52 protein-coding genes, 1 tRNA gene and 3 pseudogenes (2 of these 56 running past the window's edge) are annotated in these 56,161 nt (G+C 69.5%); 23 read left to right on the top strand and 33 right to left on the bottom strand.

Annotation, left to right across the window (positions count from 1 at the left end):
* The 10 genes from ACIP8W_RS16415 to ACIP8W_RS16460 form a co-directional block, all read right to left on the bottom strand.
* A protein-coding gene (locus tag ACIP8W_RS16415) for an aminotransferase class I/II-fold pyridoxal phosphate-dependent enzyme (RefSeq protein WP_401951017.1) crosses the window boundary here: on the bottom strand, positions 1–65 show its 5' portion. The gene continues 1,180 nt to the left of window position 1, outside the view; the window shows 65 of its 1,245 coding nt (coding positions 1–65); the start codon lies at positions 63–65; its stop codon lies beyond the left edge, outside the window.
* 142 nt (positions 66–207) lie between these two features.
* Positions 208–435, bottom strand: a complete 228-nt coding sequence (locus ACIP8W_RS16420) for a phosphopantetheine-binding protein (protein WP_401951014.1) — start codon at positions 433–435, stop codon at positions 208–210.
* Positions 436–484: 49 nt separating this feature from the next.
* Positions 485–1,438 (bottom strand): chlorinating enzyme, encoded by a 954-nt coding sequence (locus ACIP8W_RS16425; RefSeq protein ID WP_401951011.1) that lies wholly within the window; start codon positions 1,436–1,438, stop codon positions 485–487.
* 90 nt (positions 1,439–1,528) lie between these two features.
* Positions 1,529–3,088, bottom strand: coding sequence for an amino acid adenylation domain-containing protein (locus ACIP8W_RS16430; RefSeq protein WP_401951008.1), 1,560 nt, complete (start codon positions 3,086–3,088; stop codon positions 1,529–1,531).
* Between the two features lie 56 nt (positions 3,089–3,144).
* The gene (locus ACIP8W_RS16435; protein ID WP_401951006.1) at positions 3,145–3,810 is read right to left on the bottom strand and encodes a hypothetical protein; all 666 of its coding nucleotides are present in this window, start codon (positions 3,808–3,810) and stop codon (positions 3,145–3,147) included.
* Positions 3,811–3,835: 25 nt separating this feature from the next.
* Positions 3,836–5,626, bottom strand: coding sequence for a 2-isopropylmalate synthase (locus ACIP8W_RS16440; RefSeq protein ID WP_401951310.1), 1,791 nt, complete (start codon positions 5,624–5,626; stop codon positions 3,836–3,838).
* Between the two features lie 129 nt (positions 5,627–5,755).
* The gene (locus ACIP8W_RS16445; RefSeq protein ID WP_401951003.1) at positions 5,756–7,033 is read right to left on the bottom strand and encodes a cation:proton antiporter; all 1,278 of its coding nucleotides are present in this window, start codon (positions 7,031–7,033) and stop codon (positions 5,756–5,758) included.
* A 51-nt stretch (positions 7,034–7,084) separates the two neighbouring features.
* Positions 7,085–8,857: a BTAD domain-containing putative transcriptional regulator gene (locus tag ACIP8W_RS16450; protein WP_401951000.1), complete on the bottom strand. Its 1,773-nt coding sequence runs from the start codon at positions 8,855–8,857 to the stop codon at positions 7,085–7,087.
* A gap of 276 nt (positions 8,858–9,133) precedes the next feature.
* Positions 9,134–10,141, bottom strand: a complete 1,008-nt coding sequence (locus ACIP8W_RS16455) for a DMT family transporter (RefSeq protein WP_401950997.1) — start codon at positions 10,139–10,141, stop codon at positions 9,134–9,136.
* Between the two features lie 20 nt (positions 10,142–10,161).
* Entirely contained in the window at positions 10,162–10,593 is a 432-nt protein-coding gene (locus ACIP8W_RS16460) for a DUF2000 family protein (protein WP_401950994.1), read from the bottom strand.
* Between the two features lie 50 nt (positions 10,594–10,643).
* Here ACIP8W_RS16460 and ACIP8W_RS16465 point away from each other — a divergent pair, with 50 nt between their 5' ends.
* Positions 10,644–11,480, top strand: coding sequence for an AraC family transcriptional regulator (locus ACIP8W_RS16465; RefSeq protein ID WP_401950992.1), 837 nt, complete (start codon positions 10,644–10,646; stop codon positions 11,478–11,480).
* Positions 11,481–11,739: 259 nt separating this feature from the next.
* Positions 11,740–12,411 carry a hypothetical protein gene (locus ACIP8W_RS16470; protein WP_401950989.1) on the top strand — a complete coding sequence of 224 codons (672 nt, stop codon included), beginning with the start codon at positions 11,740–11,742 and terminating at the stop codon, positions 12,409–12,411.
* Positions 12,412–12,629: 218 nt separating this feature from the next.
* Here ACIP8W_RS16470 and ACIP8W_RS16475 read toward each other — a convergent pair whose 3' ends face one another.
* Positions 12,630–12,941: an XRE family transcriptional regulator gene (locus ACIP8W_RS16475; protein WP_401950986.1), complete on the bottom strand. Its 312-nt coding sequence runs from the start codon at positions 12,939–12,941 to the stop codon at positions 12,630–12,632.
* 75 nt (positions 12,942–13,016) lie between these two features.
* Between ACIP8W_RS16475 and ACIP8W_RS16480 the strand changes: the two genes are divergently transcribed.
* The gene (locus tag ACIP8W_RS16480) at positions 13,017–13,943 is read left to right on the top strand and encodes a hypothetical protein (protein ID WP_401950984.1); all 927 of its coding nucleotides are present in this window, start codon (positions 13,017–13,019) and stop codon (positions 13,941–13,943) included.
* On the top strand, positions 13,940–15,766 hold the full coding sequence (locus tag ACIP8W_RS16485) for a hypothetical protein (RefSeq protein ID WP_402148696.1): 1,827 nt from the start codon (positions 13,940–13,942) through the stop codon (positions 15,764–15,766). The genes ACIP8W_RS16480 and ACIP8W_RS16485 overlap by 4 nt, the downstream gene beginning before the upstream one ends.
* 231 nt (positions 15,767–15,997) lie before the next feature.
* Here the strand turns inward: ACIP8W_RS16485 and ACIP8W_RS16490 are convergent.
* The 7 genes from ACIP8W_RS16490 to galU all read right to left on the bottom strand — a co-directional run bounded on the left by ACIP8W_RS16490 (position 15,998) and on the right by galU (position 21,444).
* Positions 15,998–16,071, bottom strand: a tRNA-Ala gene (locus ACIP8W_RS16490).
* Between the two features lie 86 nt (positions 16,072–16,157).
* Positions 16,158–17,279 carry a gephyrin-like molybdotransferase receptor GlpR gene (gene glpR / locus ACIP8W_RS16495; RefSeq protein WP_402203444.1) on the bottom strand — a complete coding sequence of 374 codons (1,122 nt, stop codon included), beginning with the start codon at positions 17,277–17,279 and terminating at the stop codon, positions 16,158–16,160.
* A 137-nt stretch (positions 17,280–17,416) separates the two neighbouring features.
* Complete coding sequence (locus tag ACIP8W_RS16500; protein WP_401950976.1) at positions 17,417–18,046, bottom strand: GNAT family N-acetyltransferase; 630 nt, start codon at positions 18,044–18,046, stop codon at positions 17,417–17,419.
* Complete coding sequence (locus ACIP8W_RS16505; RefSeq protein ID WP_402203445.1) at positions 18,043–18,546, bottom strand: molybdenum cofactor biosynthesis protein B; 504 nt, start codon at positions 18,544–18,546, stop codon at positions 18,043–18,045. The genes ACIP8W_RS16500 and ACIP8W_RS16505 overlap by 4 nt, the downstream gene beginning before the upstream one ends.
* The gene (gene moaC / locus ACIP8W_RS16510) at positions 18,543–19,076 is read right to left on the bottom strand and encodes a cyclic pyranopterin monophosphate synthase MoaC (RefSeq protein ID WP_401950971.1); all 534 of its coding nucleotides are present in this window, start codon (positions 19,074–19,076) and stop codon (positions 18,543–18,545) included. Before moaC ends, ACIP8W_RS16505 begins: the two co-directional genes overlap by 4 nt.
* 73 nt (positions 19,077–19,149) lie before the next feature.
* Positions 19,150–20,538 carry a gephyrin-like molybdotransferase Glp gene (gene glp, locus ACIP8W_RS16515; protein WP_402148693.1) on the bottom strand — a complete coding sequence of 463 codons (1,389 nt, stop codon included), beginning with the start codon at positions 20,536–20,538 and terminating at the stop codon, positions 19,150–19,152.
* Positions 20,539–20,541: 3 nt separating this feature from the next.
* Positions 20,542–21,444: a UTP--glucose-1-phosphate uridylyltransferase GalU gene (gene galU, locus ACIP8W_RS16520; protein ID WP_401950965.1), complete on the bottom strand. Its 903-nt coding sequence runs from the start codon at positions 21,442–21,444 to the stop codon at positions 20,542–20,544.
* Between the two features lie 93 nt (positions 21,445–21,537).
* Here galU and ACIP8W_RS16525 point away from each other — a divergent pair, with 93 nt between their 5' ends.
* On the top strand, positions 21,538–22,158 hold the full coding sequence (locus ACIP8W_RS16525; RefSeq protein ID WP_401950962.1) for a 5-formyltetrahydrofolate cyclo-ligase: 621 nt from the start codon (positions 21,538–21,540) through the stop codon (positions 22,156–22,158).
* On the opposite strand, the gene ACIP8W_RS16530 is transcribed toward ACIP8W_RS16525, so the two are convergent.
* On the bottom strand, positions 22,136–25,009 hold the full coding sequence (locus ACIP8W_RS16530; protein ID WP_401950960.1) for a penicillin acylase family protein: 2,874 nt from the start codon (positions 25,007–25,009) through the stop codon (positions 22,136–22,138). The two genes, ACIP8W_RS16525 and ACIP8W_RS16530, sit on opposite strands and share 23 nt — an antisense overlap.
* Positions 25,010–25,316: 307 nt before the next feature.
* Between ACIP8W_RS16530 and ACIP8W_RS16535 the strand changes: the two genes are divergently transcribed.
* From ACIP8W_RS16535 to ACIP8W_RS16560, 6 genes are all read left to right on the top strand, one after another.
* Positions 25,317–26,909 carry a potassium/proton antiporter gene (locus ACIP8W_RS16535; RefSeq protein WP_401950957.1) on the top strand — a complete coding sequence of 531 codons (1,593 nt, stop codon included), beginning with the start codon at positions 25,317–25,319 and terminating at the stop codon, positions 26,907–26,909.
* Between the two features lie 487 nt (positions 26,910–27,396).
* Positions 27,397–28,659, top strand: a complete 1,263-nt coding sequence (locus ACIP8W_RS16540) for an MFS transporter (RefSeq protein ID WP_402203482.1) — start codon at positions 27,397–27,399, stop codon at positions 28,657–28,659.
* Between the two features lie 66 nt (positions 28,660–28,725).
* On the top strand, positions 28,726–29,103 hold the full coding sequence (locus ACIP8W_RS16545; RefSeq protein WP_401950954.1) for an FmdB family zinc ribbon protein: 378 nt from the start codon (positions 28,726–28,728) through the stop codon (positions 29,101–29,103).
* Positions 29,104–29,242: 139 nt separating this feature from the next.
* Complete coding sequence (locus ACIP8W_RS16550) at positions 29,243–30,076, top strand: S-methyl-5'-thioadenosine phosphorylase (protein ID WP_402148687.1); 834 nt, start codon at positions 29,243–29,245, stop codon at positions 30,074–30,076.
* A gap of 437 nt (positions 30,077–30,513) precedes the next feature.
* Complete coding sequence (locus tag ACIP8W_RS16555) at positions 30,514–31,026, top strand: hypothetical protein (protein ID WP_401950949.1); 513 nt, start codon at positions 30,514–30,516, stop codon at positions 31,024–31,026.
* A 180-nt stretch (positions 31,027–31,206) separates the two neighbouring features.
* A complete protein-coding gene (locus ACIP8W_RS16560; protein ID WP_401951305.1) occupies positions 31,207–31,644 on the top strand; it encodes an MscL family protein in 438 nt (145 codons plus the stop codon).
* 40 nt (positions 31,645–31,684) lie between these two features.
* Here the strand turns inward: ACIP8W_RS16560 and ACIP8W_RS16565 are convergent, their stop codons facing one another.
* Entirely contained in the window at positions 31,685–31,870 is a 186-nt protein-coding gene (locus ACIP8W_RS16565) for a hypothetical protein (RefSeq protein WP_401950946.1), read from the bottom strand.
* A gap of 584 nt (positions 31,871–32,454) precedes the next feature.
* Here ACIP8W_RS16565 and ACIP8W_RS16570 point away from each other — a divergent pair.
* A complete protein-coding gene (locus ACIP8W_RS16570; RefSeq protein WP_401950943.1) occupies positions 32,455–33,324 on the top strand; it encodes a DUF6227 family protein in 870 nt (289 codons plus the stop codon).
* Between the two features lie 80 nt (positions 33,325–33,404).
* Here the strand turns inward: ACIP8W_RS16570 and ACIP8W_RS16575 are convergent, their stop codons facing one another.
* The 3 genes from ACIP8W_RS16575 to ACIP8W_RS16585 form a co-directional block, all read right to left on the bottom strand.
* A complete protein-coding gene (locus ACIP8W_RS16575) occupies positions 33,405–35,519 on the bottom strand; it encodes a fructose-specific PTS transporter subunit EIIC (protein ID WP_402203447.1) in 2,115 nt (704 codons plus the stop codon).
* A gap of 91 nt (positions 35,520–35,610) precedes the next feature.
* Complete coding sequence (pfkB, locus tag ACIP8W_RS16580; RefSeq protein ID WP_401950937.1) at positions 35,611–36,576, bottom strand: 1-phosphofructokinase; 966 nt, start codon at positions 36,574–36,576, stop codon at positions 35,611–35,613.
* Positions 36,577–36,587: 11 nt separating this feature from the next.
* Positions 36,588–37,349, bottom strand: a complete 762-nt coding sequence (locus ACIP8W_RS16585) for a DeoR/GlpR family DNA-binding transcription regulator (protein WP_401950935.1) — start codon at positions 37,347–37,349, stop codon at positions 36,588–36,590.
* A gap of 182 nt (positions 37,350–37,531) precedes the next feature.
* On the opposite strand from ACIP8W_RS16585, the gene ACIP8W_RS16590 reads away from it, so the two are divergent.
* Positions 37,532–38,536 carry a helix-turn-helix transcriptional regulator gene (locus ACIP8W_RS16590; protein WP_402203449.1) on the top strand — a complete coding sequence of 335 codons (1,005 nt, stop codon included), beginning with the start codon at positions 37,532–37,534 and terminating at the stop codon, positions 38,534–38,536.
* 123 nt (positions 38,537–38,659) lie between these two features.
* Here the strand turns inward: ACIP8W_RS16590 and ACIP8W_RS16595 are convergent, their stop codons facing one another.
* Complete coding sequence (locus ACIP8W_RS16595) at positions 38,660–39,655, bottom strand: RNA polymerase sigma factor RpoD/SigA (RefSeq protein WP_401950930.1); 996 nt, start codon at positions 39,653–39,655, stop codon at positions 38,660–38,662.
* A gap of 430 nt (positions 39,656–40,085) precedes the next feature.
* The gene (locus ACIP8W_RS16600; RefSeq protein WP_401950927.1) at positions 40,086–40,868 is read right to left on the bottom strand and encodes a dioxygenase; all 783 of its coding nucleotides are present in this window, start codon (positions 40,866–40,868) and stop codon (positions 40,086–40,088) included.
* Between the two features lie 162 nt (positions 40,869–41,030).
* Here ACIP8W_RS16600 and ACIP8W_RS16605 point away from each other — a divergent pair, with 162 nt between their 5' ends.
* A complete protein-coding gene (locus ACIP8W_RS16605; RefSeq protein ID WP_401950924.1) occupies positions 41,031–41,594 on the top strand; it encodes a MarR family winged helix-turn-helix transcriptional regulator in 564 nt (187 codons plus the stop codon).
* Positions 41,595–41,654: 60 nt separating this feature from the next.
* Here the strand turns inward: ACIP8W_RS16605 and ACIP8W_RS16610 are convergent, their stop codons facing one another.
* A complete protein-coding gene (locus ACIP8W_RS16610) occupies positions 41,655–43,190 on the bottom strand; it encodes an MFS transporter (protein WP_401950921.1) in 1,536 nt (511 codons plus the stop codon).
* Positions 43,191–43,368: 178 nt separating this feature from the next.
* Positions 43,369–44,046, bottom strand: a complete 678-nt coding sequence (locus ACIP8W_RS16615) for a TetR/AcrR family transcriptional regulator (protein WP_401950919.1) — start codon at positions 44,044–44,046, stop codon at positions 43,369–43,371.
* 524 nt (positions 44,047–44,570) lie between these two features.
* On the opposite strand from ACIP8W_RS16615, the gene ACIP8W_RS16620 reads away from it, so the two are divergent.
* From ACIP8W_RS16620 to ACIP8W_RS16630, 3 genes are all read left to right on the top strand, one after another.
* Entirely contained in the window at positions 44,571–45,791 is a 1,221-nt protein-coding gene (locus ACIP8W_RS16620) for a M6 family metalloprotease domain-containing protein (protein ID WP_401951302.1), read from the top strand.
* A gap of 32 nt (positions 45,792–45,823) precedes the next feature.
* Positions 45,824–45,967, top strand: coding sequence for a hypothetical protein (locus ACIP8W_RS16625; protein ID WP_401950916.1), 144 nt, complete (start codon positions 45,824–45,826; stop codon positions 45,965–45,967).
* 82 nt (positions 45,968–46,049) lie between these two features.
* Entirely contained in the window at positions 46,050–46,256 is a 207-nt protein-coding gene (locus ACIP8W_RS16630; RefSeq protein ID WP_402203452.1) for a CocE/NonD family hydrolase C-terminal non-catalytic domain-containing protein, read from the top strand.
* A 33-nt stretch (positions 46,257–46,289) separates the two neighbouring features.
* On the opposite strand, the pseudogene ACIP8W_RS16635 reads toward ACIP8W_RS16630, so the two are convergent.
* Positions 46,290–46,718, bottom strand: a pseudogene (locus tag ACIP8W_RS16635) (transposase); the annotation flags it as partial.
* Positions 46,719–46,837: 119 nt separating this feature from the next.
* Here ACIP8W_RS16635 and ACIP8W_RS16640 point away from each other — a divergent pair.
* Genes ACIP8W_RS16640 through ACIP8W_RS16650 form a run of 3 tightly spaced genes read left to right on the top strand, consistent with a single transcriptional unit; the run spans position 46,838 to position 50,626 of the window.
* On the top strand, positions 46,838–47,956 hold the full coding sequence (locus ACIP8W_RS16640) for a tyrosine-type recombinase/integrase (RefSeq protein ID WP_402203454.1): 1,119 nt from the start codon (positions 46,838–46,840) through the stop codon (positions 47,954–47,956).
* Positions 47,953–50,193, top strand: coding sequence for a tyrosine-type recombinase/integrase (locus ACIP8W_RS16645; RefSeq protein ID WP_402203456.1), 2,241 nt, complete (start codon positions 47,953–47,955; stop codon positions 50,191–50,193). The genes ACIP8W_RS16640 and ACIP8W_RS16645 overlap by 4 nt, the downstream gene beginning before the upstream one ends.
* A complete protein-coding gene (locus tag ACIP8W_RS16650) occupies positions 50,183–50,626 on the top strand; it encodes a DUF6262 family protein (protein ID WP_402203458.1) in 444 nt (147 codons plus the stop codon). The genes ACIP8W_RS16645 and ACIP8W_RS16650 overlap by 11 nt, the downstream gene beginning before the upstream one ends.
* 74 nt (positions 50,627–50,700) lie before the next feature.
* Here ACIP8W_RS16650 and ACIP8W_RS16655 read toward each other — a convergent pair.
* A pseudogene (locus tag ACIP8W_RS16655) lies at positions 50,701–51,109 on the bottom strand (transposase); the annotation flags it as partial.
* Positions 51,110–51,314: 205 nt separating this feature from the next.
* Here ACIP8W_RS16655 and ACIP8W_RS16660 point away from each other — a divergent pair.
* Positions 51,315–51,764 (top strand): LLM class flavin-dependent oxidoreductase, encoded by a 450-nt coding sequence (locus ACIP8W_RS16660; RefSeq protein WP_402203460.1) that lies wholly within the window; start codon positions 51,315–51,317, stop codon positions 51,762–51,764.
* A 9-nt stretch (positions 51,765–51,773) separates the two neighbouring features.
* On the opposite strand, the gene ACIP8W_RS16665 is transcribed toward ACIP8W_RS16660, so the two are convergent.
* Together ACIP8W_RS16665 and ACIP8W_RS16670 are read right to left on the bottom strand one after the other, a co-directional pair.
* On the bottom strand, positions 51,774–52,430 hold the full coding sequence (locus tag ACIP8W_RS16665; protein WP_402203462.1) for a response regulator: 657 nt from the start codon (positions 52,428–52,430) through the stop codon (positions 51,774–51,776).
* Positions 52,427–53,641, bottom strand: coding sequence for a sensor histidine kinase (locus ACIP8W_RS16670; protein WP_402203464.1), 1,215 nt, complete (start codon positions 53,639–53,641; stop codon positions 52,427–52,429). Before ACIP8W_RS16670 ends, ACIP8W_RS16665 begins: the two co-directional genes overlap by 4 nt.
* 92 nt (positions 53,642–53,733) lie before the next feature.
* Between ACIP8W_RS16670 and ACIP8W_RS16675 the strand changes: the two genes are divergently transcribed.
* Positions 53,734–54,699 carry an ATP-binding cassette domain-containing protein gene (locus ACIP8W_RS16675; protein ID WP_402203466.1) on the top strand — a complete coding sequence of 322 codons (966 nt, stop codon included), beginning with the start codon at positions 53,734–53,736 and terminating at the stop codon, positions 54,697–54,699.
* Between the two features lie 2 nt (positions 54,700–54,701).
* A complete protein-coding gene (locus ACIP8W_RS16680; RefSeq protein WP_402203468.1) occupies positions 54,702–55,451 on the top strand; it encodes an ABC transporter permease in 750 nt (249 codons plus the stop codon).
* A gap of 77 nt (positions 55,452–55,528) precedes the next feature.
* On the opposite strand, the pseudogene ACIP8W_RS16685 reads toward ACIP8W_RS16680, so the two are convergent.
* Positions 55,529–55,807: pseudogene (locus tag ACIP8W_RS16685) on the bottom strand (BTAD domain-containing putative transcriptional regulator); the annotation flags it as partial.
* Between the two features lie 43 nt (positions 55,808–55,850).
* On the bottom strand, positions 55,851–56,161 hold the final stretch of the coding sequence (locus ACIP8W_RS16690; RefSeq protein ID WP_402203469.1) for an AMP-binding protein. It continues 772 nt past the right edge of the window; the window shows 311 of its 1,083 coding nt (coding positions 773–1,083); its start codon lies off the right edge, out of view; its stop codon occupies positions 55,851–55,853.

Genomic DNA, 56,161 nt, shown 5'->3' on the forward strand with positions numbered 1-56,161 from the left:
TCGCTGTCGCCTGTGCCCAAGTCGGCCGCGGCGATGTCCTCCAGGATGCTGCGGATTCCCGACATGCGGGACATCTGCTGGCCTCGGCTCGATAGCTGCACTGAGGGGTCTTCCTGTAGTTGTGGGAGAGGGACGGCGAACGCCGGAGCCAGGGCTTCGGGCCCCAGCCCCGGCGTTCGCCGGAAGGGTCCGGCGGCGGACCGGCAATCAGGCGGCCGAGAGGGCCGTCTCGATGTGCTCGGAGATCTCCGCGACCGTGGACTTGCGGAAGAGCTGGTCCATCGGGACCTCGATGGAGAGCTCCGAGAGGATCTCCCGCTGGATCTGCGTCATGATCAGCGAGTGCCCGCCGAGGCTGAAGAAGTCGTCCGTGTCGGAGAACTCCTCAAGCTTGAGTTCACGGCTCCAGATGGCGTGGATCTTCGATGCGATCACGTTCTGTGTTCCTTTCCGGTGAATGAAGAAGGTGAAGAAGAACCGGGGGTCAGTTCGCGGTCCAGCCGAACGGGGTGCCGTGGTTGTTCTCGGTGCGAATTCGGTTGTGGCCGTAGCCGTTCTCCCCGGCCACGACGACGCTGCCGTACTCGGACAGGTCGAACGTCGCACCGTGGGCGCTGAAGGAGTCCTGTCCCGGGTAGACGCGTACGTGTGTGGGGACGTACCGGCTGGCGATCGCGAAGCGGGTTTCGCGCTCGGTGGTGTTCGGGGTCGAGCCGTGCACGCAGGAGGCGGTGAAGATCACGGCTTCGCCCGGCTGCATCTCCAGTTCGACGACGTCCTCGGGGCGCGGCTCCCAGTCCGGGTCGATCTTAAAGTCGGCGAAGTCGTAGCCGAAGAAGCCGGTCTTGGCGTGGGCGACGTCGTAGTCCGAACCGCGGCCGGCATCGGTGGTCTGGTGCTCGTCGAAGATCCAGTCGCGCTGCGAGCCGCGGACGAACTTCATGCACGCGGTGTCGTGAGCGGCCGGCGTGAAGGTCGTCCAGACGGTGATGTCGATGTAGGCGTTCCACTCCGACTCGGTCGGCAAGAGCTGCGGGTTGCCGTTGGCGTAGCTGTAGTCGCGGACCTGGTGCCACTCGGTCGCCTTGGCGCCGGGGAACTTCGGGAACCACTCGGTGCGCCAGTTCAGGACGTCCGGGCCGAGGATCGCGGTCAGGTACTTGACGATCGTCGGGTGGGTGACGTGCCGGCTCAGTTCCGGGATGTCGAAGTGCCGGTCGTAGTTGACGCTGTTCTTGTACAGGGCGCGCGAGGAGTCCTGGTTGTTGATGCGGATCTCGCGGATCAGGGCCGCAGCCTCCTCGGGCTCGTACAGCTTGATCGGGCCGGTGAAGCCGTCGATGCTGAACTGTTCGATGTCCGCCTTGATGTCCTCGGGAACGACGGCGTTGCCGGCGATCTGCGCGGCCGCCGTCGGGCGCTGCTGGTCGATGCTCATGCGGATGCTGTTCCTTTGCTCGATGGGCTGGATGGGCTCAGTGGGTAGGGCGGGAAAGTGCTGTTTCCGGAGTCGCCCGCTGGCCCGAGGTCAGCCGCGCGCCAGGGCGGCCAGGGCCCGGCGGTCGGTCTTGCCGTTCGGGTTCAGTGGGTAGGCGTCGAGGACGGTGAACTCCTGCGGGACCATGTTCCGGGGCAGGGTGTTCAGCAGGTCGCGGTACAGGGCCCGGGTGTCGAGCGCACCGGCGGCGGGCAGCACGAAACCCACCAGGCCCGGTTCACCCGAGGCGTCCGGAAGGGCCAGTACCACCGCGTCGTCGACGAGCGGGTGGGAGCGGATGCCGTGTTCGACGTCCCCGAGGTCCATCCGCATACCGCGGATCTTGACCTGAGCGTCGACCCGGCCGACCACGACCAGTTCCCCGTCGGAGGTGACGTACCCGCGGTCGCCCGTCCGGTAGATCCGTACCGGGCCCTCAGGGGTGAGCAGTTCGGTGAACCGCCGGGTGTCGTCGGGCGAGGCGTTGAGGTAGCCGGCGCTCACGCTGAGGCCCAGGACGCAGATCTCGCCGGTCTCGCCGTCTGCCACCTCGTTCAGCTCGTCGTCGAGCAGCCGGATCTCGGTGTTGTACACGGGGTTCCCCACCGGTGTCGCGGCGCCCCGGTAGCGGGCGTAGTCCGCGAGCACGTGCGAGGTCGCCACGTCCGTGCACTCGGCCACCCCGTACTGGTGCAGCAGGACACAGGAGTTGCCCTTCTGGGAAGCCCATTCCTCGACGCGGGCGACCGTGAGCGGCTCCCCGCCGATGAAGACGTGGCCGACATGGGTGAGCGCGTCGGTCTTCAGCGCCCGCTCATGCTCGATCAGCAGGTACAGGGTGCTCGGTGCGCAGTGCAGTTGCCGGACGCCGTGGGTCTCAATCAGGCGATAGGCCATGCTCGGGTCGAAGAAGCGGCTGGGCAGGAGATGGAGGGCGGCGCCGCAGAACAACGGTGCCATCAGGCCGCGCTGGCTGATGTCGAACCCGAAGGAACTGACCGTGAGCCCGCTCGCCGCGGCGTCCAGCCCGTACTCGACGCGCAGCCATTCGAGCAGGTTGTACCAACCCTCGTGGCGTACGGCGGTGGCCTTGGGCGTGCCCGTCGAGCCGGAGGTGAACACGACGTAGCACAGGTCGTCGTTGGAGAGGTCGACCACGGGATCGGTGGCGGGCTGGGCGCCGAGCTCCCCGGCCAGCCGATCGAGGAGGACGAGCTCGCCCGACGCCCCACCGATCAGGGCGCTGGTCTCCGCCGAGGCCACGTTGAGCTTGATCTCCTCAAGCTGCGAGACCATGAGCCGAAGCCGCTCGGCGGGGTAGGTCGGGTCCAGCGGCACATACGCGGCACCGGACTTGAGGATTCCGAGAATCGCGACCAGGAGGTCGGGCGTACGGTCCAGGCATACGCCGATGACGGAGCCGCGGCCCGCGCCGAGGGCGATGACGTGATGCGCGAAACGGTTGGCTCGCGCGTTGAGCTCGGCGAAGGTAACCTCTTCGGCGCCGCAGGTCAGGGCGGTCCGGTCGGGGTACTGCCGAGCGTGGGCCTCGAAGACCCGGTGGACGAGCAGGTCTTCCGGCAGCGCCAGGCGCTTGCCTATGAGGGGCATGAGGTCCGTTCCTCTCCAGTGTCGGGGGCTTCCGGGACGCGGGGACCCGCAAGCGATCAGGCGACGGCGGTGGCGGAATTGCCGACCAGGACGCTCTCGTCGTACTCGAGCAGGTAGCGGTAGAAGGGGTGGCCGGCTCGGAAGCCGCGAGCGACGAGCCGACTGACGTTCAGCCGGTACGTGAGCGGCCCGTCCGGTGTGCCCGAGCCTTCGAGCGGCAGGAAGCCGATCTCGGCCAGCCGGTCCGTCGCCCGCCGGTCGGCGAGTTCCACGACGACATCGCTCACGTCGTGCGACACCGCCCACTGCAGCGAGCCCTTGAACAGTCCGCCGAGGGCGCCGAACGGCAGCTCCGGCAGGGGCGCCTCAGCGAACTCGGGGCGCACCACGGGCCGACGACACTGCACCAGCCGACGGCTGTGCCGCAGGACGCTCTGAAGCTCGGGCCACTCGGTCAGGGGCAGCCCCAGCGGCGAGTAGGCGACGAGTTCCGCGCAGGCCACCAGTTCGCCCTCGACCATGACCAGCATGTGCGTGGTGTGCGCGGCGAAGGTGTCGCGGGCTGACCCCGCGCTGGTAAGGCCGAACCGGTCCCGGAGCCTTCGCCCGCGCAGGCTCTCGATGCTCAGCATGTCGAGGTCGCTGTGCGCCGTGTACACGAAGCAGTCACGACCGGGATCCCTCTTGCTTTCGACGAAGGTGAAGTCCATCTCGCGGCTCACAGGGGTGCGGGGCGGGCGGGAGGGGTCAGGCGTGGGCTCGGTTGACTGCGGAGGTGACGGCGCCCAACCGGGCGCTCTCCTCGTCGCCGGTGATCGCGGCGCCGTACCGTGTCGTGCCGTCGAGGACGATCTGCGCGTAGGCGGCGTACCGGGTACCGAGGCCGTCGTCGACGGCGTGCCCCGTGACCTCGGTGATCTCCACCGTGCGGCCGGTGGCGGCGAGGGCGTCGGCGTACGCGGCGGTAGGGTCGGCGCCGAGGCCGGTCAACCGTTTCTCCCGGCCGTCGCCGTGGACGATCAGGGCGTTGACTGCGACGGTGTCCCCCTCACGGGTCAGCTGGAACTCTTTGAGCAGCACCGCGGGCCGCTCGAATTCGAGGTACATCTCCGCGAAGATGGCCCGCAGCTCTCGGGAAGTGAGCTCGATCCCGTCACCGTCGGCCACCCGCTGCACTCGCCGGCCCAGTTCCACCCGCATTCCGCGGGGCAGGTCCAGCCCGTAGGCGCTCTTGAGCACGTGGGCCACGCCGCCCTTGCCGGACTGGCTGTTGACACGGACGACCGACTCGTAGGAACGGCCCACGTCCTTGGGGTCGATGGGCAGGTACGGGACGTTCCACGCCACCTTGGCGGGGGAAGCGCCCGCATCGGCGGCCTGGCGCTCGATCGCGGCCAGGCCCTTGGCGATGGCGTCTTGGTGCGTGCCAGAGAAAGCGGTGTACACGAGGTCGCCGGCGTACGGGTGACGCGCGGGCACCGGCAGCTGGTTGGCGAACTCGACGGTACGTCGGATCTCGTCGATGTCGGAGAAGTCCAGCTGCGGGTCGACGCCCTGACTGAAGAGGTTGAGCGCCAGCGTGGCCAGGCAGACGTTGCCGGTGCGCTCGCCGTTGCCGAACAGCGTGCCCTCGATACGGTCGGCACCTGCCATGACGGCCAGTTCGGCGGAAGCCACCGCGGTGCCCCGGTCGTTGTGCGGGTGCACGGAGAGAACGACCGCGTCGCGTCGGTCGAGATTGCGGTGCATCCACTCGATCTGGTCGGCGAAGACGTTCGGCGAGTCGGTCTCCACCGTCGTCGGCAGATTCAGCGTCACCGGGCGGTCCGGGCTCGCGTCCCAGAGCGAGGTGACGGCGTCCGACACCTGGAGCACGAATTCGGGCTCCGTCACGTTGAACGTCTCGGGCGAGTACTCGAAACGCAGCTGCGTGCCTTTGACGGCCTCCGCACGGCGCACAATGCGTTCCGCCGAACGGAGTGCCATCTGTCGCACTTCTTCCGGGCTCATTCCGAAGACGACCTCACGCCACAGACAGGCGGTCGCATTGCAGAGGTGCACCATAGCCCGGTCCGCGCCCTCGATACCCTCGAAGGTCCGGTCGATCAGTTCCGGCTTGGCCGGCGTGAACACGGATATCGTCACGTCATCGGGAATCCGGTCCTGCTCGATGAGGGTTCGCAGAAAGGAGAAATCCGCATCGCTGGCCGACGGATATCCGACCTCGATCTCCTTGAAACCCATGCGCACCAACAGGTCGAACATCCGGCTCTTGCGCTCGATGTCCATCGGGCTACTGAGCGCCTGGTTGCCGTCACGCAGGTCCACCGACGCCCACAGTGGCGCCCTCACCAGCGACTTCGAGGGCCAGTTGCGGTCCGTCAACGCATGCGGGAGAGGCGACTCCAACCGCTCGTAACGCTGGAAGTTCATGGCCGATCCGCGCTGCGCATTCCACCATTTCTGATCTTCACGGCGTGGGCCGACAGGGGTGTTGAGCCGCGATATGGCGAGGGGTGACGATGGAGCCTCGGTCATTTCATGCCTCCCTTGAAAAAACTGCAGAGCGATGCAGTCAGGGGCGAGTCCGAATGCCTCGACCAGTGATGTCCGCAAACCTAGGAGGAGGCGTCCTCGATACATCCCCGGCCGGTCCTCATGCCCGCCTCACCCCGTCTTCATGGTGCTTTCCGGCAGGGTGGCAGACTGGTCCGCGGCCGGCTCGTCCGGACGGGGAAACGGCACACGCTCGGGCGACACGTGGACGAGTTTCAGGAGCGGCCCGGTCATGGCCGTCGTCACAACGGCCATCACGACCATCATGGAATAGAAGTTCTGGTTGATGAGACCCATCTCCAGGGCAACGGCCAGGATGGCGATTTCGGTGAGTCCCCGGGTGTTCATCAGCACCGCGGCCGGGAGCGCCGCGGCATGCGGCACCTTGGCGAGCCTGGCCCCGGCGTAGGCGCCGCCGGCCTTCGAGGCCACTGCCACCACGATCACGGCGGCCAGGGTGAGCAGGGCCGTGATGTCGAAGGCGGACAGGTCGACCTTGGTGCCGGCCACCACGAAGTACAGCGGGAGCAGCACGTGACCGACCTGCTCCATGTGCCGCATGATCTGCGTCCGCGTCTCGCCCAGCGCGTTGCGGGGCATGACCGCGCCGAAGGCGAACGCGCCGAAGATGAAGTGGATCCCCAGCCATTCCGTGGCTGCGCAGGACAGCATCAGGCCCACGACCAGGGTGGGAACGAGCCGTTCAGCGGTCAGTTGCCGCAGTCGGGCCCGCTCGACGAACCCGCTCAGCAGCGGACGGACCACGACGAGCATGACGAGCAGGTACACCGGCAGCAGCGCCATCCGCCACTGATCGGTGGCCCCCGCGTAGGCCACGACGCCCGCCAGGCAGATCCAGGCGACCAGATCGCCCACGGCTGCGGCGGCCAGAGTTGGAGCGCCGAGCGGATGCCCGGCCAGACCCCGGTCCGCGAGGATCCTGGCCAGGACGGGGAAGGCGGTGACCGACATGGCCACACCGACGAACAGGACGAAGGCGGTGTGGTTGCCGGGGGCGTAGGTGTCAGCCAACGGGATCGCCAGTGCGGCGCCCGCCGCCAACGGGACGGTCACAGACCCGGCGACCACGCCCAGCGTGGCCTTCCTGCGGTTCTGCAGGAAGGTGCCGTCGAGTTCGTAGCCGATGATGAACATGAAGGTGGCCAGGCCCACGTTGGCCAGGGCCCCCAGCAGGGGTTTCAACTCGGCGGGCAGCACCGCGTCGGCACCCGCCTGGGTGATGATCATCGGGCTGGCCAGCAGGCCAGCACAGATCTCGCCGACCACGGCGGGCTGGCCCACCCGGCGGGCGAGCGCCCCGAATATCCGGGCGGCGCCCAAAGCGAGTGAGAGCGCGAGGAAGAAGTCCGCGACAGTGTTTCCGGTCATGGCGAAGCTCCGAGGAGAGGCAGGTGGAAGAAACCGGAGGAAGGAGGAGAATCAGGTGGCAAGCGGCTGTGCGGGCAGACCACCGAGGGCCGGCGCACCGCTGGGCGTCGGCTGCGGACCGGCCGTGTCGTGCGTCAGCTGCGCGAAGTAGGTCTTCACGAGCGGGTGCATCTGGTACCAGCCCGGTTCCGGCTGGAGCAGGAGGTGTTCGTCGACCAGTTCCTCGAGCATCTGCTCGGCGACGAAGGGCGGCAGATCCGCCAGCGCGGAGACGGACCCTACGTCGGTAAGGTCCCCCTCGACCGTGCCGAGTTTGAGCAGCAGCCGCTGCTGTCCGGCGTTCAGATGACGGTACGAAGCGTCGAAGCAGGCGACGAGGCCGCCGTGCTCCGTCTGCAGTTCGGCGAGCCGCAGAACGGGATCCGCGAGCCGCTCGGCCAGGTGCCAGACCGGCCAGGAAGGCCGACGCCTCAGCCGCGCCGCAGCGGCGGAGACCGCCAGCGGCAGGTCGCCGCAGTGCTCCAGAATGCCGTTGACGGCGTCGGGGAAGGGTCTGGGGTGCTGGTTGCCGAGCACTCGGCAGAACAGCGCGTACGCCTCCTGCCGGGGCATGGGTTCCAGGGACAGCACCTGGGTGGGGGACAGTGTCGTCATCGTCAGCCGACGTCTGCTGGTCACCAGCGTCAGACAGTCGTCCCCCGCCGGGAGCAGCGGCCTGATCTGCTCGGTATCAGCAACGTTGTCGAGGACGACCAGCAAGCGTCGGCCGACTGAGCGGCTGCGCCACAACTGCACCAGGACGTCGAAGGAGACGGGCAGTTCGCTCTCCGTCAGGCCGGAGAGCACGAGCAGTCGGCGCAGGGCGGCCTGGCGGCTCAGTGGCGCCCGGTCGCAGCTGTGTCCCCGCAGGTCGAGGAAGATCCGGCCGTCCGGATACCGGTCGGCGAGCCGGTGGGCGACGTGCACCGTCAGAGCGGTCTTGCCCACACCTGCCATGCCGTCGATGGACAGCACGCGCTGCGGTCCGATGCGTACCCCGTCGGCGAGGAGAGTCGCCACCTCCGTGGCCCTGCCGATGAAGTGTCCCATTTCGGACGGCAGACTGTCCGGCGCAGGTATGTGCACCGGCTGCGCCGGGACCACGGGTGACGCCGAGCCGGCGTCCTCGCCCAGCATCAACCGGTGTACCTCGAGCAGTTCGGGGCCGGGGCCCAGGCCGAGCAACTCGGCCAGGCTGTACCTCGTCTGTTCGTACACAGCGAAGGCACGGGACCGGGCGCCGGAGCGGTGGAGGGCGAGAACGTACTGGGCGACCATGCGCTCGCGCAGCGGGTACTCGGCCACCCAGGCGGCGAGTTCGCTGACGAGGCTCTTGTGCCGGTCCTGGGCGAGCTCGAGGTCGAAGCACTCCTCCGCGGCGGAGAGTCGCACCTCGTTCGCTCCGGCGACCTGGGCCTGGAGGCCGGCGCTCTCCAAACCAGAAAGCATCGGTCCGGTCCATAAGGACAGCGCGGCGCGGAACTCCGCGATCGCGTTCTGTTGCCGATGGTGACTCAGATGGGTCCGCGCCTGCGCCAGGTGCCGGTGGAATTCCCGGAGATCGAGCCTGGCTTCGCTGATGTCGAGCTGGTATCCGTCGGCCACGGGAGTGAGGAGCGCTCCACTGGGAGCCAGGATATTGCGCAGGTCGGATACCGCGTTGCGGATCTGCTTGCCCGCGGTGCTCGGGGGAGCGGTCCCCCATACGGCGTCGACGAGACGTGCGATGGATATGTGCCGGCTCTCCGCGGTCAGCAGTGACCCGAGCACGACCTGATGCTTCATTCCCCGTAGCGGTACCGATCGCCCCCCCACCTTGAGCTCAAGCGGACCCAGCACCCTGAACTCGGCTTCAGACATGAAGTGGAGCCCCCCGATCTTGCTTTTCCGAAAGGATGAGCATGACTGCCGTGCACGCGACGCTGCGGGCACGTGGGGGTGAGGAGAACGAGCGCCCGCCCTGGGCTGGGGTTGGGCCCGGGACGGGTGCTGAGCAGTGGCCGTCGCCCCCCCATGAAACGACGGTGAACTACTCAGCCCGCTTGCTGAAGGTGGCCTGAATCAGCCCTTGTTGAGGGATTCCAGGCCGCCGGATTCCGCTGTGTGAGCGGGTGCGGTCGGCTCGGCCGTATGCACAGCCTCCCGCTTGAGACGGCCTTGCGTCACAGCGAGCAGAGCACCGGTCAGCATGACGACGGCGCCGACCAGTTGGAGTCCGCCGAAGGACTCGCCGAGGAAGACGACAGCGCAGGTCACGCCGAATACCGGAACCGTGAACATGACGACGGTCGCGGTCGACGGGCTGACGACGCGCAGCCCCCGGTAGTAGAAGAGGTAGGCCACGGCGGTGGGGCCGATGGCAAGGTAGGCGATGTTCGCCCAGGTCGCCGATGACAGTGCGGTCCACTCCACATCCGAAAACGATGGAACCGCGAAAACCAGCAACGCGAGAGCGCCGGCGAGAGTGCCAAAGGTCGTCGCCCGCAGCGGATCCATACCGACCAGCACCTTCTTCGAGGCGATGCTGTAGACAGCCCAGGAGAGCGCGCCGAGAAGGTAGATGAGGTCCCCTGTCAACCGGGAACCGCCCGCATCCAGGCCGGTTCCCCCCGCGCCGATGAAAAAGACCACAGCGCCGGCGACCCCGAGGGCGAGGCCGCCGAGCCGGGCGCCCGACGCCTTCTCCCGGCCCAGGGCCAGAAGAATGATCGTGGTAATGACCGGACTCAATACCGGAACGATAATACTTCCGTCGATCGAAGGGGCCAGGGAAAGGCCCCAGAAGAAGAAAAGGTTGTATGCGAATACACCGATGAGACCCACACCAGCGGCGCGCGCTATCTGCCGCCCGGTAAGGGCGGCGCCCTGTGATTTCCGCCCGATCAGGGCGAGCAGAAGAAGCAGGATGAGCGCGCCACCACCGAACCGGAGAACGGCTGCCACCTGATGAGGCATATGGCCGACGACCGACTTGGAGCTGGCGAAAGCACTACCAAATAGCGCCATGGTCGCAAGCAGGTACATATACGCGTTGGCGGATTCGCTCCGCAGCTGCGCCTCTTTTTTCATGGTGCGCCCCTAACGAGACGTCACGGGTGCATTCGGGCGCCCTTGATGATCTTGTCCACCACGTTGCGCGGCCCGTACACGGCCATGCCGACGAGGTCCAACTGGTCCCGGTGGACGGCTCGTACCGCAGCCCGGTTGTCGCGGTCGTTGTTGGTGGCGAAGAGGTCCGTGGTGAAGACGGACAGAGGCAACTCCCGGCTGACTGCGCGCTGGTGCGACGTCGTCAGGGCCTCCTTGCTCGCCTCGAAGACCAGGACGGGCTGGCGGAACATGGGCAGGTAGTCGGTCCCGTCGGCATCCGCGTAGGGCTCGCCGATTACGTCCGGCACTTTTCGGCCAATACCGCTCACCAGGAAGGCGGTCATGTTGAGCCGCTGCCATGTCTGGAGATCGTCACGCAGGACGACGGCGATCTTTGTCTCAAAACGAACAGGTTCGTTCACGGTTTCCATGCGTGCAATCAAACCGCAGAGGTCACAGCCAAGTCTTGTACGATCTTTGCATGCTTGACTACCCGGAGATCCGCGCCTGGCGTCCCGCGCTGGATGGAATTACAGAAGTCTTCCATGCCCACATCACCGACCACGTCTATCCCATGCATACACATGATTCCTGGACCCTGCTGATTGTCGACGCCGGCATGGTCAGATACAACCTGGACCGGCATGAACACGGCGCCCTGGATCAGACGGTCACGCTGCTGCCCCCGCACGTCCCACATAATGGACGGTCGGTCACCTCGGACGGATTTCACAAGAGGGTCGTCTATCTGGACGCCTCACAGCTGGAGGACAGCCTCACCGGGCTGGCGGTCGACAGCCCGGTACTGGAGGATCCGCTGCTGCGGCGGCGCATTCACCGACTGCACCAGTCGCTGGAGCACGTCGGCGACGAACTCGAGGCGGAGAGCAGGCTGGCGCTGGTGTCGGAACGGTTACGTGACCACTTGCAGCGCCGCGTCGACGAGCGCGCCCCCGTACTCGGCACCGACATCGCACACCGCCTGCGCGACATCCTGGACGCGAGGTTCGTGGAGGGTGTCAGCCTCAAGGACGCGTCGCAGTCGCTGCACGTCCACCCCGCCCACCTTGTCCGGTTGTTCAGCCGGGAGTTCGGCATAGCCCCCCACCAGTACCTGACCGGCCGCCGCGTCGACCTGGCCCGCAAGCTGCTGCTGCGCGGTATGGCGACGCGCCTCGTGGCGGCCTCGGTCGGCTTCCACGATCAGTCCCATCTCAACCGGCACTTCAAGCGGATGCTGGGCACCAGCCCCGGCCGCTACGCCCACAGCAGCCCGGCCGGAGACCTGGACGAGACTCCGATCTCCAGACTCTCCTGACGTCGAGACGCAGCCGTCGGACAATGGCTGCCTCGCCCGGAGCACGGCCCCTGCAAGTCGGGCGGCGAGGGCACTTGGCTGCGAGAACTGCCCGGCGAGCTTGCCAGTCGTATCCGGTGAGCACGAACCCTGTGGCACATCTGGCGGCGTCTGCCGGCTCAACTGCCAGACGTGGTTTGGCGTTTGGGTGTCTGGGACGTCTGGCGTTCCCTACGATGTCTGGCGTCGCGTCTGTGGCGCCGATGGGTCGGGAGGGCAGATGGGTTTCGCTGGCATGGACGAGGCTGCTGCGGCACCGGGGTTGCGGACGGCCGTGGATTTTTACACCCGCAAGGCAGATCGGCTTCGGCAGCGCCAGCGCGACCTGGAGGATGAACTGGCCTCTGTGCAAACCGAGTTGGACAAGACGTGCACGACATGCGACCAGCTTGCCGGGGCACTTGACGAGATCCTCTCCCAGACCTCGGACACCGGCCAGGAGCAGGACACCGGCGCGGGGGAAGCCGCGGAGAGCCCGGCTGGTGAGGACGGCGGTCCCTCCGCCCCCGCAGCGGCCGAGTCCGAGTCGGCCGATGGGACAGCTGGCGGCCGGCAGGAACGCAGGCCTGGGAGGCCGCGGGCTTCGGCTGCGAAGAAGACTGTGTCGAAAGCGAAGTCCGGCTCGGTGATGCAGGCCATCGAACAGCTGCTGGTGACGTCCGGGGAACCGATGCACGTCACGAAGATCACCGAGGCTCTTGGTCGTCCAACGGACGGAAAAGCGGGGACGGCCGCGGTGGAGACGATCCGTGCGACGTGCAAGCGGCTGGTCGGGCACGGGCGGGTCGCCGAGGTCAAGACAGCCGTGTTCGCTATCGCCCGGGCAGCTGAGGCCCGGCCGGCTGATGAGCCGGGGCCCATGGGCGACGCCGGGCTGAAGGGGGCCGCCTAACGACGCCGGCCTCAAGAGCTGTCCCCTCCTCCCGTTACGGGGAGGAGGGGACGGGTTCCGTTGAGCTTGGACCCTCTTCGGAACCTTCGACGTGGACCCCATTGGTAGTGGCTCACGCGCTCTCCCGAGGTTAGAGCAACCGTGCTCGCCCCGGGGGGTGCGTGGCCTATTTCGTCGTTCCCGGCAGTTGCTGTTATTCGGGGGCGGGAAGGCCGGTTTCAGTGGTCAGTGTGCGTTCCGCTTCGGGGCGGATACAGCGGCACGGCAAGGAAGTTCTCCAGGCGGGCGACGGTGGCGACGTCGGGCCAGCAGCGGCCGGCGATCAGGTCGGCGATGGCCTGCCGGTTGACCCCGGCGCCGGTGGCGGTCCGCCGCAGGCTCCGCTTCTGGGTCTTGAGGGCGTTCGCGAGGGTTCGGGCGATGATCTGGACGACGACGGCGCCGGGGTCGGTGAGCTCGGCGTGGGGCCAGGTTTCCGGATCGCGGGCAAGCTCGCGCGGCGGTGTTCGCCGGGCCATGCCTCCGACCATGCTGATGCACTCCTTTACGTGAAGATCGGCTTCAATCCCTTCACTGGCTGCTTGACCAGCCGGTGGGATTGGTCCGTGACGCTGAACTCGCAGCCCTCCGCCCGTATCCGCCACTACCGCCCCCGCCTGCCGCCGGAGCGGTGGGGGCCGGTCGCGGACCAGGTGAGGGCCACCGTCACGGCGGCGGCCCCGGCCACCTGCTACGAGGCGGAGCATCTGCTGCATGTGGTCGGCCGCCTCGCCGTGTGGGCCGAAAGCACCGGTCTGCCGCGCGATCCGGGGCTGTGGATGCGGACCGAGACCATCGACGCGTTCATCCTCCGCGGCCTCAAGGGCAGGCCGGGCAGCACGGCGCAGACCTTCCGGACCTGGCTGCGCCGCACCCGCGAGGCGCTGGTGTGGGTGCAGCGCGGGGAGGCCCCACCAATCCGGATCGCAGCGGATCGTCGACCCCAACCACCATATGAACTGGGCGAGTTGAACCGGTTGCGGAGCTGGGTGGAGCTGCTGCCGGGCCGGGCCCGGCTGGACGGTCTGGCGCTGATGGCGCTCACCGCGGGCTGCGGCCTGGCCCCGGGCGAGGTGCCCGCCGTACGCGGCAGCGATCTGCGCGTCACCGCCCAGGGCATGGTTGTTCTCGACGTGCCCTGGCTGGGGCGGCTGGTGGCCTGTCGCTCCGGGTGGGAGCAGACGCTGGCCGAACTCGCCCAGGTCGCCGGGAACGGCTACCTGTTCCGGCCCGGCCGAAAGGTCGAGGCTGCGAAGAACCTGGTGAGTTCCTGGCCCGCCCGCCACCGGCCGCACCCGGGCCTGCCCCCGCTGGCGGCCCGGCGGCTGCGGACCACGTGGATCGTGGACCTGCTGCGGCAGCGGATCGATCCGGCCCTGGTCGCGGATGCCGCGGGCATGCGCTCGGCTGCGGGCCTGGCTCCCTACTTCCACTGGGTACCTCCGCTCGGCCCCGAGCAGGCCGCCGCGCTGCTGCGCGGACCCCGGCCATGATGCGCCGCCCGGAGACCCCTGACGATCCGGCCGCCCGGATCCGGTGGCTGCGGCCCAAGCCGCCGCTGAGCGGGGCGGCAAAGATCCCCGACTCGAAAGTCGGCCAACTGCTGACCCTCCTGGACCGCTCCGGCATCCCCCAGCAGCTGGAGGAACTCCTCAAGCATCGTCCCGGCCCCAAGGGGGTACGCCCCCGGGTGGTGATGGCCGGTCTGCTGCTGTCGGCGTACTACACCGGCCGGGCCACCATCGCCGACGCCTGGCGAATCCTGCACTACGGCCTCGAGCCCAGAGCCCGCACCTGGCTGAACATCCCCGACCGGCCTCCCGCCGGGCCCGCCGCGCGCATCGCCTCCAGCAAACGGCTCTACCGGGGCCTGGACACCATCACCACCGCCCTGGACCCGGTCCGCCACGACCGACGCTCCCGGCTCCCCCAACGCCACGCCGACTTCCACGCCGCGATCTGGGACAGCCCAGACGGACGCACCGCCGCCGCCCGCCTCCAGACCCTGGCCAACCGCCTGGTCCTGGCCACCGTCCGCATGGCCCACCAGCGCGGACACCTGCGCGGCTGGAACGGTGACATCGGCGTGGACGCCACCGACATCCAGGTCAGCGCCCGCCCCGACAGTCGCCGGCGCGGCACCGCCTCGGTGGAGATCACCGCGGGCTGGCACTTCAAGGGCGGCAGCGGCGAGAAGGTCTTCGGCTACAGCGCGGCTCTGGCCATCGCCGCCCACCACCGCGACTCGGGCGACGACCCGCCCAAGGCCTACCCCCAGCTGTGTCTGGGCTTCGAGCTGGACACCCCCACCGTCCGCACCGGGCCCAACGCCGTCACGATCCTGACCCAGCTCGCCGAACTCGGGCTGCCCACCGGAATCCTGGCAGCAGACCGCGCCTACACCGGCTGCAGCCCACCCGCCTTCCAGACCCCCGTCCGCCGCCTCGGCTACCGCCTCGCCCTGGACTACAAGGTCAAGGAACGTGGCCTGCAGGGCAGTTGGCAAGGAGCCCCGCTCGTCGACGGATCGCTGATGTGCCCACTCACCCCCGCCCCACTCATCCATGCCACCACCGGCGCCGACGACGACACCGTCCGGCTTCGCAGCGACGAACTCCGCGAGAAGATCGAAGCCCGCGAGCCGCACCACCTCAAACTCAAGCAGGGACCCGACCCACGCGGGGCGATCCGCCTCCACTGCCCGGCCTCCGGCCCCTCCCCGACGGTCAACTGCCTCCGCCGCGACCGGCTGCGGCCCCGCACCCCCGCCGCTTCGGCGATGCCCGCCCGGGTGATCAACCTCAGCGAACCTCCGACCCGGACCCTCCCCGCGGCCGCCCGCCCCACCATCCACATCCCTGACACCGAACACTTCGCGCCGCCACCGGCGGAGGCGATGCCCCAGGTGTGCTGCGCGGGCTCCATCACCGTGCCCGCCGACGCCAAGGCCGACTGGCGCCTGGCCAAGTACCGCCAGGACGTCCACTACCTGCATACACCCTGGCTGAACACTTATCGGCCCATTCGTAGCCATAACGAGGGGGCCAACGGCCGTTTCAAGAGCGGGACCCTCGACATCGGCAACCCCAAGCACCGGCCCGCCCCCGGACAGGTCACACAGACACTTCTCCTCGCGGTCATGCTCACCGTCGCCAACCTGACCGTCCTGGAGACCTGGCTCACCGAACGCGCCGGCCCCGACGAGCTCACCGACACCGACTTCCAGGCCGCAGGCCCACTGCCCCCGAACACCGTCCCGGCCATCGCGTTGCCCCCAGACCTCAGCGGACGCCACCCGCCTCCGCGCATGACCTGACGTCCGGCCCGCACGACAACCACAGCCCACCACCGCACGCCGACCACCCAGACCGGCGCGCACAGCCATGCCCGTGCACCTGCCACAACCCCCGCGACGCCAGCCACGACGCCACAACGTGCGCACCCAGACCTCCCAACGAGCCCAGAAACGACGAAATCCCGTCCGATCGAAGTGATCGGACGGGATTTCGTGAACCGTCTACGAGCTAACTCGCGAACGGCCCTGTTGTGGACCTGAGGGGATTTGAACCCCTGACCCCCTCGATGCGAACGAGGTGCGCTACCAGTCTGCGCCACAGGCCCTTGCAACGAGTGAAACTTTAGCACCCCCTGGGCCGTGCCCGGAAATCCGTTGGTGGCTGGTCACCGGCGGGGGCGCGGCGGTCTCGTTACTCGTTGGCCGCGCGGGGGCGGTCGTCTTCGTCGTACTGGTCGAAGAGAGGGGTCCTGCCGCGGTCGCGGGTGCGGCGGGCGGGGGGTAGGGCGGGGGCCGGGGCCGCCGGGGGGGTGGGGGGGGTGGGGGCCGGTTCGGCGGTGGAGGAGCGGGAGGCGCTCCAGGTTTCCGGGTCGCCGACCTCCACTCCGCCGCCGGCGCGGGGGGCGACCGGGGCGGTGACGTAGGTCGGGAGCGGGACCGGGACCGGCTCCCAGCTGTCACCCCGGGCCGGTCCGCGTTCGCGCTGCTGGTCGACCCACTCCGCGTGGTCGGTCTGCTCGACCAGGGCGCGGCGGCCGGCCTCCTGCGGGGAGACCGTGGGGGCGGGCTCGGGCTCGGGGCAGGGCTCGGGTTCCGCTTCGGGCTCGCCCGCCACGGCCGTGGCGGGCGAGTGGCGGCGCGGGCGGTTCTCGCGGAGCCGCTGGGCGGCGGCCTCGGCCCTGCGCCGGTCCATGGTGAACGCGAAGCGGCGCCGCTCCTGGCCGCGCAGATGGACGATGTACCCGCTGAGGAGTACGCCGGGAACGGCGGGCGCCCAGAGGAAGGCGAGTCCGCCGACCGCCGCGACGACCGCGCCCAGCGTGAAGGCCAGGAAGAGGAGAACGGTGGTACGGCGGCGGCGCGCCAGGACCTGCGAGCGCTGCGCGCGCCGGGCGCGTTCGGACGCCGGGCCGCCGGAGCGCGCGCGCCGCTCGGGCGCGGGGCGCGCGGGGTTCCGGCCGGGGCGGGACCATACCGGCTCGGGGGTGTCCGCGACGGCGTCCGGGGGGACCTCCAGCCGGGCCTCGGTAAGGGTCGGGGACGCGGCGAAGGCCCGGACGTCGACGGAGCTCATCGACTCCGTACGACTCTCCGGTTCCCCGTCGGCCACCGCCCCCTCCTCGGCACGTCCCTGAAGCTCCTTGGTGTAACGGCGCTCCATGGCCGCCCGTCCGGACAGCAGCCGGATGGCGGTGCTGAAGCGTTCCGTCGGACGCGCCTCGTTGAGCTCGTCCTGTCTGCGGAGCCACATCGGTACCAAGTAGGCGGCCCAAGCCCCGACGATGGCTGCGTAGAAGAGGCCGCTGTTGCTCACGGTTCACACCGTAGAGGGGTTCGCGCGGCGGCATCCGCCAATTGAGCCGGTGTGTCGCACGATCCGGCTGATATCACGGACTTTTTTTGTGATGGTACAGATCAGTTTATGGTCACATCGCAACCAATATCGAACATTTATTTCATTTTCTGATTGTTCCCGGGCCTGCTCCGGTGCCATCGGCGGAGCAGTCCGTCCGGCACCTCCTCGGACGTCAGTACATAGACGAGATGGTCCCGCCACGCCCCGTCGATATGGAGGTAGCGGGGGCGCAGCCCCTCCTCCCGGAACCCGAGCTTGTCGACGACGCGCCGGCTGGGTCCGTTCTCCGGGCGGATGCAGACCTCGACGCGGTGCAGTCCGACCATCCGGAAGCAGTGGTCGACGGCGAGCGCCACCGCGGTGGGCACGACACCGCGGCCCGCGACATCGCGGTCCACCCAGTACCCGACATGGCCCGAGCACATCGATCCCCAGGTGACCCCCGCGACCGTCAACTGACCGACGAGCCGTCCCCGGTACTCGATGACGAACGGCAGCATCCGGCCCGCGTTCGCCTCGGCGCGCAGATGCCGGACCATCTGCCGGTAGGTGGGGCGCTGCGCCCCGGGCGCTCCCGGGGGCGATGGCGGGATCGTCGCCTCCCAGGGCCGCAGCCAGTCGCGGTTGCGCCGGTTGACCTCGCGCCAGGCGCGCTGGTCGCGCATTCTGATGGGCCGCAGGACGACATCGCCGTCGACGAGCGTCGCGGGCCAGGCCGGGTTCATCCGGAGGTACGGGCGTGATCGCCGCCGTGGATCTGCTCCACGGCGTGGACGAGCAGCCGGTCGAGTACGGCGAGGCCGTCGCGCACCCCGCCCGTCGAGCCCGGCAGATTCACGATCAGGGTCCGCCCCGCCACCCCCGCCAGACCCCGGGAGAGCGCGGCGGTGGGGACCTTGGCGACGCACTCGGCGCGGATCGCCTCCGGGATCCCGGGGATCTCGTGGTCGAGCACGCGCCGGGTGACGTCCGGCGTACGGTCCGTGGGCGAGATCCCCGTACCGCCGGTGGTCAGGATCACGTCGTACGCGGCGGCGACGCCCTCGCGCAGCGCCTGCTCGACCGGGTCCCCGTCCGGCACGACCCGCGGGCCGTCGACCGCGAACCCGAGCGCCGCGAGCCCCTCGGCGAGGATCGGGCCGCCCCGGTCGGCGTAGACCCCGGCCGCCGCGCGGTTGGACGCGGTGATGACCAGCGCGCGGTAACCGCCGTCCGGCGTGCTCATGACGTGGTCCCGTCCGGCTCGGGGCGGGTCCAGGTGCCGGACTTGCCGCCGGTCTTCTCCTCGACCCGTACGTCCGTGATGACCGCGCCCTTGTCGACCGCCTTCACCATGTCGACGACGGTGAGCGCGGCCACCGAGACGGCGGTCAGGGCCTCCATCTCGACGCCCGTGCGGTCGGTGGTCCGCACCGTCGCGAGGATCTCGACCGCGTCGTCCGCGACCGTGAGGTCCAGCGTGACGCCCGAGACCGCGAGCGGATGGCAGAGCGGGATCAGCTCGGGGGTCCGCTTGGCGCCCATGATGCCCGCGATACGCGCGGTGGCGAGGGCGTCCCCCTTGGGCACTCCCCCGCCCCTGAGCAGGTCGACGACGCGTGGTGAGACAAGCACCCGGCCGCTGGCGCGGGCGGTGCGCGTGGTGACCTCTTTCGCCGAGACATCGACCATCCGGGCCGCGCCCGACTCGTCGATGTGCGTCAGGCTGTCCTGCTCAAGAGGTCCGGGGGTCTCCCCCCGGGAAAACACAGTCATTCGCTGTTGGCGCTCCCGGTCCGGGCCCCGACAGGGCCTGTGTGGGCAGACACGGTACCGCCACCGCGCGGGGTCAGCCGATCAGGACCACCTCGACCTCCGTGCCGGGTCCGACCTCGGACGACTCCTCCGGTACGACGATCAGCGCGTCGGCGTGGGCCAGCGCGGCGACGAGATGGGAGCCCGCGCCGCCGACCGGGGTGACCGTCCCCGCCTCGGCGTCGTACGCACCGCGCAGGAACTGGCGCCGGCCCGCCGGGGACGACAGCGTCCGGTCGGCCGCGAGGGTGGCGCGGACCACGGGCCGGTGGATGTCCTTGAGCCCCATCAGGGCGCGGATCGCGGGGCGTACGAACAGCTCGAAGGAGACGTAGCACGACACCGGATTGCCGGGGAGCGCGAGCAGCGGGATGTGCTCCGGGCCGATCGAGCCGAAGCCCTGGGGCCTGCCCGGCTGCATCGCGAGCTTGCGGAAGTCGATCCCGGCGCCCGCCTCGTCCTCGTCGCCCACGGAGGAGAGCGCCTCCTTGACGACGTCGTACGCCCCGACGCTGACGCCACCCGTGGTGACGATCAGGTCGGCGCGGATCAGCTGGTCCTCGATGGTGGAACGGAGCGTGTCCGCGTCGTCGGTGACGGCGCCGACCCGGTACGCGATGGCGCCGGCGTCGCGGGCGGCGGCGGTGAGGGCGAAGCTGTTGGAGTCGTAGATCTGCCCCGCGCCGAGCGGCTCGCCGGGCTGGACCAGCTCGCTGCCGGTGGAGATGACGACCACGCGGGGGCGCGGGCGGACCCGGACCCTGCCCCGCCCGATGGCGGCCAGCAGACCGATCTGGGGCGGGCCCAGCACCGTACCGGCCGCGAGGGCGAGGTCACCGGCCCGCACATCGCTGCCGCGCGCGCGGACATGGGCGCGGGCCTCGACCGGGCGGTGGATCCGCACCTCGCCGCCGGCGCCGCGGTCGCCGGGACCGGCCGGGCTCATGGCGGTGGCCGCACCGCCGCCCGTACCGCCGTCGGTCCACTCGACGGGGACGACGGCCTCGGCGCCGGGCGGCAGCGGCGCGCCGGTCATGATCCGGGCGGTCGTGCCGGGGCCGACCTCCGGGAGGGAGCCGCTGCCCGCCGCGACATCCCCGACGACGGTGAGCACGGCGGGGAACTCCTCGGTGGCACCCGCGACGTCGGCGGTACGGACCGCGTACCCGTCCATGGAGCTGTTGTCGAACGGCGGCAGGGCCACCGGCACCGTGACGTCCTCCACGAGCAGGCAGCCCTGGGCGTCGGGCAGTTGCAGCTCGATGGGGTCGAGGGGGTGGACCGCGGCGAGGATGTCCGCGAGGTGCTCGTCCACCGTCCAGAGCCGGTCCTGCCCGAAGCCCGGGGCGGACGGACGGCCGGGCGCGGGAGCGGGCGCGGATGGCGGGTCCGCCGCCGGTGCCGGTTCTGCCGTGCTGCTCAAGTGCTACATCTCCTCGCTGACGTAACTGCGGAGCCAGGTCCGGAAGTCCGGGCCCAGGTCCTCACGTTCGCATGCGAGTCTGACAATGGCACGCAGATAGTCCGAGCGGTCCCCGGTGTCATAGCGGCGTCCCGTGAAGATGACGCCGTGGACCGGGCCACCGACCTCCTCGTCCGTGGACAGCTGCTGGAGGGCGTCGGTGAGCTGGATCTCACCCCCGCGGCCCGGCTCGGTCTTGCGCAGTATCTCGAAGACGGCCGGATCCAGCACGTATCGGCCGATAATCGCGTAATTGCTGGGGGCGTCCGCCACGTCCGGCTTCTCGACCAGATCGTGCACCTTGACCACATCGGGGTCGGCGGTGGGCTCCACGGCGGCGCAGCCGTACTGGTGGATCTGGGCCGGATCGACCTCCATCAGCGCGATGACACTGCCGCCCTCGCGCTCCTGGATCTCGACCATCCGGGCGAGCAGCGGGTCCCTGGGGTCGATCAGGTCGTCACCGAGCAGGACCGCGAAGGGCTCGTCTCCGACGTGCGGCGCGGCGCACAGGACGGCGTGACCGAGGCCCTTGGGGTCGCCCTGGCGCACGTAGTGCATGGTGGCGAGGTCGCTGGACTCCTGGACCTTGGCGAGCCGTTCGGTGTCTCCCTTGAGGGTGAGCGCCTGCTCCAGCTCGTAGTTGCGGTCGAAATGGTCCTCGAGCGGGCGCTTGTTGCGGCCGGTGACCATCAGCACGTCGGAGAGCCCGGCGCCCACCGCCTCCTCGACCACGTACTGGATCGCCGGTTTGTCGACGACCGGCAGCATTTCCTTCGGGGTGGCCTTGGTGGCGGGCAGGAAGCGGGTGCCGAGGCCCGCGGCCGGGATGACAGCCTTGGTGATCCTGGAGGTCGAGTGAGTCATACGGGGAACCCTATCCGGCGCGTATGGGCGGAAGATGATACTCCGGTTAACTTTGGCCTTATATGCACTCATAGAAGAGGTTTACGAAGCCCCATGGTTCCTGACACATCGGCAAAGGCCGCGCTGCGCCGTGAACTGCTCGCGGCGAGGAGGCTGCTGTCCGGTGAAGACGTACGGACCGCCGCATCGGTTCTGGCGCGGCGGGCGCTGGATCTGCCGGAGCTGTCGGGCGCCCGTACCGTCGCCGCGTACGTCTCGGTCGGGCGCGAGCCCGGCACGCGCGCGTTGCTCGACACGCTGCGCGCGCGGGGCGTGCGGGTCCTGCTGCCCGTCCTGCTCACCGACAACGATCTCGACTGGGCCGTCTACGAGGGCACCGAGGGGCTGGTACGGGCCGGACGGGGCCTCCTGGAACCCGCGGGAGCCCGGCTCGGCCCGCAGGCCGTCCTGGAGGCGGAGACGGTGCTGCTGCCCGGCCTCGCGGTGGACGGGCGCGGCATGCGGCTCGGCCGGGGCGGCGGCTCGTACGACCGCGTCCTCGCCCGCCTCGCGCGCGCGGGCGCCGCACCGGCGCTGATCGTCCTGCTGTACGCGAACGAGGTGGTCGCCCGGGTCCCGGAGGAACCGCACGACCACCCCGTACGAGCGGTGGTGACGCCGGAGGGCGTCAGCCGTTTCGCCGGCCCTGCCCCTACTGGCCGGGCACGGGCTTGAGCGTCAGGGTGTCCTTGGTGGTCCGCTCGACCGCGTTGACGCCGTAGGACCAGTCGAGCAACTCGCCCTCGGACCACTTGTCCGTCTGGTCCGTGTAGTGCGCGCTGTACGCGTGGCCCGAGGCCCCCGTCAGGTTGATCCACCGGGACTTGTCCCAGTCGCCGACGTTGACGACCATCCGCATCGACGGGACCCAGACGACCTCGTAGCCGCCCGCCGCGTTCCAGCCCGTCGCGTCGACCGCCGCCTCGCCACCGCCGAGGTTCCAGGGGCCGCGGTTGAGCATCTGCCGCAGGATGCCGGGGCCCGACGTACCGAGGGTCTGGTTCTTCAGCTCAAGCTGGTGCAGCCGGCCCCAGCTCCAGGTGGAGACGTCCTTGCCGAGCTTGGCGGTCAGCTCCCAGCGCGCGTCCTCCATGGCGCGGGCGAGCAGGCCGTCCCGCGTCGTGGTGCCCGGCTTGCGAGTCGCCGGGGTGGTCCACCAGGGGCTGTCCTCGTCCTTGACGATGTCGCGCACGACCTCGAACCAACGGTCCCCGCCGTCCGGCTGGGCCTGGTCGGGGGCGCGCTGGCCGCACTCCCGTACCAGCGTCGGGTTGTCGTCCACCGGGCCCGTGCTGTTGGCGGGCGGGACGTTGAGGCACTCGCCCTTGACCCGCAGCTCCTTGGGCAGCTTGTTGCCGAAGGCGAGCTTGAGGACATTGCGCCAGACCGCGTTGAAGTAGGCGGCGGCGCCCGAGTCGGCTTCCTGGGTCATGTCCCAGCCCTCAAGGAGCTTCTGCGCCTCGCGGACCGCCGGGTCCGAGACATCGATCTTGAGCAGGTACGGCATCAGCACCTTGGCGATCTGGCTGCTGTTGTCCGTCTGCATGGTCTGCATGTCGTCGGTCGAGATCTTGCCGCCGTCCTTGATCTTCGACTCGATCAGGTCGACGATCCGCTGGCTGCGGGCGCCGTAGCCCCAGTCGTCGGTCAGCGCGTACGGGAACTTCTTCGCGTCGATGACGGCCTGGTTGGCGGTGACGACATAGCCGCGCCTGGGGTTGTACTCGTACGGCATCTCGTCGAACGGGATGTACCGCTCCCACTTGTACTTCGGGTCCCAGCCCGGGGCCGGCGTCTTCCCGTCGAACCCGGCGGAGCGCACCGGGATCCTTCCGGGGGCCTGGTAGCCGATGTTGCCCTTGGTGTCGGCGTAGATGATGTTCTGCGCGGGGACCTCGAAGTGCTCGGCGGCCTTGCGGAAGTCGTCGAAGTCCTTGGCCCTGTTCAGCTCGAAGACCGCTTCCATGGACTTGCCCGGCTGGAGCGCGGTCCACTCCAGGGAGACCGCGTAGCCGTCCCCGCGGTCGGGAGCGACGTTCCCGACCGGGGCCTTCTCGCCGACCTTCTTGAGTTCGCTGTTGCGGTCGGAGACCACGGGACCGTGCTCGGTGGAGCGGACGGTGATCTTCCGGCTCCCGCCGCCCGCGACCTTGATGATCTCGTCGCGGGTGGCGAACTTCTTCTCCTTGCCGCCGTACAGGTACGTGTCGCCGCTGACCTTCTCCAGGTACAGGTCGGTGACATCGGCGCCGAGGTTGGTGAAGCCCCAGGAGACATCCTGGTTATGACCGATTATCACGCCGGGCATTCCGGCGAAGGTGTAGCCGGCGACGTCGTACCTGCAGGTCTCGGAGACGCTGCGGCAGTGCAGACCCATCTGGTACCAGAGCGACGGCAGCTGGGGCGCGAGGTGCGGGTCGTTGGCGAGGAGCGGCTTGCCCGTGGTCGTGTACTTGCCGGAGACGACCCAGGAGTTGGAGCCGATGCCGCTGCCGCTCGGGCCGAGCAGCGCGGGGATCTCCTCCAGGGTGCCGGAAAGGGCGCCGAGCTGGGACTGGAGGCCCTGGGTGGCACCGGAGACGGTGCCGGTGGCCGCGCCTGTTCCCGTGCCGGTTCCTGTGCCTGTGCCGGTGCCTGTGCCTGTGCCTGTGTTGCCGCTGAGGTCGCTGGTGCCGGTGCCTGTCCCGGTCGTACCGCCGGTGCCTGCGCCGGTGCCGATGCCCGTGCCGGTGGCCGACGCGTCACCCGAGGGTTCCGCCTTCGGGTCGTACTTGCCGGTGACCGGGTTGATCCCGCCCTCGGTGACGATGGGCTGGTTCCGGCTGTACGGATACGTCGGGTACAGCTCGTTGATCTGCTGCTCGCTCAACCGGCTGGTCATCAGCGACCGGTCGATCTCGTCCCGCATATTGCCGCGCAGGTCCCAGGCCATCGCCTTGAGCCAGGCGACCGAGTCGACCGGGGTCCACTTCTCGGGCCGGTAGTCGTTCGTGAGGTTCAGCGCCGCGTACTCGACCGAGATGTCCTCGGCGGCGCGGCCCTTGAGATAGGCGTTCACCCCGTCCGCGTACGCCTGGAGGTTCTTCCTGGTGTCGGCGGAGAGCTGGGTGTCGTACTCCTTCTGCGCGACTCCGTGCCAGTCCAGGGTGCGCAGGAAGGTGTCGGTCCGGACCTGCCCCTTCCCGAACATCTCGGAGAGGCGTCCCGCCGTCAGGTGACGGCGTACGTCCATCTCCCAGAAGCGGTCCTGCGCCTGGACGTAGCCCTGGGCACGGAAGAGGTCCTGGTCGCTGTTGGCGTAGATCTGCGGAATGCCGTAGCTGTCGCGCCGGACGTCCACAGGGCCGGAGAGGCCCTGGAGTTCGACCGTTCCGGTGGTCCGGGGGAAGGAGGCGCGGACTGTACTGACACCCCAGAACGCCCCGTATCCGACACCCGCGACAAGCGCCAGCACCAGGACGATCACGATCAGACGGGCGCGTCGCCCCTTCTTTTTGACGGAAGGGGGGGCTGTATTGGCGGGCATCGCTGTCCTTCGAGGGGCAGGGTGGTCCTGGAATGCTGGAGCAACCATAGGCGCAGCGCTTCACCGCGCCGGACGCGGTGTCACGCAGTACGACTCATCAGTTGATCACACAGCTATTTCGCGCAGGGTTTTACGGACGGATTCGCACCGCGATCTCCCGCGACCGCGACGGAGATCACACCGGAACGACTCGGCGACCTTCGAGCGCTTCGGGACCTCCCAGTCGTACTGACGATCGAAAACGTCAAGAAAACGTTAAAGATTAGGTAAGGTAACGAAGTACCGGCCGCCGGAGAAACGATCCGGTGTGCGCGAGGGGAAGGATCGGCCGCTGTCTGTCCACCATCTCAATGAACTCCTGCTGATCAGCTCGCTCGTGCTGCTGATCGCGGTCGCGGCCGTCCGCATCTCGTCCCGGAGCGGCCTTCCCAGCCTGCTGCTCTACCTCGGCATCGGGGTCATCATGGGGCAGGACGGGCTTTTCGACCTCAAATTCGACAATGCCGAACTGACCCAGGTCATCGGATACGCCGCGCTCGTGGTGATCCTCGCCGAGGGCGGTCTGGGCACCAAGTGGAAAGAAGTGAAACCGGCGCTGCCCGCCGCCGCCGCGATGTCGACCGTCGGTGTCGGCGTGAGCGTCGGGGTGACGGCCTCGGCCGCGCACTACCTGATAGATCTGGAGTGGCGACAGGCACTGATCATCGGAGCGGTCGTCTCCTCGACGGACGCGGCGGCGGTCTTCTCCGTACTGCGCAAGGTGCCGCTGCCGTCCCGGGTGACCGGGGCGCTGGAGGCCGAGTCGGGGTTCAATGACGCCCCCGTGGTGATCATGGTGGTCGCGCTCTCGGTCACGGGACCGGTCGAGCACTGGTACCTCCTGCTCGCCGAGATCACGCTGGAACTGGCGATCGGCGCCTGCGTCGGGCTCGCGGTCGGCTGGGCGGGCGCCTTCGGGCTGCGCCATGTCGCCCTGCCCGCCTCCGGGCTCTACCCGATCGCGGTGATGGCCATCGCGGTCTCGGCGTACGCGATCGGCGCCACCGCCCACGGCAGCGGCTTCCTCGCCGTCTATCTCGCCTCGATGGTCCTCGGGAACTCCAAGCTGCCGCACGCCCCGGCCAACCGCGGGTTCGCGGAAGGGCTCGGCTGGATCGCGCAGATCGGCATGTTCGTCCTGCTCGGACTGCTGGTGACACCGCACGAGCTGGGCGACGACGTCCTGCCCGCACTGATCGTCGGACTGGTGCTGACCGTGGTGGCACGGCCGCTGTCGGTGCTGATCAGCCTGCTGCCATTCCGTATCCCCTGGCAGGAGCAGGCCCTGATGTCCTGGGCCGGACTGCGCGGAGCGGTGCCCATCATCCTGGCGACCATCCCGATGGTGTCGCACATCGAGGGCAGTCTGCGGATCTTCAACATCGTCTTCATCCTGGTCGTCGTCTACACCCTGATCCAGGGGCCGACGCTGCCCTGGCTGGCGAAGGCGCTGAAGCTCGGCTCCTCCTCCGAAGCCTCGGATCTGGGCATCGAGTCGGCGCCGCTGGAGCGGCTGCGCGGGCATCTGCTGTCGGTGGCCATCCCCGAGCGGTCGAAGATGCACGGCGTGGAGGTCGCGGAACTGCGGCTGCCCGCCGGGGCCGCGGTCACCCTGGTCGTACGGGACGGGAAGAGCTTCGTCCCCCTCCCGGCGACCGTGCTGCGACGCGGCGACGAGCTGCTGGTGGTGGCGACGGATCCGGTACGGGACACGGCGGAGCAGCGACTGCGCGCGGTGGGCCAGGGCGGAAAGCTGGCCGGATGGCTGGGCACGGGCACGGGTTCAGGTGCGGGTGCGGGGGCAGGTGCGGGTACAAGCCGGAACGCGGGCCGGAGTGCGGGGACTGCGGGCCGCCGGTGACCCGCAGTCGGCGGGCCGCAGTCCGGTGCGTCCCCGGTCAGTGCGTCCCCGGTCAGTGCGTCTCTGGTCAGTGCGTCTCTGGTCAGTGCGTCTCTGGTCAGTGCTCTTCGCCCGGTACGTCTCTGCCCGTTGTTTCGCAATCGGAGGCGGGGTGAGTGGTGGCCGGCTCTTTCCCAGGTCGCGTGCGGCCCTTGCCTGTACGATTAAGGCGCACCTGATCGAACCAAACTCTGCCTGACGCAGTGCTGGCGCGACCGTATGGCGGCCGTAGCGTTCCCGCAGTGGGGCCTGGCATCTACCGCAGTTCCGCGCGAGAGGACAGCGCTCGGCCACCGCCCGCACCCCGGGCGCGCTACCAGGCGGCAGAAAGGCAAGGACCGTGTCCTACAACACGGTCGAGTCCGCCGGATCCCCCGAGGGGCCCGCGAGGACTGCCAAGGACCCCGCGAGCGGTACGGAGCCGGCGGGCCGCCCCGGATACGGGCGGCTGCTGCGCACCCCGGGCGCCCGGTCGTTCCTGCTTCCCGGCTTCGCCGCCCGTCAGCCCTTCGCGATGCTGACGATCGGCATCGTGCTGCTGGTCGAGCACACCACCGGCTCGTACGGCCGCGCCGGGGCCGTCGCCGCGGCGACCGGTGTCTCCATGGCGCTGTTCGCGCCCCAGAGCGGCAAGCTCGCGGACCGGTTCGGGCAGCGCGCCGTGCTGGTGCCCGGCGTACTGCTGCACACCGCGTCCGTGGCCGCGCTCATCGCACTCGCGCTGGCCGGTGCTCCGCTGTGGGCACTGTTCGCGGCGGCCGTGCCGACAGGCGCTTCCGTCCCGCAGATCGGCCCCATGGTGCGATCGCGCTGGGCAGCGGTCCTGGGCGGTGCTCCCGGATCGGGGTCGGGGGCTGGTGCCGGGGCGGCGCTGCTGCCGACCGCCGCCGCCTTCGAATCCGTGACGGACGAGTTCACCTTTGTCATCGGGCCGGTCCTCGCGACGGCGCTGGCGACCGGCGTGCACCCGGCCGCCGGGCTGATCGCCGAAGCCGCGCTGACCCTGGTCGGCGGACTGCTCTTCGCCGCCCAGCGCGGCACCCAGCCACAGCCCGTCCCGCACGTGAAGGGCGCCTCCGCCGAGCCGCGCGCCTCGGCGCTGTCGGTGCCGGGGGTACGGGTGCTGGTGGTGGCCTTCCTGGGGATCGGCTCGGTCTTCGGCGGGATGCAGGTCTCACTCACCGCGTTCGCCGAGGAGATCGGCAACCCCGGCGCGAACGGCCTGCTGTACGGGATCTTCGCCGCCGGCAACATGCTGGCCGGAATCGTGTGCGGCACCCTCGCCTGGAAGGTGGGCCCGCGCCGTCGGCTGCTGGTCGGGTACGCCGGGCTGACGCTGGCCACCTCCGGGTTGTGGGCGGTGCACTCCGTGCCGCTGCTGGCCGGCCTGGGGCTGCTGGTCGGGCTCTGCATCGCGCCCGCGCTGATCACGGGCTACACGCTGATCGATTCGCTGGTCCCCTCCTCCGCTCGTACCGAAGCCTTCACCTGGCTGACCGGCGCGGTCGCGCTCGGCCAGGCCGCGGCAGTCACGGCTGCCGGACAACTGGCCGACGCCCATGGCGCGAGCGCCGGATTCACGGTGCCCCTCGCCGGTACGGCGCTGGCGCTGGCGACCCTGATGGCACTGCGGTCGCGGCTGTCCCCGAGGGCACCGGGCCGGGTCGCCACACGTGGGATGAGTCACCGCGTGCCGGTGGCAGTGGACTGATCGCGCGGAATACGTCACTATAGAACGTCGTTAGCACTCATTGAGTGAGAGTGCCAGGAGGAGCAAGTGCCGACCTACCAGTACAAGTGCACCGAGTGCGGCGAGGGCCTTGAAGCGGTGCAGAAATTCACCGATGACGCCCTCACCGTCTGCCCGAGTTGCGAGGGACGCCTGAAGAAGGTGTTCTCCGCTGTCGGCGTCGTCTTCAAGGGCTCCGGGTTCTACCGCAACGACAGCCGTGGCTCGTCGTCGAGCAGCGCACCGGCCACGACCGGCTCCGCCGCGGCGAAGTCGTCCTCGTCGTCGGAGGCCAAGACGGGCGCGTCCGCTTCGGCGTCGGGCTCCGGGTCCGCCTCGGCAGGCGCCTCTTCGAGCGGTTCGAGCTCCAGCTCGGGGTCGAGCACCGGCTCGTCGAGCAGCTCCAGCGGCTCCTCGGCCGCCTGATCATCGCTCCACAGCTTTCTCCGTAGTCTTTGCGGTTCGATTATTGCGGCTTTCTCGTCGAAGGGTCCCGTCGTGTTCACACGGCCGGGGCCCTTCGCGTATGCCCGTACGTGCGCGTGAGTACGGTTAGTGTGACCGAATGGCAAATGCAGAGATCGGCGTGATCGGCGGCTCGGGCTTCTACTCCTTTCTGGAGGACGTGACCGAGGTCCAGGTGGAAACCCCGTACGGGAAGCCCAGCGACTCCCTCTTCCTCGGCGAGATCGCCGGCCGACGCGTCGCGTTCCTGCCCCGGCACGGCCGCTCCCACGACCTCCCTCCGCACCGCATCAACTACCGGGCCAATCTCTGGGCGCTGCGCTCCGTCGGGGTGAAGCAGGTCCTGGGACCGTGCGCGGTGGGCGGGTTGCGGGAGGAGTACGGACCGGGGACGCTGCTCGTACCGGATCAACTGGTCGACCGTACGAAGACCCGCGCCCAGACCTACTACGACGGGGTACCGCTACCGGACGGGAGCGCCTCCAACGTCGTCCACATCTCGCCCGCCGACCCGTACTGCCCCGAGGGCCGCAGGAGCACGCTGGCGGCGGCGCGCGGACGCGGCTGGGAGCCGGTGGACGGCGGAACGCTGGTGGTCGTCGAGGGGCCGCGCTTCTCGACCCGGGCGGAATCGCGGTGGCATGCGGCGATGGGCTGGTCGGTGGTCGGAATGACCGGGCACCCCGAGGCCGTACTCGCTCGTGAACTGGGGCTCTGCTACACCTCCATGGCTCTGGTGACGGATCTGGACGCGGGGGCCGAGACCGGCGAGGGGGTCTCCCACGAGGAGGTCCTCAAGGTCTTCGCCTCCAATGTGGACCGGCTGCGCACCGTGCTCTTCGACGCGGTGGGCGGATTGCAGCCGAGCGGGACGCGGGACTGTCTGTGCTCGCATGCGCTGGACGGGATCGACACCGGGCTCGAACTGCCCTGAGGACGAACCGACCGGCTCGCGAACTGCTCTGCCCACGAGGTGCCCCGCTCCCCCGCGAGCCATGCGCGGGGCAGGCGGATTTGGCCGGGCGAGCGCCTGAACCACTCGCGAGGGTGAGGGAGTTGTCCACAATCGGGAGCTGATCCACAGCCCCCGGCGGGATCGTGGCGGAGCGTGGATCGTGAGGGGCGGATCACGAAAACTCCTCACGTCAGGCGGTGTTCAGCATGTCCCGTTCCTTCGCGCACGACCCGTCGTCCGCCTCTCCCCTGCCTCCCCTGCCTCCCCTGCCTCAGCTGTCGTCCACAGCTTCCGGGGTGCCCGGTGGCCCCGACGCTTCCGGGCTCCCCGGGCCTGCGGGAATCGCCGGGCCCTGCGGAGTCTCCGGGATCGCCGGGGCGCCGCTTCCGCCCTCTTCCGCGCCGGAGCCGCGCGGTGTGCCCGCGTTCGACCCGCTGCGGGTGCGCGGGTCCGGCCGGCGGCTGCGCCGGGCGCTGCTCAGGCGGCGACGGGCGACGGCGGCCGGACTGGCCATGACGGCCGCCGCGCTGGCCGCCACCGGGGCGGGCGGCGCCGTCGGCGCGGCCGGGGCCACGGCCGCCGCGGACGCCCGTACGGAGGCCGCGGCGCGCGCTGTGGCGGCGGCGTCCCCGCCGGAGCCTGCCCGGCAGCACACTCGGCGGCCCGCCGGGATGGTGTCCGCCCCCGTCCGTATCGCCGACGCGGCGACGGTCCGGCTGCTGCGGCGCGGGGACCGGGTGGATGTGATCGCGGCGGCGGAGGGCGCGCCCGAGGCACGGGTGGTGGCCATGGGGGTCCGGGTCGCCGCGATCCCGAGGGCGCGGGAGCCGGAACCGGACGGCGGGGCGCTGATCGTGCTGTCCGTGCCCCGGGACACCGCGACGGCGCTGGCGGGCGCCGGGCCACGGCTGTCGGTGACGCTGTGCTGAGGCGGAGTCGTACAGGCGCGCTAGGGCGTCGCCTGATCGCGTGGGCGGATTGGACAGAGCGGGCACGCACTGCCGTAGGTTTCGCACCGGATTGTCATCCCTACCGCACATGTGAAGAAAGGCTCACCCGTGAGCAAGGAGCAGAAGGAAAGCGTGCTGGCGGGCTTCAAAGCCTTCTTGATGCGCGGCAACGTGATCGACCTCGCGGTCGCGGTTGTCATCGGCGCGGCGTTCACCAATGTGGTGAACTCGCTCGTCAAGGGCGTGATCAACCCGCTGGTCGGCGCATTCGGCACCAAGGACCTGGACCACTACAGCTCGTGCCTGAAGGCGCCGTGTGTGACGAAGGGGGGCGAGGTCGTCAAGGGCATCCCGATCATGTGGGGATCGGTGCTGAGCGCCGTCCTCACGTTCCTGATCACGGCGGCCGTCGTGTACTTCCTGATGGTGCTGCCGATGTCCAAGTACCTCGCCCGGCGGGCCAGGCAGCAGGCCGCCAAGGAGCAGGTCCAGGAGGTCCTGGAGGTCAGCGAGCTGGAGGTCCTGAAGGAGATCAGGGACGCCCTGGTGGCGCAGCGCGGCCCGGGGCAGTCCGCCCAGGGGCAGCCGACATCCTGAGCGCCGGGCGGGGCCCTGTCACGGGCCCCGGCCCGGGGAATCAGATGTGGTGGGGCGGCTTCTCGTCGAGGAAGCGGGCGAGATCGGCGGCGCTGTCGCCGCTCCCGGAGGGGCGCTCTCCCCAGCCCCGGTCCGTGTCGTCCGAGGACGGCTGGTCCAGCGGATCGTCGAAGATAAGCGCCGCCGGGCTGGGCCTCGGCGGCTCGGGGATGGGGGCTGTGCTCATAACTCCAGGGTACGGGCCCGTGTGTCGCGCGGGCCCGGCCGTAGACCGGCTGATGGCTACGGCGTACCGGCGCTGCTTCAGCGGCCGTACGGAAGTCACTGAAGTCTCCGACGCGCTAAACCTCCCGCAGGGGCGCAGGAAGCACCGGACGCGCCATGGACAGGCGCGGACGGGCGCGGGAAGCTCACGGAGAGGGCGCACGGCGGTATCGCGCGCGCCGTCCGTTCTGTACATCTACCGAACGACAGAGATACCGTTTTCTCTCCGGCGGCGGGCCAGCTTCCCTCGACCGAAGGGGATCCGCTCGCTCCCAACGAGGTACTGACGGTGGGTTTGGTTGGTGTGACCAGGACAATCATGTCGGCTGTCCGCGCGGCGAAGGACGCCGACGGGCCTGCCGGGACGTTTTCGCCGGATCACACGTTGAACGGATGGACTGAGGGGCGCGGAGCACAGTTGGAGGGGGCGCGCAAGAATTTTACGTACGCCCCCTTCGTTTTCCCGAACTTGGGACGCGATGTCAGCCCTAGGCACTACGTTATGCAATCACCAAGTGACATGTGGCGACGGCCTGGAGACCCATCTTGAACGATCCCTACGAGACAACCGAGACGCAACTCGAGCGACTCCTGGGTCGGGCACTCAACTCCTTCGACCTGCCTGACGCATTGGTCGAACGACTCGACCATGCGCTGGCGCACGCCAGCTCGCTGTGTTCCGCGCACCACAGTGCGGGGCTGCACCGCGAGACGTACAGGCATACCTATCTCCTCGCGGACGGCAGCGCGCTCAGTCTCTGGGAGCTGGTGCACAACACCGGCCGGGACGGCACACGGCTCCACGAGGTATATGCGGACGAGTCCGACGCGCAGCTCGCGGCGGCCCGTCTCTGTCTCCCCGGCAGTCCGGAGGCGCCTCGGCTCTCCGGTTTCGACCTGGACGACCGGGAGGACCTGTCGGCCCCGGAAGCGGCGGACCACGACGACGAGCCGTCCATGGACGAACTCGCGGCCGGGCTGCTCTCGGAGCTGGAAACGGAGCGTACGGCGGAGATCGACGCCCACCTGGCGCTGCTCCGCGCGCTGCGGGCCCTGCCCGCCCCGGCGCCGGCCACCCGGCACCGGATGTACTCCCCCGACAATTCGCCGGACCACGCCCGCCGGGTGCTGCGGCGGGCGGAGAACGACAACAGGCCGGGTGAGGAGACCACGCGGCTGCTGAAGACGGCGTTCGCGCACCACATCACGCAGGTCTTCGGAAGGCAGTGCCAGATCGAGGGGAAGGACGCGGGGTTCATGCTCTACGAGCACGCGTTCCTGCTCATCGACGGCCGTGAGATGAGCCTCTGGGAGGTGGAGCACACGGCGACGCGGGACGGCCGCCATATGTGCGAGGTGTACGAGGCGGAGCACACCGCGCGCGAAGCCATGGAGTTTCGCGCGCGGGTGCTCTGAGGCGATGCGGGCACCTGACGCGTGAAGAGGACGCGGGGGCTGCCACCTGGGGACGGCCCTTGCGGACTCGGGCAGCCGGCTCAGACGGCCACCGGGACCTTGGCCTCCTCGCCGGTCGGGCCGCCGCCGGTGGCTATGGCCTCCTCGGCCCCGTCCGCCTGATCCGGGCGGCCCGTCCTGCGGGCCCCTTTGAGCAGGATGACGAGTGCCGCGCTCACCAGGGTGCCCGCCGCGATGGCGACCAGGTAGAGGAACGGATTGCCGATCAGCGGGATCACGAAGATTCCGCCGTGCGGCGCCCGCAGGGTGCACTCGAAGAGCATCGACAGCGCACCGGTCACCGCGCCGCCCGCCATCGCGGACGGGATGACCCGCAGCGGGTCCGCGGCGGCGAACGGGATCGCGCCCTCGGTGATGAAGGACGCGCCGAGCACCCAGGCGGCCTTGCCGTTCTCCCGTTCGGTACGGGTGAACAGCTTGCTCCGTACGGTCGTGGCGAGCGCCATCGCGAGCGGCGGGACCATGCCCGCAGCCATCACGGCGGCCATGACCTTGAGGCTTCCCGGGTTGGGGTTGGCGAGGCCGCCGACGGCGAAGGCATAGGCGACCTTGTTCAGCGGGCCGCCCAGGTCGAAGCACATCATCAGGCCGAGGATGACGCCCAGGATGACGGCGTTGGCCCCGGAGAGACCGGACAGCCAGTCGGTCAGGGCCTTCTGCAGCTCGGCGATCGGCTTGCCGACCACCAGGAACATCAGGAAGCCGACGACGATGGAGGAGAGGAGGGGAATCACGACCACAGGCATGATCCCGCGCAACGGAGCCGGCACCCTCACCCGCTGGATGGCCATCACCGTACCGCCCGCGATCAGACCGGCGACCAGGCCGCCGAGGAAGCCCGCGTTGATGGTGAGGGCGATGGAGCCGCCGACGAAGCCGGGCACAAGACCTGGCCGGTCGGCCATCCCGTACGCGATGAAGCCCGCCAGGACGGGCACCAGGAAGCCGAACGCCATCCCGCCGATCTGGAACAGCAGAGCCGCCCAGCTGACATGGTCGGTCCAGACGAAGTGCTCGGCGACGGAAGGAGCCTTGTTGATGGTGTAGCCACCGATGGCGAAGCCGAGGGCGATCAGGAGACCGCCCGCCGCGACGAACGGGACCATGTAACTCACGCCGGACATCAGCCACTTGCGCAGCTTGGTGCCGTAACCCTCGCCGGGTTCTCCCGCGTTGTCCACGGGGGTGTTGCGGGTGCTGGCGGCGGCGGTCACCTCGCCGCGTTCCGCCTTGCCGCGTGCTTCGGCGATCAGTTCGGCGGGGCGGTTGATACCGGCCTTGACGCCGACGTCCACGGTGGGCTTGCCGGCGAAGCGCTCCTTCTCCCGTACGGGTACATCGTGCGCGAAGATCACGGCGTCCGCGGCGGCGATGACCGCCGGGTCGACCCGGTTGAACCCGGAGGATCCCTGTGGCTCGACGACCAGCTCGACGCCCGCCTGCTGACCGGCCTGCTCCAGCGCCTCGGCGGCCATGTAGGTGTGGGCGATACCGGTGGGGCAGGAGGTGACGGCGACGATCCGGAAGACCTGCTCCGGGAGCGTGGACTTCTCGGGGGACGGGGGCTGCTCCGAAGACGGGGAGTTCTCCGTCTCGGGGGCGGTCTGCTCCGGCTCGGGCGGGGCCTCGGAGGGCGGGGCCTCGGGCGCCGCCGGGACCGGCTTCCGGACCGGCCCCGGGGCTGCCGCCGGGGCTTCCTCGCCGCTGATCAGGGCGGCGGCGGCCGACGGGTCGATCGCCGACCGCAGCGCCGTCGTGAACTCCTCGTTCATCAGACGGCGGGCCAGGGCCGACAGGATCGTCAGATGCGCGTCGTCGGCCCCGGCCGGGGCCGCGATCAGGAAGATCAGGTCGGCGGGCCCGTCGGGCGCGCCGAAGTCGATGCCCTCGGCCGAGCGCCCGAAGGCCAGCGTCGGCTCGGCGACATGCGCGCTGCGGCAGTGCGGGATACCGATCCCGCCGTCGAGGCCGGTCGGCATCTGCGCCTCGCGCGCCGCCACATCGGCCAGGAAGCCGTCCAGGTCGGTGACCCGGCCCAGGGCCACCATGCGCTCGGCCAGCGAGCGGGCCGCTGCTTCCTTTGTCTCGGCGGCCAGGTCGAGATCGACCAGGTCCGCGGTGATCATGCCGCTCATCGCGGGCTCCTTTGCTCGCTTATCGCACGGTGCGGGGAGGAAAAAAGGGAGGGGAAGGGGGAAAGGGCGGGGGGAGGAAGAGGCGGAAGGCTCATGAGGCGGGCTCCGTGAGAAGGCGGTCCAGCGGGATGTCCGTGGTCACCGTGACCGCCGACGGGTCCAGGTCCTGTGGCGACGGCATCACGCTGCCCGGCAGCTGTACCGCCGCGGCGCCGTGCGCGACGGCGGACGCGAGCGCCTCGGGACCCGCGCCGCCCGCCGCCAGGAATCCGGCGAGGGAGGCGTCGCCCGCGCCCACGTTGCTGCGGACCGAGGCGACCCGGGCGGAGCCGAAGTAGGTGCCCGCCGCCGAGACGAGCAGCTGGCCGTCCGCGCCGAGGCTCGCCAGAACGGCGTGGGCGCCGTACGTCCGCAGCTCCTCCGCGGCCTTGAGCGCGTCGCCGACCGTGGCGAGCGGGCGGCCCACGGCCTGGGCCAGTTCCTCGGCGTTCGGCTTGACGACGTCCGGCCGCTCCCGGAGGGCGGCGAGCAGCGAGGGGCCCGAGGTGTCGAGCGCGATCCTGGCTCCGGCGCGGTGGGCGCGGGCGACCAGTTCGGCGTACCACTCGGGGGCGAGCCCGCGCGGCAGGCTGCCGCAGCACGCTATCCAGGTCACGGGGGTGGCCCCCGGGCCCGTACCGGCGCTCGTGCCGATGGCGGAGAGCAGCGCCTCCGACTCCTCTGCGGTCAGCTCGGGGCCCGGCGCGTTGATCTTCGTCAGGGTGCCGTCGGGCTCGGCGAGCGCGATGTTGGAGCGGGTCGTGCCCGCGACCGGCACCGGTACGACCTCGATGCCCTGCTCCGCGAGGAGTTCGGCCACCAGGGCGCCCGGCGCGCCGCCGAGCGGCAGCACGGCGACCGTGCGCCGACCCGCGGCCGCGACGGCCCGCGAGACGTTGACGCCCTTGCCGCCCGGATCCACGCGCTCGGCCGTGGCCCGCAGCACTTCGCCCCGGTCCAGCGCCGGGACCTCGTACGTACGGTCCAGGCTCGGGTTGGGGGTGATGGTGAGAATCATGCGGCGGTCTCCTATACACACAGCACTTCGGCGCCCGCGGCCCTCACCGCGGCGGCGTCCGAAAAGCTGAGCCCGCGGTCGGTGATGAGCAGATCGACATCGGCGAGGGTGCCGAAGCACGCGAAGTGTTCCTGGCCGTGCTTGGTCGAGTCGGCGAGCAGCACCACCCGCCGAGCGGCGGAGACGACCGCGCGTTTCACGGCGGCCTCGGCGAGGTCCGGGGTGGTCAGGCCGGCCCGGGGCGAGAACCCGTTGGTGCCGAGGAAGACGACATCGGCACGGATCTCCCCGTACGCCCGCAGCGCCCAGGCGTCGACGGCGGCGCGGGTACGGTTGCGGACCCTGCCGCCGACCAGGTGGAGATCGATCCCGGGGTGGTCCGCGAGCCGGGCCGCGGCGGGCAGCGCGTGGGTGACGACGGTGAGTCCGCACTCCAGCGGCAGATTCGCGGCGAGCCGTGCCACGGTCGAGCCCGCGTCCAGGATCACGCTGCCGTCCCTCGGCAGCTCGGCGAGGGCCGCGTGCGCGATCCGGTCCTTCTCGTCGGCGGCGGTGGACTCGCGCTCGGCGAGGTCCGGCTCGAAGTCCAGCCGCCCGGCGGGTATGGCCCCGCCGTGCACCCGTCGTACGAGTCCGGCCCGGTCCAGGGCCTTCAGATCCCGTCGTACGGTCTCGGCCGTGACCTGGAACTCCTCGGCCAGTGACAGCACATCGACGCGTCCGCTCTCCCGTGCCAAGCGCAGGATCTCCTGCTGACGCTCCGGTGCGTACATGTGGATTTACGTCCGTTCTGTGCCCGAACCTGTGGTTTCGACGGAAGGCTACGCGCACATTTCGGCAAAGTAAACACATCTGGGCGCCGTACGGACACGATCGGGCATCACCGGAGCATCCAGGTGGCCGACCCCGCCATCTAGGCCGGGAAGTGTCCTAGATGGCACCCACCATGGCTCGCATGACCGATACTCCGGCGCGCCTCCTCAGCCTGCTGTCCCTCCTCCAGACCCCGCGCGAGTGGCCCGGCAGCGAGCTGGCCGAGCGTCTCGACGTCAGCGCGCGCACCATCCGCCGCGATATCGACCGGCTGCGCTCCCTCGGCTATCCCGTCGAGGCCACGATGGGCGCGGTCGGCGGCTACCGGCTGGTCGCCGGTACGGCCATGCCGCCGCTGCTGCTCGACGACGGGGAAGCGGTGGCCATCGCCGTGGGGCTGCGGGCCGGGGCGGGCCATGCCATCGCGGGCGTGGACGAGGCTTCCGTACGGGCTCTCACCAAGCTGGAGCAGGTGCTGCCGCCCCGGCTGCGGCACCGTGTCTCGACCCTCCAGTCCGCCACGCTGGCGCTCACGCGCGGAGACGGGGCGACCATCGATCCGCGCGCCCTGACGGTGCTGGCCACCGCCGTCACAGGCACGCAGCGGCTGCGCTTCGGCTACCGCTCCGGGTCGGGCGAGGAGTCCAGGCGCCAGGTCGAGCCGTACCGGCTGGTCTCCACCGACCGGCGCTGGTACCTGGTCGCGTACGACCTCGGGCGCGACGACTGGCGTACGTTCCGGGTCGACCGGGTCGGCGAGCCGTTCGCCACCGGCGCCCGGTTCACCCCGCGCGCGCTGCCGAGCGGCGGGGACGCCGCGCAGTTCCTGGTCCGCTCCATGGCCCGGACGCAGCCTCGGCTGGAGCTGGATGTGAGCTTCGCGGCGGACGCGGCCCATGTGGCGGGGCGGCTGCCCGGCCACATGGGCGTACCGGAGCCGACCGGACCGGACTCGTGCCGACTGCGGGCCGTCGTGGCCGACTCCCCGGAGTGGCTGGCGCTGCGGCTGGCGCTGGTGGGCCGTGAGTTCACCGTGCACGGGCCCGCGGAGCTGGCCGGCTGTGTAAGCGAGCTGGGCGGACGCCTCACCCGGGCGGCCTCGCCCATGGAACGGGCGGCCTCGCCCATGGAAAAGGGGCAGAGGTGAGCCCCGGCACCTGGGGGGGGTTGGTGCCGGGGCTCGTCTTCGGGGGCCGACGAATCGGCCGCCGCGTACCGCTCACGGAGCGAGTACGCGTAAGGGCGACACTACGGCTACTGGACGGTGACGTCACGCCGCCGCGTCGAAACCGGTGTCCCGAGCCATCTTTTTCAGCTCTATCAGGGCGTGCTTCTCGATCTGCCGGATCCGCTCGCGTGTCAGCCCGTGCTGCTTGCCCACCTCGGTCAGCGTACGCTCCCGGCCGTCCTCGATGCCGTACCTCATCCTGATGATCGAGGCGGTGCGCTGGTCGAGCTTGCCTATGAGGTCCTCCAGCTCCTCGCTGCGCAGCAGCGTGAGCACGGACTGCTCGGGCGAGACCGCGGACGTGTCCTCCAGGAGGTCGCCGAACTGGGTGTCCCCGTCGTCGTCCACCGACATGTTCAGGCTGACCGGGTCGCGCGCCCAGTCCAGCACGTCGATGACGCGCGCCGGGTTCGAGTCCAGCTCGGCGGCGACCTCGGCGGGCTCGGGGTCGCGGCCGTGCTCGCGGTTGAACTCGCGCTGCACGCGCCGGATCCTGCCCAGCTCCTCCACCAGGTGGACGGGCAGCCGGATCGTACGCGACTGGTCGGCTATGGAGCGGGTGATGGCCTGGCGGATCCACCAGGTCGCGTACGTCGAGAACTTGAAGCCCTTGGCGTAGTCGAACTTCTCCACCGCGCGCACCAGTCCCGCGTTCCCCTCCTGGATCAGGTCCAGCAGGGGCAGACCGCTGCGCGGGTAACGGCGCGCGACGGCCACCACGAGGCGGAGGTTCGAGCGGATGAAGACGTCCTTCGCGCGCTCACCGGCGGCGTACAACGCCTCCAGCTCGTCGCGCGAGGCGCCCGCTCCCTCGCTCTCCGTCTCGCCGTCGAGTATCTTCCGGGCGAAGACCCCGGCCTCGATGATCTGGGACAGCTCGACTTCCTTTGCGGCGTCGAGCAGCGGCGTACGCGCGATCTCGTCGAGGTACATGCCGACCAGGTCGCGATCGGCGATCTCCCCGCCCGTGGCGCGAACTCTGCTTGCCGCTTTCGCCCCACCGGTGGCGGAACGACGGGCGACGGCACGGGTTGCCATGCGAGCTCCCTTACTGAACTGAGTAGGTCGCGACACCCTTCCGGGTGCCCTGCATCCGTTGGAAACAACGACTGGAATCCGGACAGAATTCCCATGGCGTGCATCGATTTTCCGATCATGCAGTACCCTGTGCCGCGATCCGGGGCGGACCGGTCTCGTGCGTACCAACAGAAGCGCAGGTCAGGAGCGAAACGGAAGCCGATCTTCCTACCCTCCCCGAACCGTCTCCCGGACCGTCCTTCCACCCAAAAGACGGATCACACCCGCTTTTGGTTGCTCAGGATGTCCCCTCTGCCCGCTTCCGGGCCGTGCGGGCCGAGGGCACCGACCGTGAGGCCGCCGAGGGCACCGACCGTGAGGCCGAGAGCGCCGACCGCGGGGGCGGAGGGAGCCGCCGGGGGGGGCGAGGGGAGCCGCCGGGGGAGCCGCTTCACCCGAACTGGACCGACCTCTTCGCCATCCCCATCCAGAAGCCGTCGATCACGTTCCGCGCGCTGCCCAGCTCGCCCTCCGACGCGCCGAGCGTGACGAACAGCGGGGCGAAGTGTTCAGTACGGGGATGGGCCAGCCTGCCTGCGGGCGCCTTGTGCTCGAAGTCGAGCAGGGCGTCGATGTCCTGGTCCGCCAGCGCGCGCCTCCCCCAGTCGTCGAACTCGGACGACCATGCGGGCACCCCGCGACCCGCGTGCCGCAGCGCCGCCAGGTTGTGGGTGAAGAAGCCGCTGCCGACGATCAGCACGCCCTCGTCCCGCAGCGGTGCCAGCTTCCGCCCGATCTCCAGCAGCTTTCGCGGATCGAGCGTGGGCAGCGAGATCTGGAGCACCGGGATGTCGGCCTCCGGGAACATCTCCACGAGCGGTACGTACGCCCCGTGGTCCAGCCCCCGGTCCGGCACGTCCTGTACGGGCGTACCGGCCCCCCGCAGCAGTTTCCGTACGGATTCGGCGAGCCCCGGGGCGCCCGGGGCGGCGTACCTCACCTGGTAGTAGCGCTCGGGAAAGCCCCAGAAGTCGTAGACGAGCGGCACCGATTCCGTCGCACCGAGGGCGAGCGGTGCCTCCTCCCAGTGGGCGGAGACCATCAGGATGGCGCTGGGGCGCGGCAGCTCGGCGGACCAGGCTGCCAGCTCACCGGGCCAGAACGGGTCGTCGGCCAGCGGTGGGGCGCCGTGGGAGAGATAGAGGGCGGGCATCCGTTCCGCGACGGTATTCATGACGGCTCCAGGGTCCAGATCCGTGGCGCGCCGGTCCGCGCCCCGGCCACTCAATATGCTTGAACATTCAAGCATATGTCAGGCATATCTCGCGGCATATCTCGCGGCATACCTCGCGGCATACCTCAACCAGATCTAGTTTAAGTTTCAATAATGAGTAGAGTGGAGCCCATGACCATGGCAGCTACCGGCAATGACGTCAGCACGGACAACGCCAGTGGAGGCGAGGAACACCGAGACGCGGAACCTCGCTGGCTCGACGACGAGGAGCAGCGCGCCTGGCAGTCGTACATTCAGGCCAGCACCCTCCTGGAGGACCACCTCGACCGTCAGCTCCAGCGCGACGCCGGGATGCCGCACATCTACTACGTCCTCCTGGTCCATCTCGCGCAGGCCCCCCAGCGCCGGATGCGGATGACGCAGCTGGCCAAGGACGCGAAGATCACCAGGTCACGGCTCTCCCACGCCATCGCCCGGCTCGAACTGCACGGCTGGGTGCAGCGCGAGAACTGCCCGTCCGACAAGCGCGGACAGAACGCGTTCCTGACGAACGAGGGCAACGAGATGCTCAAGCGGTCGGCGCCGGGCCATGTGTCCGCCGTACGTCAGGCGATCTTCGACCGGCTCGACCCCCAGCAGGTGGCGCAGCTCGGCGCGATCATGCAGGTGATCGCCGAGGGGCTCCAGCCGGAGGGGACGAACGCGGATCTGCCCTGGCGCCGCTGATTGCCCTGGCGCCGCTGTTTTCCGACGGCACCAGGGCAGATCGCGACGGGGGTGAGCGCGTCAGTGCATCGCCACCGGGATCGGGACCTCGCCCTCCGCGCCCCGGGCACCCTCGTCGCCCGTCGAGGCGCCGGGGCTGCCGGTGTTGATGAAGGTGAACGCGATGGCGGCGGCGACGGCGAGGATGCCGACCGCCCACCAGATGGCGCTCGCGAAACCGGCGACCAGGGCCTGGAGTTCGAGCAGCTTCGGGTCGCGCGCGGTCGCCGCGTGCGAGGCGACGTACGCGGTCGTGGCCGAGGCCGCGATCGTGTTCAGCAGCGCCGTACCGATCGCGCCGCCGACCTGCTGCGAGGTGTTGACCATCGCCGAGGCGACGCCCGCGTCACGCGGTTGGATGCCGTGGGTGGCGAGCGACATGGCCGGCATGAACGCCGTGCCCATGCCCAGTCCGAGCAGCAGCTCGGCGGGGAGGATCAGACCCGCGTACGAGGAACCGATCTCCAGCTGCGTCAGCAGCAGCATGCCGACCCCGGCGACCAGGAAACCGGGGCCCATCAGCAGCCTCGGCGCGACACGGGTCATCAGCCGGGCGCCGATCTGGGTCGAGCCCGCGATCATGCCCACGACCATCGGCAGGAAGGCGAAGCCGGTCCTGACCGGGGAGTAGCCCTTCACGACCTGGAGGTAGTAGGTCAGGAAGAGGAACAGGCCGAACATCCCGATGATGGCCAGGCCCAGCGACATGTAGACACCGGCGCGGTTGCGGTTGGTCACCACGCGCAGCGGCAGCAGCGGGGCCTTGACCCGCGACTCGACGAAGACGAACGCGCCCAGCAGGAGCACGGACGCCACGAAGAGCGAGATCGTCACACCGGACGTCCAGCCGTCGGACTCGGCGCGCGTGAACCCGTACACCAGCGAGACCAGTCCCAGGGTGGACAGGACGACACCCGGGATGTCCAGCGGCGAGCGGTTGAGACCGCCCGCGGGCTCGCGGATCACGAAGTACGCGCCGAGCGCCGCCACGATCGCGAACGGGATGTTGACGAAGAACGTCCAGCGCCAGTCCAGGTACTCGGTGAGGAACCCGCCGAGCAGCAGACCCACGGCTCCACCGCCACCGGCGATGGCCCCGAAGATGCCGAACGCCTTCGCGCGCTCCTTGGTGTCGGTGAAGGTCACCGCGAGCAGCGACAGCGCGGCGGGCGCGAGCAGCGCGCCGAAGACGCCCTGGAGCGCCCGGGAGCCGAGCAGCATCGCCTCACTGGTGGCGGCGCCCCCGAGGGCGGACGCGGCGGCGAAGCCGATCAGGCCGGTGACGAAGGTGCGCTTGCGGCCCCACAGGTCGGCGACGCGGCCACCGAAGAGCAGCAGACCACCGAAGGCGAGGGCGTAGGCGGTGATGACCCACTGTTTGTTGCCGTCGGATATGCCCAGGGCCGTCTGGGCGGAGGGCAGCGCGATGTTCACGATCGTCGCGTCCAGCACGACCATCAGCTGCGCCAGCGCGATGAACACCAACGCCTTCCAGCGATGGGGATCGGCGACTTCGGCGCCCGGGTCGGGGAGCCGCTTCTCGGCTGTTCTTGACATGGAGGTATCCACCTAAGGGTACGGAAAGGCAAAAAACGTACGTAAGTACAGGCAACGCTGCGGGACTTACGAGGTCATGTACGAGGTCATGGAGCGCGGCCCAGGGCCTGCGGCGTCGGGGAGGTCGCCGCAACGGCCGGAAGAGGTTCAGGGCGCGTCGGGGAAGGTTCAGGGCGCGTCACGGAGCGGCGCGGCGCAGATCCTCCAGAGTCGCGGCCGAGCCGGTCAGTTCGGACCGCTCCGGTGTTCCCAGGCCGTCCAGGAACACCTGGAGATACCGGTGGGCGAACCGGTCCAGGTCTAGGTCCCGGCACCCGACGCCGGGCAGCGGCCGGGTGAGCTGTGACAGCACGATCATCAGATCGCCGATCGTGACGTCGCCCCGCAGCCGCCCCGCCCGCCGCGCCCGCTCCATCAGTACGTCGACGGCGCTTTCGAGGCGCACGCGCTCGGCCTCCAGATCGGGGCGGGCATGGTCGAACGCGCTCGAAAGCATCGGGCAGAGCGCCCCGATCCGCTCGTCGGCCGCGGCGTGGACGAAACGACCCAGCGCGGCGAACGCGTCGGGCTCCCCCGCCGCGGCGATCGACTCCGCGCGGTCCGCGATCCGGGCCATGACGGAGAAGACGACGTCGTGGATGAGGGAGTACCGGTCGGGGAAGTGCCGGTAGAGCGTGGCGTTCCCGACGCCGGCCCGCCGCGCGATCTCGTCGAGCGGGGCCTCCGAGCCGTACTCCACGAACATCTCGCGCGCCGCGGCCACGATGCGCTCCCGATTGCGCAGCGCGTCCGCGCGCGGCCGTGGCACACGGCGCGGCACACGGCGAGCAGCGGTTTCGGGGGCGGCGGCGGTCACGGCTGGCCTTCTTCCGGTTCGGATCGGATCGGATCGGTTCAGATCGACAACGGGTCGGATCGACAACGGGTCAGATCGGCATGGTTCGGATTAACAGACTTTGAATCGACAAACAGGGACCACTTCCCCATTTCCCTAGAACACAGGTGCAAACGGGGAGGGCCTCCCCGGTTATTTCGCGCACCTTTGTGACTTGAGTCACAAGGTCGTACCCGCTGGAAAAACCCACGATCGGCGCACCCAGCGAGCGCCGACACGCCGACCGGCGGAGGGTGATCGAACGGAGAGCAGTCAGAACGGCCGACTGCCGCGGGACCGAGGGCGGTCGCATGCAGCAGGCGGGTCGGATAGGCGGAGCCGGCGAAAGAGCCGGAAACGGCAGTGGCCCCGGGGGGCCCGTGGGAGGGGGCGCGGGCGGCGCCCATCCCCTGGGGCCCACAGGCCCCGAAGACCCCTCAGACCCCGCCGGCTCCTCCACCCCCACCGGCCCCCGCGGCTCCCGCCGCCTCGCCGCCCTCGCCGGGCTGGCCGCCCTCGCCCTCGCCGCCCTGACCTCGGCGAGCTACCCCCTCCCGGCCGCCTCCCGCGCCTCCGCCGGACCCGGCAGCGCCACGGGATCGCTGCTCGGCCCGTGCCGTATCGCGGCCTCCACCACCGCCGTACAGATGTCGGAGGGACTGCCCACCCCGTCCGGCTACTCCCGCTCCACCGGCGCCGTCCGTGCGCTCAACCTGATGATCGACTTCCCGGACGCGCCGGGTCCCGGCAAGGCGCTGGACCGGTTCGCCGAGTTCTTCCCGCAGACCTCGGAGTGGTTCAGGACCAGCTCGTACGGGCGTCTCGACTACCACCCGGAGACCCCGCTGACCGACTGGCTGCGGATGCCGATGCCGTTCGCGGAGTACGGGATCGAGCGCGGGTCGCCGTACGAGCCGGGCTACCGGCAGCTCGTCGAGGACATCGTGGCCGCCGCCGATCCGGAGGTGGACTTCAATCGGTACGACCTGGTGAACATCCTGGTCACACCCAACGCGGGCCCCTCCGCGCTGGACACCGTCCTGTCCGTGACCTTCTCCGGCAACGCCGACGCGCCCAAGGCGGACGGCGTCCCGCTCGCCAACACGTCCTTCGTCTACAGCCGCCAGGACGACGGCTCGGGGTCGTACGCCAGGACCGGCTACCGGGTGCTGCCGCACGAGAACGGCCATGTCTTCGGCCTGCCCGACCTGTACACGGCGGACGGCGGCGGCTCGGTCGGCCACTGGGACATCATGTCCGAGGACTGGGGCGCCAACAACGATCTGCTGGGCTGGCACAAGTGGAAGCTCGGCTGGCTCGACGACGACCAGATCGGCTGCGCCACCTCGACGGGAAACAACGATTATCTGCTCGGCCCGCTGGCGACGGCGGGCGGGCCGAAGATGGCCTTCGTCCCCCTCTCCAAGGAGTCCGGGTACGCGATCGAGGTGCGGACCCGGGCGGGCAACGACGACGCCGTCTGCGAGCCGGGCGTACTGATCTACCGCGTCGACGCGGGGGTGGACACCGGGCGCGGTCCGGTGACGATCTCCGACAGCAAGGAGAACAGCGGCGGTTGTACGCGACGGCCCAATGTGCACGCCGAGCTGTCGGACGCGCCCTACCAGCCGGGGCAGACCTTCACCGACAAGGAGAACGGCGTCCGGATCTCGGTGCTGTCGGAGGAGCCCGACGAGCACTTCATGGTGCGGGTGACGAGGTCGTAGGAGGTACGGGAGTCGCAGGAGGCGGCATCGTCGTGCGGTGGGGCCGCTCCGAGGCCGACCACTCCATCAGCGGCTTCAAACGCGTCCACGACATGACGCCCATCGCCTACCGCCGGGCCCGCCGCTCACACGGCGGGCGGACCGAGCGGCACTCCGCGCGGGCGGACCGGGCGTGATCGTGCCACCAACGCCTGTGACGGCCTGATCGGCCTCGCCGGCGCCGAGAAGACCACTCGCGCGACAGTACTGCTCTGGCCGTTGACACCGACGGCGTACCGCTTCAAACGCGGCCACCGTATCCGCGTCCAGGTCTCCAGCGGCGCCTCCCCCGCTACAACCGCAGCCCGGCACCGGCGGACCCAGCCACAGCAGCCCGCCTCCACGGCTCCGAGCAGCATGCCTTCCAGGGCTCCGCGCACCCCTCCGCCGTCATTCCGCCGCTCCGGGCGCCTCCTGCCTCAGTGAGCGTTTGGTTCTTGCTTGTCCGTTTCATTTGGCTTAGCTGTCGCGCCAGTTGGGGGTGGCTTCGTGGGTGAGGCGGCGGGTCATGAGGTTGATGGCGGCGAGTTGGATCATGGCGGCCGAGCGGTGGGGGTGGGTTTCGTAGTCGCGGGCCAGGCGGCGGTGGTGCATGAGCCAGCCGAGGGTGCGTTCGATGACCCAGCGGCGGGGTTGGACGTGGAATCCGCGGACGGCGGGGTCGCGTTGGACGATTTCCAGGTCGATGCCGATCTCGGCGGCGTGTTCGACGGCTTTGGTCTTGTAGCCGTTGTCGGCCCAGGCTTTGGTGATGGTGGGGTGGTGCTCGCGGATTTGGGTGAGGAGTTGGGTGCGGGCGGCGGAGTCGTGGACGCTGGCGGCGGTGACGGCGACGGCGACGGCCAGCAGGAGGCCGAGTGTGTCGGTGACGATGTGCCGCTTGCGCCCGTTATCTTGAGCCCGTACGAGCGTGTCCTTCATGTGTGTGAAGCACTCTGAAGTTCCCCCAACTTCCGTCGTGGATGCGGTTATCTGCCGCCGTCCAACACGGAAGGGGTGGATGGGCGATGCGCGTACAGAGGGTGCTGGCACCCGGGTCGACGACGGAGTCGTGGACGCTGCTGGGGGATGATCTGCGGCCGGTCGATCCGGTCGAGTCGTTCCTGGCCTACCTGACCGCGATCGAGCGGTCGCCGAACACCGTCAAGGCGTACGCCCACGACTTGAAGGACTGGTGGTACTACCTCGACGGCCGTGATCTGGACTGGAAATCGGTGGACTTGGAGGCGATGGCCTCGTTCGTGGCCTGGCTGCGGTTGCCGCCGCCGGCCCGGAATGGGACGGTGGCGGTGCTTCCGACGGTCGGGCACCACTGCACGGCCTCCAGTGTGAATCGCAAGCTCGCCGCGGTCAGCACGTTCTACGAGTTCCATGCCCGCAGCGGCATCCAGGTGGCCGACCTGCTGGTGACGATGCGCCCGGCCGGACCTCATCGATCGGCGGCCACCTCCTACAAGCCGTTCTTGCAGCACATCGCCTCCGGCAAGCCCGAGCGGACGAGGACGATCAAGCTCAGGAACGGACGGAAGCACCCCCGCGTCCTGACTGCCGCCCAGGTCCAGAAGATCCTGGACTCCTGCGAACACCTGCGGGACCGGCTGCTGTTCGCTCTGCTGCTGGACACCGGGGTCCGCATCGGCGAGGCCCTGGGCCTGCGGCACGACGACATCGCGATCGCCGAACGGCAGGTGACCGTGGTGCCGCGGCAGAACGACAACCGGGCCCGCGCGAAGGCCGGCCGCTCCCGCATCATCCCGGCGAGCGCGGAACTGATGCGTCTGTACTCCGACTACCTGCACCGCGAGTACGGCGCACTGGACTCCGACTACGTCTTCGTGAACCTCTTCGCCGAACCACACGGCCACCCCTGGGGCTACCCGGCCGTCTATGACCTGGTCAGACGGCTCCGGAAGACCACCGGGATCGCTTTTGAACCCCACCAATACCGCCACACCTACGCCACCTGGCTGCTGCGCCGGGGGGCCGGGATGGAGACGGTGAAGGAGTGCCTCGGGCACGCATCGCTCACCACAACGATCGACACATACGGTCACCTCACCGTCGAGGACGCCCGGCGGACGCTGGAAGCCGCGGGCTGGTTCACCGGCCGGGAGGTCCAGCTGTGACCTTCCCCGCTGAGAAGGCACCGGGACGGACGAGGCTGCTTGAGCAGCTGATGGCCGTCGTCCGGCCCGAGTTCCGCTCCGAAATCTACGTCCCCGCGCCTGATGACCCCGTCTTCATCGCCGACGAGTGCGCGGTCGCAGACTGCGACCGGACAGCGGCGTCGACCAGGCGCGGACTCTGCAACGCTCACGCCATCCGGTTCCGCAAGCGCGGCGGCCCGCCGATGGCGGACTTTCTCGCCGATCCTGGCCCACCGGTCCGGGGCCGCAGATCGCTCGCCGCCTGCGTCATCGACGGCTGCCGCTACGGGCGGGGCGCCAAGAACGGCTTGTGCTCCAAGCATCGCGACCGGTGGAGCCGGGCCGGCACGCCCGACTTGGCTACCTGGGATGCCCCTGACCTGGCCCCGAGCAACACCACGATGTCCGACTGCCGTCTGCCGTTCTGCGATCTCTGGGTCGCCAATCCCACCAAACTCTTCTGCACGGGCCACGACGACCGATGGCACCGCCACGGCCGCCCCGACCCCGACCACTTCATCGCCGACTGCGAACTGGTCGGAACCGCCAGCATCGATCTGCGCGACCTGGCCCCACAACTAAGACTGGAGATCCAGTACTCGCTTCAATGCCGCCACGACGCCCGCTCCCGCACCGCCGCCCCTCGCCTGGTCATGTCAGCCGTCCGGCGCGTCAAGGCACTCGGGGTCACCTCGCTGCTGGACCCGTCGGAACAGCAGTGGCGCCAGAAAGTCGGAGCCCAGGCCGATGAGTCGGCCCTGTTCCTCCTCGATGCCCGTGACGGGCTGGAGGCCCTGCGGGACGGGACCGGCTGGGAGATCGAGTACCCCAGAGATGTGTGGCGGCTCCACAGGCTGCCCGGCATCACCACCCCGGCCGGACGTCCCTGCCCACGCGCCCGGCTACGGTTCGACCGCATCCCCCAGCCCTGGCTCCGTGAACTGGCAAAACGATGGACGAGGCTGCGGCTGACATCCGGGCTGAGCATCGGCGCGGCCCGCGCCGGGGTCGACGCGCTCATCTGCTTCGGCAGTTTCCTCACGTTCGCCGACGTCGATGTGCTCGCCGAGGTGGACCGGCCACTGCTGGAGCGCTACCTCGCCCACGTGATGTCACAGCCCGGCGGGCACGGCATGAAGAAGACACGGATCGGCGCGCTCAACCTGTTCTTCCAGAACATCCGGCAGTACGGCTGGGAGAACACTCTGTCCGGCACCGCGGCCTTCTACGTCGGCGACGTCCCGCCGGTCCCCGAGCAAGTCGACCGCCGCCTCGCCGAGTACGTCATGACCCAGGTCGAGTCGCCGGGCAACCTGGACCGCTGGCCCAACGCGGCCGGCCGTCTGGTCACGCTCATCCTCACCAGTTGCGGACTGCGCATTTCCAGCGCTCTCGCCCTCGACTTCGACTGTCTCCTCCACGATGGCCAGGGCGCCCCCTACCTGCGCTACTTCAACACCAAGATGAGACGCGAGGCGGCCGTTCCCATCGATGAGGAACTCGAAGCAGTCATCCACGAGCAACAGCGCCGGGTGCTGGACCGGTGGCCGGACGGGACGTCCTGCTTGTTCCCCCGCCAACGCGCCAACGTCTCGGGGAACCTCCCGCTGGCGGACGGCACCTACCGGCGGATGCTCGGCCGCTGGCTGGAGACCTGCGAGATCCGTGACGAACACGGGCGGCCAGTACACCTGACGCCCCATCAATGGCGGCATACCTTCGCCTGCCGACTCATCAACCGAGATGTCCCGCAGGAGGTTGTCCGCGTCCTTCTGGACCACGATTCACACAAGATGACCTCGCATTACGCCAAGATCACCGACCAGACGGTGCGGCGGCACTGGGAACAGGCGACCAAGGTCAACATCAAGGGCGAACGCGTGGTCCTCGATCCCGACGGGCCGCTCGGCCAGGCCCAGTGGGCCAAGACGCGTTACGGCATCGCCACCCAGACCCTGCCCAACGGCTACTGCGGGTTGCCTGTTCAGAAGACCTGCCCGCACGCCAATGCTTGTCTGACCTGCCCAGTCTTCCTCACTGGGCCCGAGTTTCTGCCAGAGCTCCGCGAACAGCGCACCCGCACCCTGACATTGATCGACAACGCCAAGAGCTGCGGTCACAGCCGCATGACCGAGATGAACCAGCAGGTCGCCGACAACCTCGACCGCATGATCGGCGAGATGGAAGACGATCAGGAGGCTGAGAATGCCGGCTGACAACTCCCTCCTGATCGTCGCCGCGGCCCGCCGGAGAGCCACGGCAACCCGCCGACGGGCGGTGGCCGCCCTGCGGCGGATGGATGCCACCGGCACCGCGATCACCTTCGAGACCGTCGCCCGCGAAGCGGGCGTCTCCCGGTCCTGGCTCTACAACCAGCCGGACCTGAGAGCCGAGATCGAGCGACTTCGCGCCCGCCGCCGGTCGATCCCCGCGGCCCGGCCGGTTCCCGAACGGCAACGAGCCTCCGACGCCTCCCTTCTACGGCGCTTGGAGGCCGCCACCGAGCGCAACAGACAACTGGAGTCCGAGAACCGGGAGTTGCGCGAGGCCCTCGCCCTCGCGCTCGGGGAACGACGCACCGCCGACCTGCCAGGCCATCGCGACGACACGCCGAGAAAGAAGTCTTCCGCCGTCATCGGACCCTGCTGACGAGACCGTCGAGGACACTGTCCTCCACACAACACACCAGGTCAGGAACCTCCAAGATCGGCGGGCTCAAGATAACGCCCGATGATCTTTTTGGCGGGGTCGATGCCTTGGCTGGTCAGGGGGACGGTGGCGGAGGTCTTGATGCTCTGGCTGTCGATCGGGCAGGCGCTGGGCTCGCTGGTGCGGCCTTCGGCCTGGCGGACTTTGCCGCGGAGCAGGCCGGTGAGCTGGGCGAAGATGCCGTCGGCTTCCCAGCGGGCGAAGTAGCCGTAGACGCTCTGGTGGGGTGGGAAGTCGTGGGGCAGGTAGCGCCAGGGGATGCCGGTGCGGTCGACGTAGAGGATGGCGTTCATCAGGGCGCGCAGGTCGTGGGTGGGTTTGCGGATGCCGTTGCGGGCTCGGCCGCCAGGCTTCGAGGGTGGGGCGGATGAGTTCCCATCGGGCATCGGACAGGTCGCTGGGGTAGGGCCGTGAGGACTGCATGATGCCTGGATATGTGAATGTGGTTGGTCTGGGGAGAGCGTGTGCGGGGGCGTCCGGTGCATCAGGGGCACGCGTTGGCCATACCGGGCGAACCGGTGTTTTCCTCTATGAGACGGGAGCTATCGTATGGAACCCGGCACATTACCGAACTCGCCGTTTCCGCATAAGCCATTTTCCCGGCGTATCGCCAGGCCGACGCCCACTCTTGACTGCTCAGAAATATCCCAGACTACCCAAAGAGCCAACCAAACGCTCACTGAGCACCCTGCAAATCTCGGCTGGCGGGCTGCCGGCCATCGGCCCGGACGCCGCCCGCGCACGCGAACTGGCCAGAGGCCAGCTCGCCCTGTTCATCGGAGGCATGGGCGCGCCCGGCCACAACTACTACTACGACTTGATCAGCCGTTACGGCTATGCCAAGGAGGCCGAGGCGATCCAGCGGCTGTTCCTGGCGGGCGACAAGGCCGGGGCAGCAGCAGCCGTCCCGGCCGCCCGTCTGGAGGCCACCACGCTCTGCGGCACGGAGAGCTATGTGAGGGACCGGCTGGATGCCTATCGTGAGGCGGGGGTGAGCCACCTCCAGGTCGTCCCCGTGCCTCAAAACGGGGAGAGCGAGACTGCAGTCGTCGCCCGGCTGAAAAACTTCATCGGCTGAGTGCCAGCCTCAGCCAACCTCGATGAACCCCGACTCGTACGCGATCACCACCGCCTGCGTACGGTCACGTGCCCCCAGCTTGGCCAGGGTGCTGCTCACATGGGTCTTGACGGTCTGCACCCCCAGGAACAACGCCTCTGCAATCTCCCCGTTGGACATTCCCTGCGCCATGAGCCGCAGCACCTCCGCCTCCCTCTCGGTGAGCTGGGCACGGGCCAACGCGCCGCGTGAATCCGGCTTGGGGCGTCCCGACACCATTGTGCGCAAGGCGGCGGGGAAGAGCACCGAGTCCCCGGTGGCCACGGTACGCACGGCCTGGACGATCTCGGCCGGCCGGGAGCGCTTGAGGAGGAAGCCTGACGCCCCCTCCTTTAGGGCCTCGTACACGTACTCGTCATGCTCGAACGTGGTGATCACCAGGACCCGGGGAGGTTCCGGTACAACAGCCAGCAGTTCGCGGGTCGCGGTGATGCCGTCGACCTGGGGCATGCGGACGTCCATGACAACCACGTCCGGACGCAGTCGGCGCACCAGCGGAATGACCTCGGAGCCGTCCGACGCCTCACCGACCACGGTGATGTCGGGGCTGTTGCCGAGGATGGCGGACATGCCGGCCCGGACGAGTTCCTCGTCGTCGACCAACAGGACGGAGATGGTCTGCGTCATGACTCCAACCGTAGGGGTAGGTGCGCGCTGACGATCCAGCGACCTGACTGGGATCCGGCCGTGGCCCGGCCGCCCAGCAGCGCGGCTCTCTCACGCATGCTCCGCAGGCCCTTGCCCGTGCCGCGCGCCCGTCGGGTGACCTCCACGATCGTGTTGGTCACCGAGAGTTCTATCCGTTCGTCCGTGAGGTCCAGGACAACGTCCACGGGTGAACCGGGCGCGTGCTTCATCGCGTTGGTGAGCGCCTCCTGAAGGATGCGGTACGCCTCTCGGGAGACTACCCCTGGGACGGCCGCGAAGTCGCCCGCCGTACGGGAGCTGACAGCGGCCCCGGACGCCCGGCTGGCCTCCAGCAACTGCCCGATATCCGCGAGCGTGGGGCGGGCCTTGCGGGCCGACGGCTGTTCCGCCTTGAGGTAGCCCAGGGTACGTTCCAGGTCGTCCATGGCGCGCCGTCCGGTCTCCTCGATGGAGGTCAGGGCGCGGACCACGAAGTCGCGGTCGACGTCGATGAGTTCGCGGGCGGCACTGGCCTGCAGGACTGTCGCGGTGAGAGCGTGCCCGATCGAGTCGTGCAGGTCCCCGGCAAGCCGGTTGCGCGCCAGCAGCTCGTCCGCCCGGCGCTCGGCGTCGGCGAGCCGCTCGGACGTGGACGGCCCCAGCAACCTCTTCGCGAGGACGAGTTGCACATACCCCGCGCCGACGACAACCGCGGCGGTAAGCAGCAGCAACACCGGTACGAACACCAGGATCCAGATGCGTTCGCGACCACCCCGAATCTCGACGCTGAGGACCGTCACAATGCGTTCGGCAGCCGGGATGGTCGCCAGCGTCCCCGTGACCGACAGCAGCTGAGCTACGACACTCGCCACGAGCAGTCCCCACCACACACGTGCTACGAGCCAGACGCTGGTGCGCCAACGTGCTGGCAGGCCCTTCGCCGGAGCGAGCCCGATCGCCCCCTCGTCCGCCGGAACCAGCAGCAGCCGGGCCTGCATACCCTCCGCGTGCCGCATGGCCGGCACCGTGCCCAAGAGCAGCAGCAAGGGCACCGGCACCACGGCCGAAGCTGCCAGGTCCCGCGGCAGCGACTCGGAGAAGCCCGGGTAGATCAGGACGCACACCGGTCCCACGGCGGCGCCGATGAGCACGTGCAGCGCGCGTGTGTAAGTGGCGCCCCTCGTCAGGGCAGCGAGAATCTTCACCTGCATGACGTCATCCTTCGTGGTCTCCCTCCCGGGAGGGACGACATTCCCGCCATCGGGGGATCCGCGGCGACCAGCGGAACGGTTGACTCAGGGACATGAGCAGCGACAGGGAATTCTCACACGGTACGCGCGACGCACCCGCCATCGATGTCCAGGGTCTCACCAAGGCATACGGTGACAAGACCGTAGTGAACGGGCTCGCCTTCCAGGTACAGGCAGGCATGGTCACCGGCTTCCTCGGCCCGAACGGCGCCGGCAAGTCGACCACCATGCGGATGATCCTCGGCCTCGACCGCCCGGCGGAAGGACGAGCCCTGATCTCCGGGCGGGCCTATTCCGAACTCGGCGAACCGCTGCGGCATGTCGGCGCCCTCCTGGACGCCGGCGCAGCACACCCTGGCCGTACCGCTCGCGACCACCTTCTGTGCATCGCCCGAGCCAACCGCATTGCGGACTCCCGCACCACCGAGGTGCTGGAGCAGGTCGGACTGGCCACCGCCGCCAAGCGGCGCATCGGCGGGTTCTCGCTGGGCATGCGCCAGCGTTTGGGCATCGCCACGGCACTCCTCGGCGACCCGCGGGTGCTGATCCTCGACGAACCGGTCAACGGCCTGGATCCCGAGGGCATCCGGTGGCTGCGGAAGTTCCTGAAGGACCTTGCCAACCAGGGCCGGGCAGTGCTCATCTCCAGCCATCTGATGACGGAGATGGCGCTGGTGGCCGACCGGCTGGTCATCATCGGCAAGGGCAGTCTGTTGGCCGACGTGTCCATGACCGAGTTCGCCGAGGAGCACGGCCGCAGCCGGGTCCGGGTCCGGTCCACTGAACCACTGCGGTTGCAGAGAGTCCTCGATCACAAGGGGCTGCGGGTGGAGGCCGCCGACGACGGCAGCCTTGAGGTGTACGGCACCGACCCCGAGGAGATTGGCCGGATCGCGGCTCACGAGGGTACCCCCGTGCTGGAACTGTCCCAGGTCGAGGATTCGCTGGAAGACGCTTTCATGCGGATGACCTCCGGCGCTGTGGAATACGTGGCACGACCCCTGGGAGAGGTGGCCTGAGGATGTCCGTCAACGCGGTTCTCTACTCGGAGTGGACGAAGATCCGCTCGGTTCGTTCGGTCGTCTGGGCGCTGCCCCTAGCCGCTCTCCTGCTCATCGGGATCGGGGCCGGCGTGTGCGGCTCGGTCGGCGCCGCCGAGGCCGACGCGAAGGACTTCGACCCGGTACAGCTCGGCTACTACGGCATCTTCTTCGCCCATGTCATGGTGATCGCCTTCGCGGTCCTAGTCGTCGGCAACGAGTACAGCACTGGTTCGATCCACACCTCCTTGGCCACTGTGCCCCGGCGCGGACTCTTCTACGGCGCCAAGCTGACGGCCGGAGCGGCCCTGTCCCTGGCGGCGGGTGTCGTGGCCTCCGCTGGCACGTTCTTCGCCTCGCAGACCCTGCTCGCCGAGAACGGTGTTGCGTTCGGGGACGAAGGCACCGTCCGCGCGATCGTGGCCGGCGCGCTGTATTTCCCCGTTCTGGCCGTCATGTGTATTGGTATCACCGCGATGCTGCGCAGCCTGATGCTCTCCATGGGTCTCCTGGTCCCGTTCCTCTTCCTCGTGTCCCCCGTCCTCGCCGAGATCCCGGTACTGCGCGACCTGGCCTGGTACCTGCCGGACCGCGCGGGCCAGTACGCCCTGCGGACCCACCTCGACGCCGCGGCTCCGTACAGCCCGGCGGCCGGATTGCTGATCATGGCAGTGTGGGCTGCAGTGGCAGCGTCCGGAGGCTGGCTCGTCCTGCGCAACCGCGACGCGTGAATAGGGACAGGTAGCGGAGCGGCGTCTCTGGGCGCCACCTGATAGGGAGCGAGGGGACGGCGGAAACCACCCAGCCGTCAGGCCGGCCAGTGCACGGCCGGTACACAGCTGACGGCCGTGTTCTCCCTCAGTACGGTCATCTGCGCGCTCCGCAGTTCCTCACCCGGACCGACACCGCTCGCCTCGCGCAGCCGCCGGTCGACGGAGACAAACACTTCCAGCGCCTCCACGCGACGCCCCGATCCCGCCAGCGCGGTGACCAAGCGGGCGTGCAGTCCCTCGTACAGCGGCTCATGACGTGCGATCGGGCCCAGCCGGACCAGCACCTCCTCGTACTGCCCCTGGGACAGCGCGAGATCGGTAAGCCGACGACCTGATGATCACGACCTCACACAGGCCCTAGCGGCCCAGACGGCGGCGGTAGGCGCGCATCGACAGGGGGAAGAAGACGGCCACGAAGCCAGCCATCCAGGCCAGGCCGCCCAGGAGCGGGCCCGTCACGTCGCCTTCGCCCAGCAGGAGGGCCCGGTTGACCTCGGTCATCAGGGTGACCGGGTTGATGTTCACCCATGCCTGCACCCAGCCCGGCATGGAGTCGGCGGAGGCGAAGACATTGCTGCCGAAGCTCAGCGGCATGACCGCACCGATCAGCACCCCGGGCACGGCGGCCGGGGTGTGCAGGAGAATGCCGGCCAGGATCGCCATCCAGC

Source organism: Streptomyces sp. NPDC088554, from assembly GCF_044752945.1.
Lineage (GTDB): Bacteria > Actinomycetota > Actinomycetes > Streptomycetales > Streptomycetaceae > Streptomyces.

Coding starts and splice junctions, on each gene's coding strand:
- galU (WP_401950965.1), bottom strand. CDS start 21,444: ATGACTCACTCGACCTCCAGGATCACCAAGGCTGTCATCCCGGCCGCG.
- ACIP8W_RS16505 (WP_402203445.1), bottom strand. CDS start 18,546: ATGAGCACGCCGGACGGCGGTTACCGCGCGCTGGTCATCACCGCGTCC.
- ACIP8W_RS16575 (WP_402203447.1), bottom strand. CDS start 35,519: ATGAGCGGCATGATCACCGCGGACCTGGTCGATCTCGACCTGGCCGCC.
- ACIP8W_RS16675 (WP_402203466.1), top strand. CDS start 53,734: ATGAGCAGCGACAGGGAATTCTCACACGGTACGCGCGACGCACCCGCC.
- ACIP8W_RS16600 (WP_401950927.1), bottom strand. CDS start 40,868: ATGAATACCGTCGCGGAACGGATGCCCGCCCTCTATCTCTCCCACGGC.
- ACIP8W_RS16560 (WP_401951305.1), top strand. CDS start 31,207: ATGCGCGGCAACGTGATCGACCTCGCGGTCGCGGTTGTCATCGGCGCG.
- ACIP8W_RS16500 (WP_401950976.1), bottom strand. CDS start 18,046: ATGAACCCGGCCTGGCCCGCGACGCTCGTCGACGGCGATGTCGTCCTG.
- ACIP8W_RS16550 (WP_402148687.1), top strand. CDS start 29,243: ATGGCAAATGCAGAGATCGGCGTGATCGGCGGCTCGGGCTTCTACTCC.
- ACIP8W_RS16440 (WP_401951310.1), bottom strand. CDS start 5,626: ATGACCGAGGCTCCATCGTCACCCCTCGCCATATCGCGGCTCAACACC.
- ACIP8W_RS16485 (WP_402148696.1), top strand. CDS start 13,940: ATGATGCGCCGCCCGGAGACCCCTGACGATCCGGCCGCCCGGATCCGG.
- ACIP8W_RS16585 (WP_401950935.1), bottom strand. CDS start 37,349: ATGTACGCACCGGAGCGTCAGCAGGAGATCCTGCGCTTGGCACGGGAG.
- ACIP8W_RS16610 (WP_401950921.1), bottom strand. CDS start 43,190: ATGTCAAGAACAGCCGAGAAGCGGCTCCCCGACCCGGGCGCCGAAGTC.
- ACIP8W_RS16680 (WP_402203468.1), top strand. CDS start 54,702: ATGTCCGTCAACGCGGTTCTCTACTCGGAGTGGACGAAGATCCGCTCG.
- ACIP8W_RS16465 (WP_401950992.1), top strand. CDS start 10,644: ATGCTTGACTACCCGGAGATCCGCGCCTGGCGTCCCGCGCTGGATGGA.
- ACIP8W_RS16525 (WP_401950962.1), top strand. CDS start 21,538: ATGGTTCCTGACACATCGGCAAAGGCCGCGCTGCGCCGTGAACTGCTC.
- ACIP8W_RS16430 (WP_401951008.1), bottom strand. CDS start 3,088: ATGCCCCTCATAGGCAAGCGCCTGGCGCTGCCGGAAGACCTGCTCGTC.
- ACIP8W_RS16530 (WP_401950960.1), bottom strand. CDS start 25,009: ATGCCCGCCAATACAGCCCCCCCTTCCGTCAAAAAGAAGGGGCGACGC.
- ACIP8W_RS16445 (WP_401951003.1), bottom strand. CDS start 7,033: ATGACCGGAAACACTGTCGCGGACTTCTTCCTCGCGCTCTCACTCGCT.
- ACIP8W_RS16425 (WP_401951011.1), bottom strand. CDS start 1,438: ATGAGCATCGACCAGCAGCGCCCGACGGCGGCCGCGCAGATCGCCGGC.
- ACIP8W_RS16650 (WP_402203458.1), top strand. CDS start 50,183: ATGCCGGCTGACAACTCCCTCCTGATCGTCGCCGCGGCCCGCCGGAGA.
- ACIP8W_RS16565 (WP_401950946.1), bottom strand. CDS start 31,870: ATGAGCACAGCCCCCATCCCCGAGCCGCCGAGGCCCAGCCCGGCGGCG.
- moaC (WP_401950971.1), bottom strand. CDS start 19,076: ATGACTGTGTTTTCCCGGGGGGAGACCCCCGGACCTCTTGAGCAGGAC.
- ACIP8W_RS16455 (WP_401950997.1), bottom strand. CDS start 10,141: ATGAAAAAAGAGGCGCAGCTGCGGAGCGAATCCGCCAACGCGTATATG.
- ACIP8W_RS16475 (WP_401950986.1), bottom strand. CDS start 12,941: ATGGTCGGAGGCATGGCCCGGCGAACACCGCCGCGCGAGCTTGCCCGC.
- ACIP8W_RS16595 (WP_401950930.1), bottom strand. CDS start 39,655: ATGGCAACCCGTGCCGTCGCCCGTCGTTCCGCCACCGGTGGGGCGAAA.
- pfkB (WP_401950937.1), bottom strand. CDS start 36,576: ATGATTCTCACCATCACCCCCAACCCGAGCCTGGACCGTACGTACGAG.
- ACIP8W_RS16450 (WP_401951000.1), bottom strand. CDS start 8,857: ATGAAGCATCAGGTCGTGCTCGGGTCACTGCTGACCGCGGAGAGCCGG.
- ACIP8W_RS16590 (WP_402203449.1), top strand. CDS start 37,532: ATGACCGATACTCCGGCGCGCCTCCTCAGCCTGCTGTCCCTCCTCCAG.
- ACIP8W_RS16470 (WP_401950989.1), top strand. CDS start 11,740: ATGGGTTTCGCTGGCATGGACGAGGCTGCTGCGGCACCGGGGTTGCGG.
- ACIP8W_RS16460 (WP_401950994.1), bottom strand. CDS start 10,593: ATGGAAACCGTGAACGAACCTGTTCGTTTTGAGACAAAGATCGCCGTC.
- ACIP8W_RS16670 (WP_402203464.1), bottom strand. CDS start 53,641: ATGCAGGTGAAGATTCTCGCTGCCCTGACGAGGGGCGCCACTTACACA.
- ACIP8W_RS16665 (WP_402203462.1), bottom strand. CDS start 52,430: ATGACGCAGACCATCTCCGTCCTGTTGGTCGACGACGAGGAACTCGTC.
- ACIP8W_RS16640 (WP_402203454.1), top strand. CDS start 46,838: ATGCGCGTACAGAGGGTGCTGGCACCCGGGTCGACGACGGAGTCGTGG.